The sequence below is a fragment of the Cupriavidus sp. KK10 genome (assembly GCF_018223725.1).
In the GTDB taxonomy this organism is placed as follows: domain Bacteria; phylum Pseudomonadota; class Gammaproteobacteria; order Burkholderiales; family Burkholderiaceae; genus Cupriavidus; species Cupriavidus necator.
In genome coordinates, this window is the sequence record NZ_CP073678.1 from 1,490,771 (window position 1) to 1,548,441 (window position 57,671).

The window sequence follows — 57,671 nt, forward strand, 5'->3', positions numbered from 1 at the left end:
GCGCAGTTTCCGGCCGATGGCATCTGACGTACAAGCTAGCCATCTGAATTCGCGATGGTGGAATCGCGAAATGCTGTTTTGCGACAGCCTGCCAGTCAGTCACCATCAAAGAAGGCGTTCAGGTATGCCGTATGACGGTACAACCGGTGACCATTTCCATGAAAGGAGACAAAAAAATGGCAGTCAGACAACTCTTGCAAACCTTCCTTGCGTTCAGTGTGGCAACGGCAGCGGTTGCGCAGGAATCATATCCGTCTAAGCCGGTGACCGTGGTGGTTCCCCAGGCACCAGGCGGAGCCAACGATGCCATCGCCCGCATCGTCACCCAAAAGCTGTCCGGACAATTCGGGCGGCAGTTCGTCGTCGAGAACCGGCCGGGCGCCGGCGGCAACATCGGCACGGCCTACGTGGGTAAGTCGGCCGCCGATGGCTACACGCTGTTGTTCACCGTTAGTAGCGCCCATGTCATCAATCCTGCTCTCTACAAACGCACGGGCTTTGACCCCGTACGAGATTTCGCGCCGGTGGGCAGCGTTGCGACCGCGGGGTACGTACTCGTCGCCAATCCTTCGTTCGGGCCGAACAATGTCAAGGAACTGGTTGACGCGGCGCGCGCGAAGCCGGACACGATCATGTATGCGTCGGCAGGCAACGGCACCCTCAATCATCTGATCGGTGAAATGCTACAGCACAGCGCCGGCATCCGGCTCGTCCACATTCCTTACAAAGGCGCCTCCGCTGCCGTGGCGGATGTCGTGGGCGGTCAGGTGCCCTTGTCGGTGCAGAGCCTTCCATCCGCACTTTCCTTCATTCGAGCAGGCAAACTGAAGGTGCTTGCGGTGACCAACGAGAAGCGCCTGGCCTCCATGCCGGAGGTGCCGACTGTGGGAGAGACGCTCCGCGGCTTTGGCGCCACGCCTTGGTATGGACTCTTCGCGCCCGCTGGAACGCCACCCGCCGTGGTGTCCCGCCTGCAGGCCGCATTGAGTAAGGTACTTGACAGTCCAGATGTGCGTGACACCCTTGCACGCCAGGGATGTCAACCGTTTCCGTCCGGCGCCCCGCAGTTCGAGGCGCTAATTCGTGACGAGTTGCCGCGCTGGTCGGCAATCGTCAAGGCGGCCGGCGCCACCGTCGACTAGTCCGGGCGCGGGCTGGCGGAGCTTGCCGCCGTACGGGCCGATGGGCACACGTGGTCGACGAGCAGCCGTGCCACCACCGGCAGGCTGTCGTAGGACCGAAAGAACAGCTTGAGCTTGCGCCACGCCCAAGACTCCTGAGTCCGACCGGCCGGATCCTGAGCAGACCCACTCGGCAACCTTCGAGGCCAAGTTGGCCATGGCCGCGCTCAAGGGCGACAAGACTCTGGCGGAGCTGGCCTGCAGTATGACGTGCACCCGAGCCAGATCACGGAGTGGAAGCAGCAGTTGGCGGAGCATGCCGCGGCCGTGTTCGGCGGGCGGCAAAATCAAGACTGCGGTCGAGTCGCCCGTGGACCTGAAGGCGCTACATGCAAAGATAGGCCAGCCGCGCTGGAGAATGATTTCATTACGGTCGCCGCTCACAACACGGGGAGCCACGGCACGTCCGGCAATGACTCTCAGGGCATTGTTGGCGAAATTCGCCGGAAGTGACATATGCGAATGCCCGACTTGGTGCAATGCCTGACGCAGGATAGGCTGCAAGTGGTGAGGCCGGCGCTTGGCCGGCCCGGCTTGCCTGCAACTGCACCAAACCGTGCGCTGGTGCATTGCAGCAAGATCAGTGGCGCACGTCGTCGTGGTCGGTCGACACCGCCAGCGCCTGCCACGCGGCCAGTTCGCTTTCTACCTGGCGGTTCTTCTCGGTGATGCGGTAGACCGTGTCCGAGCCCAGCGGCAGGCGCACCGGCGGGGTTTCGCTGTCGGCCAGGGTCAGCAGGGCCGTAGCCAGCTTGGCAGGATCGCCGGGCTGCTGGTGGTTGGCCGAAGCCATGTGCTCGCGCATTGCCTCGACCGGATCGGCGTACGCCGCGATCTCGGTGCGGACGCGCACCAGCGAGCTCGGTCGTATCGGCGATGCACAGCACCACCGGGAATTGGCCTGCCCTGGCCGCAGTGCGCTCCCAATGAGGCTGCATTACGTCTGTCCACTCGATCTCTTCGTTACCCAGAAATCGATATGCCGCAATGGTCTCCGACCATCCATCGCATGCGCCTGGTATGCTGGCCGTCGGCTTGGCCGCAAACCGCTTGAGCAATTCCTTCGCCCGCCGGTCCCGCCTCGGATCGCCAAGATCCTGCCCCTCGAATTGGCACGATCCAGTCGGTGCAAGTGCGACGCAGGTAGGGGGTAGCGCCTGCCTGCCAGCGAGTGTTGCGCCGTGGAAGGGGTCATTTTGGGAAGGCACTTCGCTGAGATGGAGAGTCCGACTGAACTGGAGGGACCTTGGAAAGTGCTGCACTTGGCTGGCGGTCTGCCGGCGCGCAAGCCGATTCCCTCTAGCCCGTCGATCTGGGGCGGTTGTCACTGTGGAGTGAGGCGGCGTTCATTAGCTGAAGCCCGTGAATAAGCCGCGGGTCGCACCTTACGTCTTGCTGGCCCAGCGGTTCCGATGCCGCTCCGGCTTCGTGCCGAGCATCCTCCTCGCTGCGCAGGTACACGCTCGTCGAAATCGACGAATGCCCAAAATTATCCCTGACATAGCGCAAATCCACCTGCCGGTCGGTCATGTGCGAGCCGGCGGTGTGGCGCAGCCAGTGGGCCGAGGCACCGGCCAGGACATCGGCCTGCGCCGCCCACTCGGGCCCGCGCGCGCAGGCGTGCGGCCGCCAGGCCGAACACTTCCTTCAGGATCAGATGCACCGCGCCGAGCAGCGGTGGGCCAGCTGTCTCACTTCACGGGAGTCAGAATTGGTGCTCCCTTATTCTTGATCAGGAACACAACAAACCTGGCCGGCTGTGTGGAACTGGCATTGCGCCCGACGGTATGGATGTCATTGGTGCCTTCGTGGAAGGTATCCCCGGCCTTGAGTGTCACCTCTTTGCCACCCTTGACCGCCATGACAATGCTCCCCTCGAGCACATAGACAAAGGCGTGTGCATCATGTCGATGCACAGGGTCGACCGAGCCGGGCGGATATTCCACGATGATCATCTGAACTTCCTTGCCCGGATACTCAGGCAACGGTTCCGTCCGCAGCGGCGTGACTTTCGCTTCCGGTGCGGCCACCGCAGGCTGCGCCGCCATCAGGCACGACAGCATCAGCGCCGCCACAAATGACACGATTGCTTTCATGGCATTACTCCACATTGGCTTGCGAGAGCCACTGGCCGAGGCTGATGCGACCGATCCGCGCGTCGCCGAGCGGTACGAGCGACAGTTCTTCGACGTGGCCGCCATAGTACAGGGCGTCGCGGTCCGTCACGACCGAGCGGGCGTCGCCTGTCGACTTCAGATAGCGCGCAACGATCTCCGCGAACGGGGCGCGGTCCGGGCCGGCAATCTCGATGGTGCCGTTCCGCGGTGCTTCCAGTGCGACTTGCGCAAGGAATGCCGCGACGTCTTGCGAAGCGATCGGCTGAAACAGCCCATCGCCGATGCGCACGGTGGTGCCGTCCGTGCCAAAGTCCGCGATACCGCCGAGAAACTCCATAAACTGGGTGGCGCGCACGATCGTGTACGGCACGCCGGCAGCTTCGATCGCCTCTTCCTGGGCGACCTTGGCCGTGAAATATGCATTCCCCGGCATGCGGTCGGTGCCGACGATTGATAGCGCGACATGATGGCGCACGCCCGCGGCCACTTCGGCCTTTCCGAGATTGCGCGCGGAGGTGCGGAAGAAATCGAGTACCGCCTGTGGCTCCCAGGATGGTGCGTTCGCCACATCCACAACGACGTCTGCGTCCTTGAGCGCCAGATCCAATCCTTCGCCCGTCACGCTGTTACGCCGGTACGCGGAGACGCCGCGACCGCCGCATGGCCAGCATTGGTGAGCAGCGCGACAAGTTGGGAGCCGATCAGGCCGGAACCACCGATTACAACGATCTTCATGGCAGATTCTCCAGATGAGAGTAGTGAAATGCGCGGTGCGGCTGGTCGGGCGGCATCGCATGTAGGTGCCTGTCCCTGTCGCATCGTGTGAGACCATTGTGAAACAATCATGCCCCAGGGATAAGGGCCAAGAATTGTCGAAATGACTAGGCCAAGTCCTTTCTGCCGACATTGACCGAACTCATCATGACCGCACTGACTTCCCCATTGGCCATCGAAATCGATCGCCAGAACCGCTTGCCGATCTATCTGCAGATTTGCGAGCGGTTCAGGACAGCGATCGCGGCCGGGCACCTGCGTCCCGGCGATCGGGTGCCCGCGCTTCGGGGGCTCGCCACGCAATTGAATACGGCCCGGGGTACGGTCGAAATGGCCTATACCATCCTTGTCGATGAGGGCTACCTGCAGATGCGCGGTGCGGCCGGGACGTTCGTATCCGCCTCGCTACCGGCGGCGGTGACGCGTTCTGCAAGTGGACAGGATCGGGAGCACATGCGTGCGAGGGAGGGGGGCGCGTCCGCGGTGTCTGATGCATCGCGCAGTCGGCAGCCGGCGCCGCGTCAGCTGGCAATCGCGGTGGCGATGAGCGGGGAGCCGAAGCCGTTGCAACCCGGGCTGCCGGCACTGGACGCGTTCCCGCGCAAGCTTTGGAACCGGCTCGTTTCGCGTTGCGCGCGCAGCGGTCAACGCGCGATGCTCGCCTACCCGGACCCGGTTGGTTATCGGGCGCTGCGCGAACACATTGCCACCTATCTTGGCTTGTCGCGGGGCGTCGCGTGCCTGCCGGAACAGGTATTCATTACCGCTGGCTACCGTGCGACGCTGGAACTCTTGTTGCGCAGTCTCGCGAGCCCCAGCGACCGCATGTGGTTCGAAGACCCCGGCTATCTGCTCGCGCGCAGCTTTCTGGCCGAAGCCGGTGTTCAACTGGTACCGGTGCCAATCGATAGCGAAGGCATCGATGTCGAGCGCGGCATCGCACTGGACCGGCAGGCGCGTTTTGCACTGGTTACCCCATCGCATCAGGCCCCGCTCGGGCACACGTTGTCGCTCGCCCGGCGCATGGCGCTGCTGGATTGGGCTTCGAAAGGGTCTCGCTGGATCATCGAAGACGACTACGACAGCGAATTTCGATATGTGGGCCGGCCACTGCCGGCTTTGAAAAGCCTCGACAAGCACGATCGCGTGATTTATTGCGGCACGTTCAGCAAGGTGATGTTTCCCGGGCTGCGGCTGGCGTATGCCGTGGTGCCGGAGCGCGCTGTCGAACGCGTCGGGCGCGTGGCGTGCAGCATGAATGCCGGCTCTCCGATGCTATTGCAGGCGGCCGTGGCGGACTTCATCGAACAGGGGCATTTTGCGCGGCACGTGAAGCGGATGCGTGCGTTGTACGGACAGCGACGCATGCTGATTGCGCATGCGCTGAACCAGGCGTTCGGGGAGCGCATGATTGTCGCCTTGCCGCACGGCGGAATCCAGTTCGCGGTCGAGTTTGCCGAAGGCCCCGATGGTCCCGTCGACGACGTGGCCTTTGCCTCGCGCGCACGCGACGCGGGGCTCGCGGTGCTGCCGCTGTCGATCTGGTACGCGAACGCACGCACGCGGCGCACCCCACGCGGCCTGGTATTGGGCTTCGCGAACGTCACCGATGCGAGGGAAGCGTCTCGTCTCGCGCGAACGTTGCACGGATGCCTCGACGGCTAGGCCAGCGCCGAGCTGAAGAAGCGCACCGACACCGCGCTGCCGGGCGTCGGCGCGAACTGCGCGTCGCTGAGCACGCTCGCCATCCCGTCTGCATTCCCCAGTTGCACGAGCGCCGGGCGCCAGTGCGGGTACCCGTCTGAATTCGGACCGCGCCAGCGTATTGCCCCACAGGAGCCACGCAGATGCCCTTCGGGAGGCGTATCTCCACCGCGCCGCTGGCCCGGGAGGGCATCTCGGGCTTGCGGACGTTTAAAGATCCCGCTATTTCTTGATTATCGTTTAAACGACACTTTGTTGTTGACATTGAACGCTTTGGGGATGCATGCCTGGGCCCGGAAGCGCATGCCTTGGCTTGGGCAAGCGGCGGCGCAGGCGGCCAACGTTGCAGGGGTGCGTAAGGGCGCGCCGCGATCGGGTCGGCTATTGATCTCAGTTGCCTCGCACGATTGACGTAGCCTCATGGCAGCCAGTGACGCCATACATTTTGACGTCATGGCTTCGAGACGTCCCTTGCGGGAGGAGACCGGTGATCACTCGCCGCGCAACTGGGTGCACGATCCGGCGAGACCCCTTACCTTGAAACTTGCGCGGGCAGTCTTTGGAGAACCGAATGCGCCTTGGAGTCGGGCGCATGCCGCAAGGATGCTCAATCTTTCACTGCAAGACCTCAGTGCGTGGATGCTCAGAGAGGGGGCAGCACTGACAAGCCTGGTTTGCGAGCAGCGTCTGATGCGAGCATTGATCGAGGTCTCGCAAGGCAAGGGCCAACATGGCAGGTATGGCTTTGTATCGCGCGAGCGCCGTGATACCGCCTTCTTTGAACGCTTCGGTGTATGCGTAAAACAGGCTGCCGTGATCGGCCGAGTCGGTACGGTGACTTGGTCCGGTGACTTGGTCCTGGAACCCGGTTGACGCGGGTCGGTGGCAGGGCCGTCGGTCTTCATCGACGGTCAGGCGCAATCGTGCCCCGGCATGCCCCACGGTCTCGTCGGTCATGCAACTGCCAAGCGTTCATAACCGGGAAATCGGGGGACAGGATTGGGGCAGACCGACACAAATTCGTCAAAAATCTGTCACTCACGTCAGAGAGATATCGGCGCGCCCCGGCGATGGAGTTTAGCTGCCGGACGTGCACATATTGTTCTTCCTTTTGAAATGATTGTGCGAATCTCTGCATAATTGTTGACTCATTACTGTCACATTCCTGTCGCACTATCTGGCGGCCGCGTCGGTGGGTGGTTTTCGGCTCGCATGCAAGCCGTGACGCCACCGGCTGGACCCTCCGCCAAATACCTGGAATTGACAGTGAAAAAAGCTCTCTTCGCAGTGGCAGCCGCAGCGTGCGCCATGTCCGGCTCTGCCTTTGCCCAATCGTCGTCCAATGTGACGCTCTATGGCATCGCTGATGCCGGTATCAGTTTCCAAAACCACGTCAATGGTGGCGCCAACGGTAGTGGTTCGGTCGTTGGCGTAACTTCCGGCGGCCTCTCAGGTTCGCGCTGGGGGCTGCGCGGGGTCGAGGACCTCGGCAGCAACCTGAAGGGCATCTTCGTGCTGGAAAGCGGCTTCGATATCGATAGCGGTAAATCCGCGCAGGGTGGCCGGCTGTTCGGTCGCCAGGCCTATGTTGGCCTGCAAGGTAATTTCGGTGCCGTCACGCTCGGCAGACAGCAGAATTCGCTGTATGACCTGTTCGGAGCCTACGACCCCATGGCGGCGGGCCCAATGTACTCGCTGAATTCGGTCGACAATCAATTTAACGGTCGCGCCGACAACGCCATCAAGTACACCGGCAAGTTCGGCGGCTTGACGGCAACCGGCTTCTACAGCTTCGGCCGTGACGTCAACGCTGGTCTCGGCGGCGAAGTGCCGGGCCACTTCAAGGTCGGCACCAACTTTGGCGCTGGTTTGGCCTACGCGAACGGGCCATTCTCGGTGGGCGTCGCGTACGACCAGTTCCAGGGCAGCACCCTGGCTTCCGCGGACCTCGCCGCGAAGCGTGCTGCGATTGGTACGTCGTATGCTTTTGGAGCGGCCAAGGTGTTTGGCGGCTACCGCTGGATGCGTGACGAAGTCACGACTGGTACGGCCCGTCACGACAACCTGTACTGGCTCGGCGCCAACTACAAGTTCACTCCCGCTTTTACGTTGACTGGTGCGGCTTACTACACCGACGCCCGCACCGACAGCAAGGACTCGTGGATGTTCGTGCTGAACGCCGACTACGCCTTCTCCAAGCGCACTGACGCGTATCTGTCGCTCGGCTACGTGAACAACAAAGGCAATGCGACTTTCGGTGTGACCGGTACGCCCAATACGATGTCAGGCCAAAATCAGACCGGCGCAATGCTCGGCATGCGCCATCGCTTCTAATTTCCTGCAGGCAGGACGAGGCGCGCTTCCGGGCGTGCCGGCGACAACTTCATATCGGACTTCTCTCACTGTTAAGGTCGTTTGGCCGGCAGAAATGCCGGCCATTTTTTAATCCGAAGTTTGACTCGGATACCAAGCTAACCTGTTGAAGCGCCGAGAGATTTTCAAGCGGCAGGGGGTTGGCTACTGGGAACAGCCGGGGTCGATGCCGAGCAGCGCAAAGGCTTTGCGCTGCAACGGCGTGGGACGGGTCGTGATGACGATCTTGGTCTGTGGATTGACCGAGGTCGACGTGATGTTATAGGTCAACGTGGCGAGGTCCTGCAGCAGCGTGGCGTGCGCAGAGCACGGCGCTGTTCCTCCGACAAGGCAGCGACCGTATGCAGCGGCTGCTCGAACATCCGTAAGGCATCGACTCAGTGAAGCTGGGGTCGATGCGCCACACCAAACCGTCCTGACAAATCGTCGAGACGCCTATCCATTGGCCATAGCTGTGCGCCTGGTGTGATCAAAGTGGAAGCCAGCAGTGAGACTTCAACTAGGCCGCAACCCAGCCCATACAATTTCTCGCGCTCGATGAACGCCACTACCCATGGCCCAGCCTATGATGCGCCGGCTGGGACGTCGAGCACGACAGCCAGATAGTAAAAGCCGGCAGCGGTAGGAATATACGTCGCATCGGCGACCCATAGCTGATTGGGCGCATCGGCACAGAAGTGCCGCTGCACCAGATCAGGCGCAGGTCTACCCTGTGGCGCGGGTGCGTGGTGCAAATGAAGCGCTGCCGGCAAGCCCCGCGCAGGCCCGCCTCACGCATCCAACGCGCCACGCGCTTGCGCCCGACGTGGATGCCCCGGCGCAGCAACGTGGCATGCACACGCGGCATCCCATAGGTACCGCGCGAGCGAGCGTGAATCTCACGGATTTGCGCGCGCAACAGCGTGTCACACACGGCATGAGCGCTCGGAGGTCGTTCCATCCATGCATGGAAGCCGCTGCGCGAGACCTTAAGCAGCCGAGCCATGGTGGACAGCGGATAGCGAGCCTGGTTCGCCTTCATGAATTCGTACCCTTGTCGGGCAGCCTGTCGGTCTCCCGGGCGAACCAGGCCGCGGCTTTTGCAAGTATCTCCCTCTCCATTTTGAGCTGCCGGTTCTCACGGCGTAGCCGTGTGAGTTCCTGGCGCTCGGCCGTCGTCAGACCGTCCTGACGAAGTCCGGCATCGCGTTCCGCTTGGGCTACAGATCGTCTGGGCCGTCGGTTCGAACTCCCTGGCCAGATCCTCGGGGCGGCGACCCGCAAGTCGTGACAATTTTATTTTCGTATGCGATTCGCCGAGGCTAGAGGCGACCATTCCATCTACACTGCACGGCTGTTGAAGGAAGCCGTTAAAAATCAGCCAATGCATTCAGTTTTTCGTTTCGATGCTGACCGTCTCGTCAGCTTCCAGGTCTTGTGGAAGGACGGCGAACGCGTCCTGGGTCGGGGCTGGCGCCTCGCTGCCGATGGCCAGCGCGAGGCGGTGCTGGCCTTGTGGCTCGCGACCGAGCATCCGATGCCTGCCAATCTCGGGCGCCTGGCACACGAATTCAGCCTGAAGGAGGCGCTGGACCCCGCTTGGGCCGCCCGGCCCCTGGAACTGGTGCGCGAACATGGCCGGACGGTCCTGCTGCTGGAGGATCCCGGCGGTGAGCCGCTCGATCGCCTGATGGGCACCCCCATGGAGGCTGGCCGCTTCCTGCGCCTGGCGATTGCCATGAGTGGGGCCCTTGGCCAGTTCCACCAGCGCGGCTTCATTCACAAGGACCTCAAGCCAGCACACATCCTGGTGAACCAGGCCGATGGGGCGGTGCGACTCACCGGCTTCGGGCTGGCTTCGCGGCTGCTGCGCGAGACACAGGCGCCGACGCAACCAGACGAGATCGCCGGCACGCTGGCCTATATGGCGCCTGAGCAGACCGGCCGCATGAACCGGTCGGTCGATGCGCGCAGCGATCTCTATGCGTTGGGCGTGACGCTCTACCAGATGCTGACGGGAACGCTGCCGTTCTCCGCCGGCAACCCGATGGACTGGGTCCACTGCCACCTCGCCCGGCAGCCGATGGCGCCGGCCGAGCGGGTACCGGCGAGCCCGGTCCAGCTCTCTGCCGTGGTGATGAAGCTGCTCGCCAAGACGGCGGAGGAGCGCTACCAGACGGCCGGCGGGCTGGAGGCGGATCTGCGGCGCTGCCTGGCCGCTTGGGAAAGCCGGGGGCGCATCGACACGTTCGCGCCTGGCGAGCATGACCTGCCGGACCGGCTGATGATCCCGGAGCGGCTCTACGGTCGGGATCGCGAGATTGGGGTGCTGCTCGGCGCCTTCGACCGCGTGGTGTCCGGGGGCGCGCCGGAGCTGGTGCTGGTGTCCGGCTACTCGGGTATCGGCAAGACCTCGGTCGTGCACGAGTTGCACCGTGCGCTGGTGCCGCATCGCGGCCTGTTCGCTTCAGGCAAGTTCGATCAGTATAAGCGGGACATCCCTTATGCAACGCTGGCGCAGGCGCTGCAGGGACTGGTACGCCCGCTGCTGGGCAAGAGCGAGGCGGAACTGGCACCGTGGCGCGCCGCGCTGGCCGAGGCGCTGGGCCCGAACATCGGGCTCATGGTGCCGCTCATCCCGGAACTGGCGCTCATCCTTGGCCCGCAGCCGCCAATGTCGGAAGTTCCGCCGCGCGACGAACAGCACCGCTTCCAGCTCGTGTTCCGCCGCCTCATCGGCGTCTTTGCGCAGGCTGCGCATCCGCTGGCGCTCTTCCTTGACGACCTGCAGTGGCTGGACGCGGCAACACTGGACCTGCTCGAGCATCTCGCGACCCAGCCGGAGGTACGGCATCTGCTGCTGATCGGCGCCTATCGCGATAACGAAGTCACGCCCGGGCACCCGCTGCTGGCGCGACTGACGGCCATCCGCCAGGGCGGGGCAAGCGTGGGGGAGATCATGCTGACGAGCCTGGGGCGCGACGATGTCGGCCGGCTTCTCGGCGATGCCCTGCATTGCACGCCGGAGCGCGGCGAGGCGCTCGCCAGACTGGTGCACGAGAAGACCGCGGGCAATCCATTCTTTGCGATCCAGTTCCTCACCGCCCTGGCGGAAGAGGGGCTGTTTGCATTCAATCCTCGCGAGGCGCGCTGGTCGTGGGACCTTGGGCAGATCCGCGCCAAGGGTTTCACCGACAACGTGGTGGACCTGATGCTCGGCAAGCTCGGCCGCCTGCCCGCAGCGACCCAGGAAGCGCTGAAGCAGCTCGCCTGTCTTGGCAACGAAGCCGCGGTAGGCATCATGACCATGGTCCTGGGCGGCAGTGAAGGGACGCTGGATGCGGCGCTGTGGGAGGCGGTCCAGGGCGGCCTGGTGTTGCGGCGCGAGGAGACTTATCGCTTTCCGCACGACCGAGTCCATGAGGCGGCCTACGCGCTGATTGCCGAAGCCGCGCGGCCCGCGGCGCACCTTGCGATCGGGCGCAGGCTTGCCGCGCACACGTCCCAGGAAGCGCTTGCGGAGCGCGTCTTCGAGATCGTTGGCCAGCTCAATCGCGGTGCCGCACTGATTACCGCACCCGAGGAGAGGTGGCGGCTGGCCGAGCTGAACCTGCTCGCCGGCCAGCGTGCCAAGGGATCGACGGCCTACGCCAGCGCATTGGCCTATCTGGCCACGGGCGCGGCGCTGTTGCCCGCGGATGCCTGGGAATGCCGGCCCGCGCTTGCCTTTGCACTGGCGTTCGAACGGGCCGCATGCGAATTCCTTACCGGTGCCTCGGGGGCGGCGGAGCCACGCCTCGCCGACCTCGCGAGCCGTGCGGTCGGCCTCCCTGAGTTGGCCGCGGTAACCCAATTGCGACTGGAGCTCTTCATGGCCCTCGGTCAGAGAGGCCGTGCGGTCGAGGTCGGTCTCGATTACCTGCGTCGGGCTGGCGTGGAATGGTCGGCGCACCCTGCGAAGGCGGAGGTAGAGCAGGAGTACGCGCGGATGTGGCGGCAGATCGGGGACCGGCCGATCGATGCGCTGATTGACTTGCCGCGCATGGCCGACCCCGATGCAGTCGGGACCATGGACGTCCTGACCGCGCTGATGCCGCCGGCCTGGTACACCGACGAGAACTTGCGTGCGCTCGTGATTGGCCGGATGGCGAACCTGAGCCTCGAGCATGGCAACAGCGATGCGTCGTGCCTTGGCTATGCCTGGCTCAGCATGGTGCTGGCGCCGCAATCGGGCGACTACGCGGCGGGATACCGCTTCGGCAAGCTGGGCCTGGACCTGGTGGACCAGCGCGGGCTGGACCGGTTCAAGGCCCGCGTCTACCAGGTCGTGGGCGGCCACGTCCTGCAATGGACGCATCCGATCCGCGACGCGAGCAGCCTGGTGCGGCGCGGCTTCGATCTGTCCAACAAGCAGGGCGACCGCACCTTTGCGGCCTTCACCAGCAACAACCTCATTACGCACCTGCTGGCCAGCGGCGCGCCGCTGGCCGATATGGAACGCGAAGCCGAAGCTGCGATCGCCTTCGCGCGCGAAGCGGGGTTTGGTCTTGTTGTTGACCGCATTACCCCGCAACGCCAGCTTGCCCGGACACTGCGTGGTCTGACATCGGTCTTCGGCTCGTTCAACGATAGCGGGTTCGACGAAGACCGGTTCGAGCGGCATCTGGAGCAGGATCAGGGCCTCGCACTCGTTACCTGCTGGTACTGGATCCGCAAGCTGCAGGCGCGCTTTTTTGCCGCCGACCATGCCGGCGCGATTGCGGCGGCGGAGCGCGCCCGGCCGCTGCTCTGGACCTCACCGTCATTCTTCGAGCAGGCGGAATACCACTTCTATGCAGCGCTGGCACGGGCGGCCTGCTGCGATGCGGTCGCTGCGGCAGACCGGGTCCGGCACCTTGAGGCCGTGGCTGGACACCACCGCCAGTTGCAGGCCTGGGCCGAGCATTGTCCGGGGAATTTCGAAAACCGGGCTGCATTGATCGGTGCGGAGATCGCCCGTATGGGGGGGCGCGAGGCCGACGCCATGCGCCTGTACGAACAGGCCATCCTGTCCGCGCGCGACAACGATTTCATCCACAACCAGGCACTCGCTAACGAGCTGGCGGCACGATTCTATGCGGCGCGGGGCTTCGAGAAGATAGCGTGGGTGTATCTGCGGGATGCCCGTCACGGCTATCGCCGCTGGGGCGCCGAGGGCAAGGTGCGGCAGCTCGACGGGTTATATCCGGCACTCGGCGAAGAAGAGTCGGCACCTGCTTCGACCCGGACGATCGGCGCTTCTGTCGAACACCTGGACCTCGCCACGGTGATCGCCGTCTCGCAGGCGGTGTCGGGTGAAATCTTCTTGGACAAGCTGGTCGACACGCTGATGCGTACCGCAATCGAGCAGGCCGGCGCGCAACGAGGCCTGCTGATCCTGCACCAGGGCGCCGGGCAGCGCATTGCGGCCGAAGCGACCACCTGCGGCCATGCCATCACCGTGCAATTGCACGACCAGAGCGTGCCCGGCACCGCGCTGCCGCTATCGATCCTTCACCATGTTTTGCGCAGCCGCGAGACCGTCATGCTGGACAATGCCGAGGCGCAGGGGCCGTTCTCCGTCGATCCTTACATTCGGCTGCATCGCGCCCGCTCGATTCTGTGCCTGCCGCTCCTCACTCAGGCCAAGCAGATCGGCGTCCTTTACCTGGAGAACAACCTGGCTCCCCGCGTCTTCGTGCCGGCCAGGGCGGCGGTGCTAAAGCTGGTGGCCTCGCAGGCGGCGACCGCGCTGGAGAACAGCCGTTTGTACCGCGATCTCGAGCAACGCGAAGCAAAGATCCAGCGTCTGGTCGAGGCCAACATTATCGGCATCTGCATCTGGCAACTCGACGGCCGGATTCTGGAGGCCAATGACGCGTTCCTGCGCATGTCGGGTTACGACCGCGAGGATCTCCGCTCGGGCCGCCTGGGATGGGCGGACCTGATGCCTGCGTCAGCGCAGGCGCCCGGTGCACCCCTGGCTGCGTTCAGCGTGGCGGGGACTGTGCCGCCGTTCGAGAACGACTTGGTCCGCAAGGATGGGAGGCGTGTGCCCGTGCTGCTCGGGTCTGCGAACTTCGAGGATGGGGTGGACCAGGGGGTGTCTTTCGTGCTCGACCTGACCGAGCGCAAGCGCGCCGAGCAGGCGCTGCACCAGGCGCGGGCCGAACTCGCCCACGTCGCGCGCGTGACCACGCTGAACGCGCTGACTGCCTCGATCGCCCACGAGGTGAGTCAGCCGCTGGCGGCCATTGTCGCGAACGCCAGTGCAGCGTTGCGCTGGCTCGGCCGCCAGCCCCCCGATCTTGCTGAGGTGCGGGAGGCGGTGGGGGGCATTGTCCAGAACGGGCATAGGGCCAGCGCGGTGATCGAGGGAATGCGGGGGCTGCTGAGGAAGACGGCCGCGGTAACGGTTCGACTTGACCTCAACGAGCTGGTCAAAGAGACGATCACGCTGATCAGCGGCGAGGTGTCGCGACATCAGATCCTGCTGCGGACCGAGCTCGCGCCCGGGCTACCGCTGGTGGCGGGTGATCGGGTACAGTTGCAGCAGGTGCTGCTGAACCTGGTGATGAATGGCATCGAGGCGATGACAGAAGTGGCCGACCGGCCGCGGGAACTCGTGATCCGGTCACTGTGCGCGAAACCCCAGACAGTGCGGGTCGCCGTGGAGGACGCTGGCATCGGGCTGGCTCCGCAGGTGATGGAGCGGGTGTTCGATGCCTTCTACACCACCAAGGCGCAGGGTCTGGGCATGGGCCTGGCGATTTGTCAGTCGCTGGTCGAGTCGCATGGCGGGCGGCTGTGGGCGAGCGCAAATTCGCCTTGCGGGTCGGTGTTCCAGTTCGCTTTGCCGGCTAGGCAGAAGTAGACCGACACAGTCTGCCATGCGAGAGGAGGCCAAGCCCTCAGACTACCGGAGCTCCCCATGCGTGCTTGGTGCGCGCTGGCGCGCGACCACGGCCCGGAAAAGGGGCGCCAATCCGGTTGGCTGCCGTAGAACGAAGTAATTCTGGGTCTTCCGCACTTTTTGTGACGGCCGCGTCGAGGGCTTGATCTCGGGCCGATCTGGCCCCACGTTGATCGTTACCATGAGCCCAAGTTCTCGGTGGGATCGTGGCAGCCCGGCTTGCCAACGCCTTGGGCTTGCGCACCAGTGCCGATACCGTGCTGCGGGAGTTGCGGAGAGCTCCTGGGCGCAAGCGCAAACCACGACCGCGAGTCGTCGGCATCAATGACTGGGCGATTGCCCGCGCTCACCAATACGGAACGATCATCGTCGATTTGGAGCGACGTGAGCCGATCGAAGTGTTCGCCGGCAGGGGAACAACTGCGGTGACCGCGTGGGTGCGTGCGCGCTCATCGATCGAGATCGTCGCCAGGGACGGGGCCGGGGCCTACTCCGAGGCGGTCGACATCGCGCTGCCGGCAGCCAGGCAAGCCTCCGATCGCTGGCATCTGCTGTGCAACCTGCGCGACAACGTCGAGAGGCTGCTGTACCGACTCGGGCCGCAACTGCGCCAAGCCGCGCAGCAAGTCAAGGTCGGTGGCGTGACCCTGGGCCGGCAGGGGTTGCTGAGCCGCACCTCACTGCGGTCATGGCAGCGCCTGAGCGACCAGCGTCGCGCCACGCGGCTGGCGCTGTACGAGCGGGTGATGGCGCTACGTGCCCAGGGCGGCACGATGAAAGGAATCGCGCGCGAGCTCTCAATTGACTAACGAACCGTGCGCAAATTCGTCACCGCGGGGGCCTTCCCCGAGCGTGCACCCAGGGCGCGAGGTCCGACGCCTTTGGATGCCCATCTCAGGCCAGGCGCGTGTTCGGATGGCTCGTCGGATGGAGGAAGCTCGCCATCGAGGAACCTAAGAGCTCCGACCACGAGCGCTTCGTGCAGGCGCTTTGCAAGAACGAACCCGTGGTGGGCGAAGTTCGCAGCCTCGCGCGGGAGTTTCTCGGACTCATGCACCGGCGAAGTCCGAGGCAGTTCGATCGATGGCTAAAGCGTCTGTCACGCCGCGACGCTGTGGAAATGCGCAGATTCGCGCAAAGCTGCGCGCCGACTTACCGGCTGTGCGGGCGGCCTTCAAACTGCCATGGAGCAATGGCCAGACCGAGGGTCACGTCAACCGGCTCAAGTTCCTCAAGCGTCAGATGTATGGCCGCGCGAGCATCGAGCTTCTGCGGTTGCGGGTTCCGATCGCCATCGCAGGCGGCTGAGACCGTGCGGCCGGCACAAGGCTACCAGACTCGCCCACATGGTCATCAAAAATGGTGGTGGGCGCCGGAGACGACCCCGTTTCACGCTAAAACATCCTCCAACGCAAGGTCGCCGTCGTCACACAAAGTGCCGAAGACCCATCTTTATTACACTTCACGGTTCTGTCACGAAATTTGGCTCTGCGCAGGCTGAGTCCGCCTATTTGGACTACGTTGCCGTTCTGGTGGGCAGCTTGCCGCCGCCATTAGCGTTCTGCGGATCGGCCGGTTGCTGAATGCTAGAGGCACTCCGCTCAAGCGAAGAAGCGCTTGCTGTCGCGGCCGCGCTCAGTGAGGCGAGAATCTCGTCGCGGCAAACCTTCAGGATTTCGTCGGCCAGCGGCGAGTCGTCCGGACACGCCCGGGACATGACAATGGCGCCCACCGCATGCGCCAGTATGTCCAAGGACTGGGCACGCAACCGCCCCGGATCGGCACCGTCCGACGCGATGCCATCGGGTTTCAGTGCAGCCAGCAGGCTCTCAAGGCCCGCCGCAAACGTGGCCCGAACTGCCTCCGGTTGACGCGCGGCATCCCCGCCCAGTGCGGCCATCGTGCAGCCGGTCCCACGCTTGTCGCGGTGCTCGCGGGAAAGGTAGTACCGCACAAACTCCGGCGCGTTGACGCCCGCGCTCAGCGCGACGGTCTGCGCGATGCCGCAGGTCGCCGATTCCGCCATAAGGTCGGCCTTGGAGCGGAACTGCTTGTAAAAGCCGCCGTGCGTGAAGCCGGCGGCGGCCATCAAATCGGCAACGCCAACCCCATCGTAGCCGCGCTCCCGAAACAGCTGGGACGCCGTCTCGACCACGTGCTGCCGGTTGGCCTGTGCCTGTGCCTTGGTGATCTTCATTTCCTGACCACTGTCGATTCATGTCTGCGAAGGCTTCATCATACATTGATGTCAATCGTAATCAAAAGATTGACACTTTAGATTATGATCGTCATCATTGGTACCGTTCCTATCCTAGAAGCTAAGGCAATATGAACGACAAGACTCTTTTTGAACCTTACGCCCTTGGCCGCCTGGCGCTCGCGAACCGCATTGTCATGGCACCGCTGACCCCGCAACCGGGCAGGCGCGGGGCTGGTGCCTAGCGAACTGGCCGCGACCTACTACGCCCAGCGCGCCTCGGCCGGCCTGATCATCACGGAGGCCACTCAAGTGTCAGCCCAGGCTCAGGGCTATCAGGACACCCCGGGCCTGTACACACCCGAACAAGTGGTCGGCTGGCGCAAGGTCACCGAGGCTGTACATGCAAAGGGCGGACGCATCTTCGCCCAACTCTGGCACGTCGGCCGTGTTTCGCACGTCGATGTCCAGCCTGACGGCGCTGCGCCGGTCGCGCCTTCGGCCATCCGCGCCGCGACGAAGACCTTTGTCAACAACGGATTTGTCGACGTGTCGCAGCCGCGCGCCCTCGACCTCAACGAATTTCCGGGCATCGTTAACGACTTTCGTCGAGCCGCGGCCAATGCCATGGCCGCCGGCTTCGACGGCGTGGAAATCCACGGTGCTAACGGCTACCTGCTGGAGCAGTTCATCAAAGATGGGGCCAATCAGCGCACTGACCCCTACGGCGGCTCGATAGAGAATCGTGCGCGCCTGCTATTGGAAGTCGTCACGGCGGTGGTGGAAGAAATCGGCGCCGATCGCACCGGTGTGCGCATCTCGCCCGTGTCACCGGCAAATGGGATTTCGAGCAGCGATCCTCAGCCGCAGTACGACTACATCGCCGATCAGCTCAGCGCGCTGGGCATCGTCTACCTGCACGTGGTCGAGGGCGCGACCGGCGGCCCACGCGCTGTCGCGCCGTTCGACTACGACGCACTGCGCCGTCGCTTCAGGCAAACCTACCTGGCCAACAACGGCTACGACCTGGAACTCGCCACCGCCAGGCTCAACGAGGGCAAGGCAGACCTGTTCGCCTTCGGCCGTGCCTTCATAAGCAACCCCGACCTGGTCGAACGCCTGAAGACCCCGCTCCGCTGGCCCAGCCCGATCTCGCCACGCTCTACGGTGGCGGTGCTGCTGGCTACACCGACTATCCGACCATCACCGCTTGAGGCGCGTGCCGGTCGTGTCCACGTCCGAACCGTTATTGCAAAGGAATCAACTCATGACCACGCTTCCGACTGTTCTCATCACCGGCGCCTCTTCCGGCATCGGGGCAACCTACGCCGCGCGATTCGCCGGTCGCGGCCATAACCTTGTGCTGGTTGCTCGCGACAAGACGCGCCTCGATACGCTGGCCGCGCGCCTGCGTGCAGAAAACGGTGTGAGCGTCGACGTTCTGCAGGCCGACCTGACCCAGCCCGCGGATCTGGCCGTGGTCGAGACTCGTCTGAGGGACGACTCTCGCATTGGCATCCTGATCAACAACGCCGGGATGGCTCAGTCGGGCGATTTCCTGCAGCAGAGCGCCGAGGGCATCGACCGCCTGGTCACGCTCAACACCACGGCGCTCACGCGGCTCGCGGCCGCGGTGGCTCCGCGCTTTGTGCAGTCAGGTAACGGCGCGATCGTCAACATTGGCTCGGTGGTGGGCTTCGCGCCCGAGTTCGGCATGTCTATCTACGGCGCCACCAAGGCCTTTGTCCTGTTCCTGTCGCAAGGACTGAATCTCGAGTTGTCGCCAAGCGGCGTCTATGTGCAGGCGGTGCTTCCGGCGTCGACCCGCACTGAAATCTGGGGACGCGCCGGCATCGACGTCAACATGCTTCCCGAGGTGATGGAAGTGGACGAACTGGTCGATGCAGCGTTGGTTGGCTTCGATCGGCGCGAACTGGTCACCATCCCGCCGCTGCATGTGGCCGGGCGCTGGGATGCACTGGATGGCGCGCGCCAGGGGCTGATGTCGGATATTCGGCAAGCCCGCGCGGCCGATCGCTATCGGTCGGAAGCCTGACCATTGCGGATTCTGTCTTACACGGGGAGGCATGGCTTTAGCGACCGACACGCCGGACTCAGGCTTCACAGGTAACCCGATGACAAACTTACAGAACCTCGACGCCAACGATGTGAGGACCATGCCCCTTAAAGCGCTGCAGACGGCTTATGTCCATGTCCCGACTAACCTGGTCAGCGCGGCTGGAACCACTTTCGCTTACCGCGAACTGGGACACCGTGGCGGTGTCCCGCTGGTTCTGCTCAATCACTGGGGCGCCGTGCTAGACAACTTCGACCCGCAAATCGTCGATGGCCTGGCTCGTGAGCATCACGTTATTACCATCGACTATCGCGGAATCGGCTTGTCCGGCGGAACCGCCCCGGTGACGGTGGACGAAATGGCGCGCGATACCATCGCCGTGATTCGTGCGATGGGCTTCGAACAGATAGACCTGTTCGGCTTTTCTCTAGGCGGCTTCGTGGCGCAGGACGTGGCGCTGAAGGCTCCGGGGTTGGTGCGCAGGCTCATCCTTACCGGCACGGGTCCCGCGGGAGGTCAAGGTATCGACCATGTCGGTCGGGTGTCGTGGCCGCTCATACTCAAGGGCTTGCTGACACGACATGACCCCAAGACCTATCTATTCTTCACCGCCACGGAAAACAGCCGGCAGGCAGCAGGCGCCTTCCTGAACAGGCTAAAGGAACGCCGCGCCGGCCGAGACAAGGGACCGACGCCTCGCGCTTTCCTTCGCCAGCTCAAAGCGATCAAGGCCTGGGGCCAGCAGGTACCGCAGGACCTCGCCGGCCTGCACATGCCGGTGTTGATTGTCAATGGCGACAACGACATCATGGTGCCCACCCCACTGAGTCGCGACATGGCCCGCCGCATTCCCCATGCGCAGCTGGTCATCTACGAAGACGCGGGGCACGGCAGCATCTTTCAATACCACGCGGACTTCGTGCCGAAGGCGCTGGCGTTCCTGGCGGCATTCACCCCACATTGGCATTAGAGCAACATGAAGGCTCTCACATTCAAACGCTATGGCAATTCGCCCGAAATCGGCTTCGCCGATGTTCCGCGCCCCACACTGAAGCCCGATGACCTGCTGGTTCAGGTCCACGCGGCGGGGTTGAACCCCATCGACAACATGATTCCGGCGGGAACGTTCAAGCCCGTCCTGAAGTTCGAACTACCGGCGACGCTGGGCAGCGATATTGCCGGCGTGGTAGTGGAGGTCGGCAGCCGCGTGACACGTTTCAAGCCGGGCGATGCCGTGTTCGCCAGCCTCTTCGATCTGGGCAGGGGATCGCTCGCCGAATTCGCGGCGGTGCCCGAAGGCGTTGCCGCGTTAAAGCCGGCCAGGCTCGATTTTGTGCAGGCGGCCTCCGTTCCGATGGTCGGGCTCACCTCGTGGCAGGCATTGAAGGAGCGCGCCAACGTTCGAGCAGGTCAGAAGGTGTTGATCCCGGCGGGGTCGGGCGGCATCGGCACGTTTGCGATTCAACTGGCGAAGTCCCTGGGCGCAACGGTGGGCACCACCACCAGCACGGGCAATGTCCAGATGGTTGCCGATCTCGGCGCAGACGAAGTGGTCGACTACAGGAAGCAGGACTTCGAAAAGCTGCTGCACGACTATGACGTGGTGCTCGGCACGCTGCGGGGCGACGCAATCGCAAAATCAGTTGGCATCCTCAAGCCGGGCGGCAGGATTGTCTCGCTCATCGGTCCATTGGATGCCGCGTTCGCACGCGCACGACGCCTGAATTTCTTTCTTGCATTCGTGTTTAGCTTGATGAGCCGCAAGATCATGCGCCTGGCAAGAAAGCGGAACATTAATTATTCGTTTCTCTTCGTGCGCCCCGATGGCCCCCAACTCTTGGAAATTGGCGGACTCCTCGAATCGGAACGCATTCGTCCGGTGATCGATAAGGTATTTGCGTTCGAGCAGGCGAAGGAAGCGCTTGAATACCTGGCCCAGGGGCGCGCCAAGGGTAAGGTCGTCGTGAGGGTCAAGTGAGCTGCCAGACGGTTGACAGTGCAGGAGCTTCCCCTATCTAACGCTGGTCTATCGAGGCTGGTTGCATCCGTTTGCTGTGGGTCGGCAAGGAACGCACGACCGAGAGCTTCGAGAAGTTCTTTGCCCTCCCTCATCGGCACCGAGATCGCCGCCAAGGTCGAATTCGTCTGCTCGGATATGTGGAAGTCCTATCTGAAGCTGATCGCCAAACATTGCCACTATCAGTGTGCGTCTGTCGACTACATTTGGCAGACGCCATCTTCGAAATTTCTTAGCCGGCTGCTGTAGCCGGCGCGCTTCGTCGCGTGGTTTCGGCCCGCCAGAGACGCTCGAGGCCGGTACGGCGCACATGCATGAGTTTCAGTATAAATTTGGCATGTTGCGGCAAGGGGTGCGTCCGGTGGCCCGTTCTCTGCATATTTTGTCCAGGCTAAGTTGAAATGTCCGGTTAGCTCTCGGCTTGCTTGGTCAGCTTTGGGGTGAACGTAGGGCGGTGGTGCTGGCCTGACACGATTGAATCCAGCTCAGGGTGAAGCTGTCATGCGGCGGAGCGGATTTGAATTCCAGTAGCAAGCTCGGTTCCGTTAAGCGGCCACGGCTGCTGCTGTAAGCGTTGCAGAGCTTCCAACCCTGAACGTATTGCGCTATCTGCAACACAGCTCCGAGCCGCTTGTTGTCCACGATCGCGCCTTGATCGATCTCAGATAGCCGGTCGTAGATGGTATAGGGCAGGGCAGCGCCGTTCGCGCGTGGCTCGATCCTGCCATCCGGATAGTGATAGACATCGATATAGCGACCGGCCAGCTTCCGATGCAACAGGTTTTCGACAAGGCACTATGCAGGTTCATCAAGGTATAGCGGTCGAAACCTACCGTACCGATGTTCTCCAACAGCAGTTCGATGGCAGTCTTGTGGTTGAGAATCATCTGTGTTTCGATGGCCGCCTTGCCTTGCACCGCCTTCCCGTGCTCGATCAGCTCCCGGGTGTCGAGGCGGGAATAGGTGTTGCCCTCCAAATGACTCGATGCCAGTCGATCAGTAGCCGGTTCAGGATGGCCCTGCTGTAGGTTCCAGCGGGCGCATCAGCCTGCGCCGTCTTGCCCATATTGTGTAACTGACGCCGAAGCGATTCCGACAGGTACCGTATCGCTGTACTTAAGTAATTGATTTCATTGATGTTGCATGCGATTTCTCTGCCGTTGTCACGCGAATTGACGACATTCCTTCGGGATCGTTGACGACTTTCCCTTGTTCTACGGTGTACAAGCCGGCCGGCGAAGCGCTTGACGCTGTTGTAGGCGCCGGTGAAGCCGAACTGATCGACCAGGTCCTGGTAGATGGCGGTGTAATTGCGCCGTAGGCGCAACTGCGCCTCGATCCATTCCAATACGGCTCACAGGGCGAGGGGCGATTCGCCGGTGGCCGGGAGAGGGAATTTACCTCCGCCTGACGCTGTGCAAGGCGGCGGATGGTTTTGCGGTCAACGCCGGTGACGCGCTCGATCTCACGCTGGCTCTTGCCGGCGGCCAGCAGCGAGGTCGGTAGTTCGCAGATGTGGCTTCAAGACGTTCACCCCTCCCCCTGTCAACGACAAAGGGATCAAAGTTACGTCCTGCCAGCAGGATGCCCCTGGAGGTACCGCGACCGGTCGCGACCGCTTTGCTACGCAGTCATCAGGTGGGGAATTTAAGCGGCCAAAAGCGGGGGAGTTTGACCGGCCAACGGGGTATGTGACGGATTCAATTAATGTTGAAGAACGCTTCTCGTCCAGGATAGCTGGCGATATCGCCCAGATCTTCCTCGATGCGTAGCAATTGGTTGTATTTCGCCATACGATCCGAGCGAGACATCGAGCCGGTCTTGATCTGCAGCGCATTGGTGCCGACCGCGATATCGGCGATAGTGCTGTCCTCGGTTTCGCCGGAACGGTGGGAGATCACCGCGGTGTAGCCGGCGCGCTTGGCCATTTCGATCGCGGCGAAGGTCTCGGTTAGCGTGCCGATCTGGTTGATCTTGATCAGGATGGAATTGGCGATGTTCTTCTGAATGCCTTCCTTCAGGATCTTGGTGTTGGTTACGAACAGATCGTCGCCCACCAGCTGGATGCGACCGCCCAGGGTCTTGGTCAGCGTGGCCCAGCCTTCCCAGTCGTTTTCGGCCATGCCGTCCTCGATCGAGATGATCGGATACTTGTCGCACCAGGTCGCCAGCAGGTTGGTAAAGTCGGACGAGGACAGGGTCAGGCCTTCGCCGTCGAGGCGGTACTTGCCATCCTTGTAGAACTCGGAAGCGGCGCAGTCCAGGCCCAGCGCGATCTGAGTGCCCGGCTCGTAACCCGCCTGCTCGATCGCCTGCAGGATCAGCTTGATCGCGGCTTCATGGTTCGCCACCGACGGCGCGAAGCCGCCTTCGTCGCCGACCGCGGTGGTCAGGCGGTTTTCATGCAGGATCTTCTTCAGCGTGTGGAACACTTCTGCGCCGTAGCGGATCCCTTCGCGGAAGCTGGGCGCACCGACCGGGATGATCATGAATTCCTGCAGGTCGAGGTTGTTGTCGGCGTGGGCGCCGCCGTTGATGACGTTCATCATCGGCACCGGCATCTGCATCGCGCCGGAGCCACCGAAGTAGCGGTACAGCGGCAGGCCGGCTTCCTCGGCCGCGGCCTTCGCCACCGCCATCGACACCGCCAGCGTCGCGTTCGCGCCGAAGCGGTTCTTGTTCTCGGTGCCGTCGAGGTCGATCAAGGTGCGGTCGAGGAAGGCCTGCTCATTCGCATCCAGGCCCATGATCGCTTCAGATATCTCGGTATTGATGTTCTCGCAGGCTTTGAGCACGCCCTTGCCGAAGTAGCGGCTCTTGTCGCCGTCGCGCAGCTCGATCGCCTCGCGCGAACCGGTGGAGGCGCCCGACGGCACCGCGGCGCGGCCCATCACGCCTGATTCCAGCAGCACGTCGCATTCCACGGTCGGATTGCCACGGGAATCGATTACTTCGCGGCCGATGATATCAACGATAGTGCTCAACTTATCTCCTTGAAACAGTTTGGATTTGAGATCAGGACGCGCTTATTCAACCTGCGCAATTCGTAGCAGGTTCGTCGTCCCAGCTGTGCCAAAGGGCATGCCCGCCGCGATAACAATGGTCTGGCCTTTGTTTGCCAATCCCTCGCGTGCTGCGGTCTGGCATGCAAATACAGTCATTTCCGAGACTGCTGCAACGTCGTGGGTCAAGACTGGGTGTACCCCCCACACCAGGGCAAGCTTGCGGGCGGTACTGAGCTTGGGCGTCATGCCTATAATGTGTGCTTTTGGACGTTCCCGCGCCATGCGTAAAGCGGAGTAGCCAGAGCTGGTATAAGCGACGGTGGCGGCGGCACCCAGCAGGTCTACGACATTGCGCATTGCCAATCCGATTGCGTCGGCAATCTCAGCACGTGCAGGGCTATGGGATTCCTTCATCGTCTCGACGAAAAATGGATCGGCTTCGGTCTGATCGATAATGCTGCTCATCATACGAACCGCTTCGATCGGAAATTTTCCCGATGCGGACTCGGCTGACAGCATCACCGCATCAACCCCGTCGTAGATAGCGGTTGCGACGTCCGACGCTTCTGCGCGGGTGGGCACCGGCGCATTGATCATCGACTCAAGCATTTGCGTAGCCACAATCACGGGCTTTCCCAACTGCCGACACATGCGTACGATGCGTTTTTGAATGGCCGGCACCTGCTCGGCAGGCATTTCCACCCCGAGGTCGCCACGAGCAACCATGATGGCGTCGGAAGCCTGCACGATCTGTTCGAGCTGGTTGATGGCTGCCGGCTTCTCCAGCTTCGCCAGAATTGACGCCCGGCCTTTCACGATTTCCTTGGCTTCTTCGATATCTTCGGGCCGCTGCACAAAGGAAAGCGCAACCCAGTCGATGCCCAGCGCCAGCCCGTAGTCGAGGTCTCTTCTGTCTTTCTCGGTCATTGCAGACATGGGCAAAACCACACCGGGGACATTGACCCCCTTGCGCTCTGACAGCATGCCGCCGTTAATCACCCTGGTATCAGCGAAGTCGGGGCCACAACGCTCGACTTTCAAATGGATCTTGCCATCGTCGAGCAGCAGTCTTGCGTCTTCGGTCAATGCAGCAAAAATTTCCGGATGGGGAAGCGAGACGCGGCGCTGGTCTCCTGGCTTTTTATTGTCCAGATCAAGGCGAAACTGGGCACCGTTCTCCAGCATGACCGGTCCGTCAGAGAATGTGCCGATACGCAGTTTTGGCCCCTGCAAGTCGAGCAGCACGCCAATAGGACGCCTTACCTCCATTTCAACCGTCCGGATGATGTCGAGCCGTCTCTTGTGATCCTCGTGCGTGCCATGGCTAAAGTTCATCCGGAATACGTCGACCCCAGCATGAAATAAAGCTTCAATGGTTTCCTTGGTATTGCTTGCCGGTCCGATGGTAGCGACAATTTTTGCCTTGCGGTTGCGGTGCATGCCAGTCTCTCTTTAGTCCGCCGCTGTGATAAACATCGCGCGAAAATCATTCACTCTTGTAAGGTTCTGTCCGGCGATGAATGCATCACCGAGTGCCCAGATGAACATCTTCTCGTCGTCATTTACTAGAGAAAAGTCTTTAACGATGATTTGCCAAGCCTAAGTGCCATTGAAGGCTCAACGCTCTGACCGGCTCGTTCCAGTTCAGAATGATTGCGGTCAGTTTCCCCCGGACGTCTAGCAGCCACAGATAGCGGCTGACTTATTTTTTCCTTAATGCCGCGTGCGTTCTCTGCTTGCTGAAATACTCAAGTCCACGCCTTACGCCAGCTTGCGCGCTCCCGATGCCAAAAAACCACCATCCACCGGCAAATCTACGCCTGTGGTGTACCCGGCCTCATCTCCGACGAAATACATCACGGCTGCAGCAATTTCCGCAGTCGATCCATAGCGATCCATAGGAATTGCGTGGGTATATTCCTTGCGGAACTGGTCCGTGTGAAGCACGCGGGTCATCGGCGTGTCGATCGGACCAGGCGATACCGTATTTGCAGTGATGCCATGCTCGGCGAGTTCCACGGCCATCTGCCGCGTGAGCGCAATGACTGCTCCCTTCGATGTACCGTAGGCGGTGCGCCCCGTGCCTACAGAACGCTGACCGGCGACCGATGCCAGGTTCACGATGCGCCCCCACTTGTGCTTCAGCATCAGTCGGGCTGCATGCTGGGCGCACAGTAGCGTGCCGGTGACGTTGACATTCATCGTTGCGAGGAAATTTTCAAGCGGAAATTCCAGGAATGGAAAAACCTTTGCGATGCCGGCGCAGTTCACTAACACATCGCAGCGGGCATGCCGGCTTTCAATTTCGGTAAAGGCCTGTGCCACGGACGCAGCATCGCCAGCGTCGATCTGTTGGGCCTCAGCGCGCAAGCCTGCTGCGCTGAGCTCCCCCACGCGACCTTTTGCGGCTTCCATGTCGCGATCTGCGACGACTACCGTGTAGCCCGCTGCACCAAGGCGCTGACAGATTTCCGCGCCTATGCCCATGGCGCCGCCAACCACGATGGCAACGCGATCCTTATTGGTCTGATTTTGCATTCTGTTCTCCTGTGTTATAGAAAGCCGATGGAAATCCATGGCACCGCCGCGACAATGATCAATCCCACAACCATGGCGGCGATGTATCCGACGATGGGGCGAATTCCTTCGTCCGGGTGAACTTTCGAGATCGCGCATGCGGCGTAATAGCCAACCCCGAAGGGCGGCGCAAAAAGGCCGATACCCATCGACAGGATCACGACCATCGCGTAATGGACTTCGTGGATGCCCATGGCATGTGCTATTGGAAATACCAAAGGCCCGAACAGTACGATGGCCGGTATCCCTTCCAGCACGCTGCCGAGGATCACGAAAGCCAAGATGGAAACAGCCATGAAGCCTACGGCGCCGCCTGGCAGCGAGCGCATCACATCGGTGAGGGTGCGCGAGAAACCGGATTGGGTGAGCCCCCAGGCCATCGCGGTGGCCGCGCCAATGATCAAAAGAATCGCGCCGGACAGACTCGCCGTTTCCACTAGCATCGGGTACAAGCGCCGGAAGTCGAACTTGCGATAGATGAGAAGCCCGGCGACGACCGCGTAGACGATGCCGATCGTTGATACCTCCGTTGCCGTCGCGACGCCCTCGACCACGGCGGCGCGGATGATGAAGGGAAGCGCGATTGCAGGCAAGGCCACCACGAAGGCCTTTGCGATCTCGGCCCGGTTTGCCCGCGCCACCTGCGACAAGTCCTCACTGCGATAGCGCCAGAACACCACGCCGATCAATCCAATGGCGAGCACTATGCCCGGTAGCATGCCTCCTGTGAACAGGGCTGAGATCGACACGCCCGTCACCGAGCCAATCGTAATTAGTACGATGCTCGGCGGTATGGTCTCTGTCTGGGCGCCGGTTGCCGCCAGCAGGGCAACCAGGTCGCCTTCCCTTGCACCGCGGTTTTTCATCTCGGGGAACAGCACCGGCGCGATCGCAGCCATGTCGGCCGCCTTGGAGCCGGAAATCCCTGATACCAGGTACATGGCGCCCACCAGCACATAGTGCAGGCCGCCGCGCACATGGCCCAGCAGGGTCGCGAGGAAGGCCACCATCGCGCGCGCCATGCCAGTCATCTCGATTAACTGCCCCAGAAACACGAACAGCGGCACCGAAAGCAGGATGAGATGGCTCATTCCCTCATCCATGCGGCCAACCACGATCAGCACCGGCGTCGTGGTGGTCAGCATGATGTATCCCAGCGTGGCCAGACCGAATGCAAATGCGATTGGCACGCCGGCAAAGACACAGGCCGCGACCACGACTACAAAGAAAATCACCAGATTGATATTGCCGAGCTTCTGGAATAGCGGTTGCAGCATCCACATGCCGACTATTAACGCCACCGCGAGCGCAAGCGCCTTGCCCACGGTCTTTCGGTCGGCAAACTGGGCCAGGCGCAACAAGGACAGTAGCGCCATCATGCCAAAACCCACAGCCATAGCCGCTACGCGCCAGCTATTCGCGATATCCAGTGCCGGCGTGCTGATCATGGCTTCCTCTTGCGCATACTCCAGCGCATGTGGCAGCACTAGCAACAGAAACACTAGCGCAGCCACCGTTGCCAGCACGTCGACGAATGCGCGCGTGGCTGGAGAAAGCTTGCCTACCACAGCTGTCATACGCATGTGCTCGCCTTTTTCGAAGGCCACGGCGGAACCGAGCATTGCCAGCCACAGGAACAGGATGGAGGCAAGTTCATCTGACCAGATCAGTGGGGTGTGGAAAATGTAGCGGCCGATCACTCCGGCCAGTAGAACGAAGATTTCCACTGCCACCAGCAGCGCGGCCGGCACCGCCAGGCAGTGGCCGAGCAGGCGTTGTAAGCGCGCCGCGCCGGCGCTGATGGCGTCTCGCGGCTGATTTGCCGCGGCATTCGTGCGTGCGATGTGCATGGCTCACCCCAATTTCCCGGTGTACTTCTCCAACATTGCCCATGCTTCCTCGCCGTATTTCTTGCGCCACTCGGCATAAAAACCCGACTTCGACAGCATGGCGCGGAACGGAGCCGGATCCGGCGTGTTGAAAACCATTCCCTTGGCCTGCAGATCGCTGTGTAGCGAGGTGTTCAACTTGGCGACGTCGCCACGCACGTCTAGGGCCGAGCGGTTAAGGTGTTGCGCCACGATCGGTCGCACCTTTTCCGGCAAGCGGTTCCATGCTTTCACGCTGCTCATGCACTAGTAGCCATCCCACATGTGATTCGTCATGGAGCAATACTTCTGCACTTCGTAGAGTTTGGCGATCGAGATGATAGACAGCGGGTTTTCCTGGCCATCAACGACCTTGGTTTGCAGCGACGAGTACACTTCGGCGAAATTGATTGAAGCCGGCGCCGCGCCAAGATGCTGGAACAGTGATGTCCACAGCGGACTCACCGGGACGCGTATCTTCAGGTTTTTGAGATCACTGGGCGTCTTAATCGGCCGAACGCTGTTGGTGATCTGGCGGAAGCCCGAACTCCAGATATTGTCCATGGCCATCAGCCCGACTTTGGTGAACTGACTGCGCAGGTACTTGCCCAGATCGCCGTCCAGTGCCTTGTGCACAGCATCGTCGTTAGGGAAAGCAAAGCCTAGCCCGTACATCGACGACACCGGCACCATCTGTGATAAGACATTCACGCCGGAGACTGTGAAAAAATCGATTGCTCCGGCTCGCAATTGAGACAGCATGTCGGCATCGTTTCCGAGCTGATTGTTGGGGAAGACATTGATTTGAACCTGTCCTCCCGTTTCCTTCAGGATGCGTTCGGCTGCCTCGTTGGCGCGGATGTTCAGCGGATGGTTTGCCGGCAGATTGGTGCCGAACTTGAGACTGATTTCAGCGGCGCGAGCAAACTTCGGCATGATCAGCGCTGGAGCGGCCACTGCAGCTACGGCGCTGATCAAGACTTGACGGCGTGTGAATCGATTCATGGTTCCTGTCTCCTTATCGTTCTGATAACATCTTCGGGTTTCTACACTTCAGTGCCGTGTAGAGCTTTGATAAAATAATCGGGCTGGCCCATCTGGCCACCCTTCAGTGCAATCTCTAGGTCGGCAAGATGCGGCTGATCCGAAAGCACACGGCACAGCGGCGCACCAGGCGCAAAGCGGGCGGCAACTACCAATGCGTCGGGCGCTAGGTGCTGGGTGACATGGCTGGAGGTGTCGCCGCCCGAAACGAGCAGGCGCTTGATGCGCACCGCACGTAATACGCCATCGACAAGGCCGCCTAAGCGCTGTGCAAGCAGCCGCCCGCCAACGTGCTTGGCCATGTCCTTGCTCATGCCTTGCCCTATCAGCAGCGATGTCATTGCCGCGATCCGGTCATCGTTGGGACCGCGGGCAGTGTGTGCCATGACGCTACGCCCCGCACGCAATGCCGCCACCGCCTCGCCATGCAGGCGCTCCAACTCGGCTTCCCATCGTTCATCCGCGACCAGGCTGGATGCATCTACAGCAAGGTCGACAAATCCATGCGCAATGGCGGCGTCGACCTGCATCTTGCTTAGTGGCGAAGCGCTGCCGGAAACGGCGAGTACCTGCGGGATGGCTTTGAAGTATTCATATTGCGTGGTATCCACGGCGGCTGCCTTTCCAGCCTCGCGCCACCATTGGGTAACCGCGTATTCCAGTCCCGATGAGCCGACACAGAACAGCGGACGGGAGCGGCCGGCGCTGAGACGTTCGAGTAGGCGTCCGACTTGCGTCAGATGGGCTGAGGTAGTTCCGTCGAAAACGATGCCGCCTGACTCGCTCAAAGAGATGCCTGCCAGCTCGCTATCCATCGCTGGGTGCCCTGCTTCGTACAGCGGCAGCGTGAACTTGGCGATAACCTGGCGAGTTTGCGCCCCCAAGTGCGCTGCCAAGTCTGCTTCGGACATCGGCGTGATCGGATGGCGGCTCATGATGGGGTGGCGATCCAGCCGGTACACCAGACCATCCGTGCCAGAGCGGGCAAAGAGGTTGCCGAAGGCGCAATACCGGCCGAGCGCAGGCGTTGCCGCGACAATCGGAATAGGGCCCGCACCGAATGCTTTGCGAGCGAGATCCATGACGCGGCCGATACTTCCGACGGCGGCGGAACTGTCAAAGGTGGAACAGACCTTGTAATGCACCAACGGCACAGGTAGAGCTGCCAGCGCGCCCAGCGTGTGCGGCAGGGTTTGATCCATTTCCTCGGGGGACATGCTACGGCTGTCGCCAGCGACGCCAATGGCATCGAACGAGCCCAGTGCGTTAAGCGTCTCGACGCTGGGCGGCTTCAGGAACAGGGCGCAGCGCAGTCCGGCGAATGCAAGCACTTCCAGCGCATCGGTGGAGCCGGTGAAGTCGTCGCCGTAAAAAGCCAGGCGCAGCTGTGGCTTGGCATCCATGCTTCACATCCGCCCGAAGTGAGAGAGGGCGCGGGCGAGCGCCGGGTGGGTTAAGGCATCGGAGTCAAGGCTTTTCCCGGCGACTGCGGCATCCCAGCCTTCGCGCATGCTGGCGACGCCGGCACGAATGCCGTCCGGGTGGCCGATGATGCCGCCGCCGGCAAGATGCATGAGGTCCGTCGATTGCAGCTGCCGATACATATCCGGCGCTTGGGCGGCCCATTGTCCCGATGAGAACACCGGCATTACTGCCGGTACACCGGCAAATGGAGACAGGCAGGCGCGCGCAGAGCACAGCACCGACTCATCCGCCTCCCAAAATTTGCTGCGCAAGCCGTTGACATGCAGATGATCGACACCGGCCAGGCGCCAAAGCTTCTGGTAGGCCTCAAAGCTAAAGCCGAGCGCGGGATGGCGCGTTAGGCTGCCCCAACCGTTGCGGTGGCCATGGATTGGCAGTTGTGAGTGCCGCCGCAGGTGTTCCACGCCCGCGAATCCTGCCCAGTTGACGCTTACCATCACGCACGTGCCGCCGGCCTGCAGTACCGTATCGTGCTGGCGCAGCATGTCATCGATCGAGCCCGAGATATTGAACGCGTACATCGGCATGCGCCCCAGACGGTCGGCATGCTTGTGCAGCACCGACATCACAGCCGCCACGCGGCGCTCGAACGGTTCGTACGGAGGATTGGCTATCAGCTCATCATCTTTGATGAAGTCGATGCCAGCACCGCAGAGGTCGTCAACCATCGCGGCAGTCTGTTCCGCGGTGAGCCCGATGCTGGGCTTGACGATGGTACCGATCATTGGCCTGCCATGAACGCCCGCCAGGCGGCGGGTGCCTTCGATGCTGAATGCGGGTCCCGGAAATCGAGACGCATAGTCCACCGGCATATCCAGGTCAAGCAGGCGGAGACCAGTGACTTCCCCTAACTCGAACAAGTTGCCGGCCAAGGTTGCGAGCAAAACCGGCAGATTGGGGCCAACATTTTCGATTGGGAAAGCGATCTCAATTTCGGCGCGGTGAAATACGCCATGGCTGCCGCGGCGTTCGACATAGGCGCTCCGCAGTGAAGGCTCTAGCGTTGGCGGTAATGAATGAATATTCACGACACGGGCGCGGGAGCGCTCCTTGAGCTGGGCAGTTTCGCCGGGCAGGGTCAAAAAGGTGCCACTTGATTGCTCGCCGGCGATGACTTGCGCAATCTTCTCGGCGGGAAGCGAGCTCTCAACGAAGTACCGAGCAGTAAACTCGGCGCGTGCAGCGGTAATAGTCATGGGTTCCTCTGATTTTTTCTCCCAGCAGCCGGGCAATCGTGACACCGAAGCTTGTGGATGAGACGATCTTAGGTAGGCGGGTAGGGCGTAGCAAGCGATATAATCTTTTCACCCTGTGAGAAAAACTCACATCGTTAGCCGCGCAGCGAGTCGTCCGTTTTTTATGGAAGGAGAAGATGTATGGTTGCCCGACGCGTTTCATTGAATGCATTGCGCGCCTTTGAGGCTACCGCGCGGCATTGCAGTTTCAGCGCCGCTGCAGAGGAACTGGCTGTTACCCATGGCGCCGTCAGCCGCCAAGTCCGCATGCTCGAGGAAACCTTCGGGATATCCCTGCTGCGGCGTACGGCCCAAGGCGCAGAACCTACGCCGGAAGGCCAGCGTCTTGCTGCCGGTTTGAAGCGTGGCTTTGATGAAATCCAAAGCAGCGTCGATCAGCTTAAGCCTGGGCCGCTGACGCTCGCGTGCTCAACATCCATCATGATGTACTGGGTACTGCCCCGACTGTCCAACTTCCAACAGAAGAATCCTGACGTGCTCCTGCAGTACCACATGACGTCGGGGCCCCTCGACTTCACGCGCGACAAGGTAAGCGTAGCCATTCGCTTGTCGTCGCAGGAACCGCCGCGGGATGTCATCCGCACAGATATTTGCAGTGAATGGGTAGGCCCTGTATGCTCACCCGAATACCTAAGGACACTCGAGCTACGCACGACCACAGACTTGCAGCGGGCCCGGCTAATCTATTCACACACTCGTGAACGTGCTTGGTTGGAATGGAAGGAATGTTATGCCCCGGAGATAGGAGAACTAATTTTAGATGAGGGATTTCCGCACTTTTATCTACTGATCCAGGCAGCCCGATGTGGATTGGGCATCGCCAACGTACCGCGCATGCTGGTTCAGGACGACCTGAACAGCGGCACTTTGGTCGCGCCGTTCGGCTTCGTTGCTGGGCCCAACAGGCTCACGATTTGGGTGGCCTCGCACCTAACGGGGCGTTCCGAGACCAAGCGGTTGATCGATTGGCTAAGCGGCGAGCTACGCGCAGACGAGAGACAAAATCGTGCAATGGCTTAGCCTGGACTATTGTCTTGGAATCTTTGTTCTGAAAGTCTGGTTTCCGCGCGTTGTACACGCTGGATTGACAGTTCGCGATCCTTCCGTGGTGACAACTTTCCTTCGCTTTGTTTAAGTCATTGATGTCATTGATGTCGCGTGCGGTTTCGCTGCCGTTGTCACGCGAATTGAAGACAGGAGTCGGTGACAACTTTCCTTTGTTCTACGGAAGCGGCGGCTCACTTTCTACCGAAGCTGTGCGTTCGACCAATGGGTCTTGATCGAATCCGATCCGGCCAGTCATGCGGGGTGGCGCCCACCACGTGGAAGCTGGATGGCAACGCCGCCACGTCGATGCCGCTCCAGCCCGGATAGAACAAGCGTCCCGGGTTCGTTCAGTGTCGCGGACGGCGGTACCTTGCAGACTTCCTGATCTCATACTCCGACCGCCAGGAGTTAGTACTCCTACCGAATCCAGTTATCGATGAAGAAGCGAAGAAGGGCCTTGAGTTGAGCGCTGATGTGCTCAATGTTCGGATGGTCGACGCGGCCGAACAGGCAGCATCACGCATGTGGATCGACAACTGGCAGCGCATGTTGCCAAGTATCGTAGCCACGCGAGGTTTCGTGTCGGTGTCACTGCTCGACGCGGTCGAGCGCTTTGTTGCCAGTCCGAAGCCGCTTCTAGCCATCGAGCGCGAGTTCTCGAAGGGTGACCCCGTGCTTGTGAGCCTGTCAGATTTCTTGTGTGTTGAGGTCATGAGACGATATCGAAAGAAACGCCCTTATGACCGAAACAACAAGCATGACCAAGAAGAGCAAGAAATCGAGCGCGCCGAAGCTGTTTCCGGATGAGTTGATCGATCAACTGCTGGCTCAGGTACAGAACAAGGACGCCGAGTCGATTCTCGGTGAATCAGGCTTGGCCGGCCTGCTCAAGAAGCAGTTGGCCGAGCGTATGCTTGCCGCCGAACTGACGCACCATCTGGCCAGCGAGGCCAAGCAAGGCAAGAGCGGCAATCACCGCAACGGCAGCAGTGCAAAGACCGTCATCACGCCCAACGGCGAGCTGGAACTGGACATTCCGCGCGACCGGCAAGCCACCTTCGAGCCGCAACTGGTCGCCAAGTACCAACGCCGGCTGTCCGGCTTCGACGACCACGTAATCAGCATGTATGCACGCGGGATGAGCGTGCGTGAGATTCAGGGCCATTTGCAGGAACTGTATGGGCTGCAGGTCTCGCCCGACCTGATTTCCACCATCACCGACGAAGTGCTGGCCGAGGTCGAACAATGGCAGCAGCGTCCGCTGGAGGCGATGTACCCCATTGTCTACTTCGACGCGCTGCGCCTGAAGATCCGCGACGAAGGCACCGTCAGGAACAAGGCGGTGTACCTCGCGCTGGGCATCCGCGCCGATGGGCGCAAGGAAGTCCTCGGCCTGTGGATCGAGCAGACCGAAGGCGCCAAGTTCTGGCTCAAGGTCTTCAACGAACTGAAGAACCGCGGCCTGGAGGACATCCTGATCGCCGTGGTCGATTGCCTGCGCGGCTTCCCCCAGGCAATCGAGGCCGGCACGATGCAGGTCTGGATTTGCGCGGCCGGGTAGGATCGCAAGGGCCTGGCGACCGCGCTCAAGCCGATTGTCGCGGGCGTCTTGTGTCCATAGTTCCTCAGCCATAGCCACCAGCTCATGTGGGCCCCATACATCACCTTGTAAGTGCTTGACATCTAACAACTTACGCTCTAGCCGCCATGGCAACCCTCTCATCCTGACAAGTTGAGGCCGATAGTGGACCTGGATCTGGTCGTCACTGACCTTGGATGCAGATCGTGGGGTTACGCGTCGCGCCCTCTATACTTCTTACATGGGGTTCCGGAGATGCCCCGTCCAGAAGTGAGGGGGATGGTATGCAAACGCCGGCAGGGAGAAAAGCCGTACTGGTCATCCATAAGGAACATCAGCAGCTATCGATGGTCATCACTGGCATGCAACGCCTTGTCAAACTGCTCGGTGCCGGCGTAGATGTGCCTAGGCCGGTGATGTTTCGGTCCATGCTGTTTTACATTAGCGAATATCCGGAGCGGCTACATCATCCCAAGGAAGAGCGCTATCTGTTCGCGCGCTTGCGGCACCGTGCTAACGACCTTGACAAAACCATCGACGAGCTAGAGGAACAGCACGTTCAGGGCAAAGCGCGGATGCGAGACATCGAACATGAGTTCACCCGATACGAGCTGTCTGGCGAGTCTGCGCTCCCGGTGTTGCGCGAGATGGTCGAAGATTATGCTGCGTTCTCCGCAAATCACAGGCGTCTGGAAGAAGAGGTGATTCTGCCTGCCGCGCGTCAATGGCTAACGGAGGAGGACTGGAAGGAACTGGATGAGGCGTTTGGCTCAAACCGCGATCCGTTCGGCGGCGTCACGGTAGAGGCAGATTTCGGCCGCCTCTTTGCAACGATCGTCAGGGTCATAAAGGAACCTTAGATCAGAGCGCCGAACGGCCGCTTCAGGGGGAGCAGGTGCGATGTCCACAAAGCGGCGAAAGCCCCGTTTATTTTTTTCTAGTGGTCAGTTATTTCAGACAGGCAGATAGGTTGTTTCACTGTCGATTTCGCCTCGTGGGCAGCGGGCGACAGATACCCCAGGGTTGTGTGCAAACGCACCGGGTTGTACAAGCCGTCAACACAACGCCCACATTACCGACTCAAGGGAAGTTCTGTATCGCTGGCACCCTTGGTATGGTCGCAGGGTGTGGATCTTCAACACAGTCACGAAGAATGGGGAGATCGTTCTGCGCTGTGCGCTGGACTCGCGCGAGTCGGCGCGCGTGCTGGAGGTGCCCCAGTGGATGTTCGATCCGATAGTTTGTTGTCATCTCACCTCTGCAGCGTCCCCCGTAGTCAACTGTGAAGCGCTCCGAAAGTTGAGACGCTTGCTGGCCGATAGGTCGCTTGCCGTCCAAGCCAGTATGGTACAAGCGCAGCACCATCCTTTGTCCCAAACAGGAGGTGCTGATGCGACGCGTGACGAGCCCGCTACCGGGCAATCAACTCGACCTGTTCCATCCTTGTCCAAAGACGCCCCAGTGGACAACCCTGCCGCCGGAGGTCCGACAGCAGACGATCCGCTTGCTCGCGCAACTGCTGCGGCAACACCGACGGGGGGCTGCTCGCCACCGTGCACGAACGGGAGGCCGATGATGAGTGACAAGATCAGAGCGCAGCATCTGGCACGCAAAGCCGTGCTGTACGTCCGTCAGTCGTCGGCGTACCAGGTCAACCACAACCTGGAAAGCCAGAAACTGCAGTATGCGATGCAGGATCGGCTGCACCAGTTAGGCTGGCATGAGGTCGAGGTTATTGATGAGGATCTTGGTCGCTCTGCGGCCGGAACTCAGACGCGTACGGGATTCGAGCGCATGGTGGCAGAGGTTTGCCTTGGCCGCGTCGGCGCTGTTGCCGCGCGCGAGGTGTCGCGATTCGCACGCAACAGTCGCGAGTGGCAGCAACTGGTCGAAGTCTGCCGAGTCGTCGACACTGTGCTGGTCGATCAGGAAACTGTTTACGCCCCACGACAGAGCAATGATCGCTTGCTGCTCGGGCTGAAGGGCAGCCTCAACGAATACGAGTTGGACCTGCTGCGTCAGCGGTCGCTGGAAGCACGGCGGGAGAAGGCCAAGCGAGGCGAGCTCATCGTAGCAGCGCCGGTTGGCTACCGTAAGACCGAAGACCAGCGCCTGGAGAAGGATCCGGATTTGCGTGTGCAGGAGGCCATCCGGTCGGTGTTCCGCCAGTTCGGCGCGATCGGTTCGGTACGCCAGACACTGCTATGGTTCCTCGAGCACGGGCTGCAGCTTCCGGCGTGCACACCGCGCGGAGAAATCCACTGGAAGCGACCCAGCTACGGCACGGTCTACCAGATCCTGACCAATCCGATTTACGGCGGCGCATATGCCTATGGCAAGACGGAATGCACGATTCACTATGAAGACGGCGAACCACGTAAGCGTGATCGCCGCAAGCCGCGAGATCAATGGCTGTCGCTGATTCCCGAAGCCCATGATGGGTACGTTGCCTGGGACGAGTTCGAACGAATCCAGCGCGCGATCAGTGCCAACGTGCGGATGGCCGGACATGCTGGTGCGCCGAAGAGCGGGGAGGCTTTGTTGGCGGGGCTGCTGCGGTGCCGTCGCTGCGCGAGCAAGCTCACGCTACACTACACGGGCCAGCAGCATGACGCCTTGCGCTACTCCTGTCATCGCGCCTGGCTGGACAAAGGGCAGCCCCGTTGTATCGCATTCGGTGGCACACGCATCGACGCGGCCATTGCACAGGCGGTCCTTCAGGTCGTTCAACCTGCAGCAATCGAGGCAGCTATCGTGGCTCGCGAAGAAGAGACGCGGAAACAAGATGAGGTGCTGGCAGCGCTGCAGCGAGATCTGCAGGCGGCCCGCTATGCCGCGCAGCGGGCGCAGAAGCAGTATGACGCTGCCGACCCCGAGAATCGACTGGTCGCCGACGAGTTGGAGCGGCGCTGGAATGATGCCCTGTTGAGGGTCAAGGAACTGCAATCGCGCATCGAGCAACAGGTAGGCGCATCCGGCCAGATCCCCTCAGCAATGCCAGAGGAGTTTGCCGACCTTGCTACGGCGCTGGAGTCCATATGGCCAGAGGCCGACGCCCGCCTGAGGAAGCGTATTGTACGAACGTTGATCCATGAAGTGGTCGTCGATGTGGACAATGCAACGAACGAAATCGTGCTTGTGATCCACTGGAAAGGCGGCGTACATACCGAGGTTCGGGTGCCACGACGGCGCCGCGGACAGAACGCCTCTCATACTTCCCCCGAAGCAATTGATGCCGTACGCTCACTTGCCCGGATCTGTCCCGATTTGCTGATCGCCAGCATACTCAATCGCAATGACCTTCGAACCGGACGCGGCAATTACTGGACACAGGAACGTGTCACTGCGCTGCGAAGCCACCATCGGATTGCCGTCTATTCAAGCGAGCAGCGGACCGCCGAAGGATGGATGAATCTGACCGAGGCTGCGGCCTTCATTGGTATTAGTCCCAAGACCCTCAGGCTTGCGGTCGAACGCGGCGAAGTCGCCGCAGAGCACCCATTGCCCAATGGACCGTGGATCTTCAATCGTCATTCCCTCGCTGCCGATCGCGTTGCCGACCTCGTGGCGCGTGCCCAGGCACGGCGTGGCCACCCCACAATGCCAACGACGCGGCAAGGTTCTCTAGACTTATCAACCACATAGCGAGGTGGGGCAGTATGAAACATACTTGTAAAAGCCAACGATGTAATGGGTGATATTGCACCGGGCCTCGTCGTGGTCGGCGTATTAACGCTGCCACACGCGCTCCATCTTCAGGTTCAGGAAGAACCGCTCCATCACCGCGATGACGCTCCTATGTCAAGCGGCGCGCGTCGAATCGGCCAGATCGGCCAGGATGAGTGAGTACAGCTCCCTGACGATATAGCGCTTGAGGCAGCGATGGATTTCCTTTTTCGACATGCCTTCGTTCGTTCGGCGCTCAACGTAGGCGTGGGATGCAAAGGACTGGTGCCACAAAGGCCTGCTTGTGCAGCTTGGCTTTTCAGGCGTTCTGGGTTGTCACCAGCAACGGCAACCAGCACCGCAGCGGTCTGAGGCCCGACACCGAATCGTTCCCGCAGCCGCTTCTTACGGAGCTGGCCCGGCCCGCGTGCTACGCGATCACGAGATCGAGGTACTGGAAGTCAATCGTCCTGACCGGGCGGCGCGCCGGTCTCGAGGGAGGTCGGATCCCACGGACGCGGAGAGCGCTGCACGTGTAGTCCTTTCTGGGAAGGCTACCGCCCTTCCGGAGTGGATAACGGGAGCAGGCTACGGGCAGTGCGAGTGACTCCGCTATCGACAAGTTCTGCGGGAGGTCCTCCAATGCCAAGCGCCCCTCAGCCAGCGTGGTCAGGCCGGGGCCAGCAGCAGGCGCAATACCGCCACAAGGCGATCACCCTCGGTGTCACCCTGGACCGCTTGCAATCCGACGCGGCCTCCTTTATTGCTCGACACAATAAAGACGACATCTTCCCTCACGCGCGTGCGTGCACGCTCCCTGAGGGAACCTCTCCCTCATCCATCACCATTCTTGCTCAAATTTCCACGCTTTCGGCATCACAAGAACCGCTTATGTACACCACGCCAGCGTAGGCGCGAATGAACGCCGTCACAGGTCAAGGTCGAGGCCAGCAAAGCGCGCGGACCTGGGTCTCGTCGGCAATACGCTGGATCGTACCTTCGTTATTTCGAGCCTGCGCGCCAGGGTGTGGTGGGACGCCAGGTTCCCGACAGGGGCGGTCGGCGAAGCAGGCGGTGGCGATCACTCGTGAACGCTGCTGGCGATATGACTGGGTAGTTGAATTTGACATCAAGGCAGCCTTTGATCAGATCGATCATGGACTGCTGATGAAAGCATCCCGAGCGACCGCGACGGCAGCTTCGATCCGATCCTGATTCCTAAGCACGAACGGCGCTTCACCGGTTTCGACGACAAGATCATCGCCATGTACGTCCGTGGCATGACCGTGCGCGCAACAAGGCCGTCTACCTGGCCTTGGGCGTGCTGCCAGACGGCACGCGCGACATCCTGAGCCTGTGGATCGAGTCCACCGAAGGTGCCAAGTTCTGGATGAAGGTGCTCAATGACCTGAAGACCCGTGGCACGCAAGACATCCTGATCGCGGTGACTGACGGCCTCAAGGGTATGGAGCAGGCCCTGAACGCGGTGTTCCCCCAAACGATGCTGCAGACCTGCATCGTCCATCTGATTGGCAAACAGGTTGGACCGTCGGTGACAGATCCAGCGCAGACTTAGGGCCTACAAGGCCGCGGATATATGAAGGGGTCGCCGAGCGAAATCCATTGGGGCCAGGCGCGTACGAGCGCCATCGCGCAGGCCGTATGTATAAGGCAATCCATCTCCTGCACGCCGTAGAGCAAGTCATTGGCAAAGAGGGGGGGCCATGTATAAGATAGCAACCGATACCTACAAGCCAAAACCCTTCAACGAATCCTGGCATCCCGGGCGGTGTTCATATAAGCACGTCACATCGTTTCCTGAGCGTTGGCACCGCCGCTGATGAGCTGTTCTATATGCAGCTTAGCAATGCCGGCATCGAAACGGGCTCTATTGCCGCCCAAAATCTCAGTTGCCTGCCCGGCAGCCTTCAGCAGCGTTGCCACGGCCGCGAACATGGTCGGCGCAGGCCCGAGCCTCTGCTTCGGCCCGGACAATGTCAGTGCTCCTACCAGGTCTCCCATGGCACCGAGAACAGGCGCTGAGGCAGCAGCGGTTTCGGCATCCCGCTCTCCATATGACACTGCCCAAAGGCGCTCGCGCACATCGCGCCAACGCTGATCGTTGGGCTCGCTGAAGGCGAGCAGCACCTTGCCTGAGGCGCCGCGGTCGATGGGGAATTCATCGCCGACACGAATGGACACACGCACGGCGCGCGCAGGCTCGACGCGATACAGCACGAGTCGCCGGTCCCCTTGCCTGACGTAGAACGACGCGGTCTCGCCGAGTTCGCGGCTGAGTTGCTCCAGCAGGTGCTCGATGACGGGACCGACACGGAACGAGCGCTGATAAATAGCCGCCAACCGCAGGGGTTGCGGGCCGATCGCATACTGTCCGTCCTCCAGCTTGCGAATAAAGCCGCCGTGCTCCAGGGCAGCGAGCAGACGTAACACAGTGCTCTTGTACAAGCTCGTGCGACGCGACAACTCCGTCAGCGTCAGGCGCTCATCGGTCGGGCCGAATGCGCCAAGGATGGCGAAGGCGCGGTCCAGCACTGCCACGCCGCTGGAACTCTCGGATGCAGCGGCGTCGGTAACGTCACTCGTTGCGGATGTTTGGTTCTCGTCCATGGGGATGGGGGCTTCAAATAGTTCTGCCTAGTAGAACACAAGTCTAAAGAATCGATGGATTAGCGTATACCCTCATACTCCTCGCTCACTCGCGGTACTAAAGTTCTTTTCAGCAGAACCATGTTCTATTCAAAAGAACAACTTCCGCGCCAATGACCTGTTGCATGACACCCCAGACCGAAACTGTCCATGAATACGCTGATAGGTAACTATTTTCCCGTTCGCCCGGAATGGCTGGCAGCCGGGATTGAACCGGCGCTGGAACCGGAGTTGCCGATCGTCGATGCGCATCACCACTTCTACGAGCGTCCAGGCTGGACTTACCTTCTCGACGACTATATGGGGGACTTGCGCTCCGGACACAACGTCCGTGCGTCCGTCTACATGCAGGCGCTGACCCGCTACCGGACGGCGGGCCCCGACGCGCTACGTGCAGTCGGCGAGACCGAGTTCGTAATAGCAACGACCGCGGCGCCCCAGGCCGACGAAGCCGAGGTAGCCAAAGGGATAGTTGGATACGCAGACCTACGGCAGGGCGCCGCCGTGCGCGGCGTCCTAGAGGCACACATTGAGGCAGGGCATGGCCGTTTTCGTGGCGTCCGACATCTCACCACCTGGGATGCCGACATGTCGCTGGCCAATCCGCTCACCGCGCCACCCAAAGGCTTATTGCAGGATCCTCAGTATCGCGCTGGGGTCTCGGAGTTGTCCAAGCTTGGGCTTTCCTACGACGCCTGGCTGTTCTTTCCGCAACTGCCCGAATTGTTTGACCTGGCGAAAGCCAATCCGGACATCACGGTCATCGTCAACCACTGCGGCGGCGTGGTCCGCATCGGTCAATACCGTGACAAGCAAGCCGAAGTCTTTGAACGCTGGTCGCGCGACATGCGCAAACTGGCTCGCCTGCCAAACGTGCATGTCAAGCTGGGTGGACTGGGGATGCGTATCAACGGCTTTGACTTTGAGCAGGGTGAGCGGCCCCCGTCGTCGATCGAACTCGCCGAAACGTGGAAGCCTTGGATGCTCACCTGCATTGAGGCATTTGGCGCGGATCGCTGCATGTTCGAAAGCAATTTTCCGGTCGACAAGGGTTCGTACCCCTACAGCAACGGCTGGAACGCCTTCAAGCGCCTGACTGCAAAGGCCAGTGCGGCTGAGCGCGATGCGCTTTTCCGGGGGACTGCCAGTGCCGTCTATCGGCTCGACGAACCCACCTGACAGCCGAAACCGGCGCGCTGCCTGAGAGCCGACGGCAGGCGCCACCTTTCCAGATTTCTAAACCAGAGCAAAACGCTCGTCGGACGGAGACCTTTTGCCGTCTGAACTGGAGACGATATGAAACACGATTTCATTAATCACAGGATCGCCACAGCACCTGGACATACCGTTGCTCGCGCGCTGCTCGGATGCGCCTTGTCCGCGTTGCTCGCCGTTGGCGCCACGAGCGCAGTTGCAGCCGATGTCTATCCCTCGAAGCCGGTTCGCCTGATTGTGCCATTCCCGCCCGCTGGCGGCACCGACGTGCTGTCGCGGCTGGTGTTCAACAAGATCGGCATTGCCACCAAGTGGAACGTGGTGGTGGAGAACCGCGCCGGCGCTGGCGGCAATATCGGGCTGGACAGCGTGGCCAAGGCAAAGCCAGACGGCTACACGCTAGGCATGGGACAGACCGCCAACCTGGCGATCAACTCGACGCTGTACCCCAAGATGCCTTACAACGCGCAGAAGGATTTCACGCCGGTGGCGCTGGTAGCAGCACAACCTGTGGTGCTCATCGTGCGCAACGACGCTCCTTACAAGAACGTTGCCGACCTGGTGGCCGCGGCCAAGTCGAAGCAACTGTCGATGGCTTCCGCCGGCACCGGCACGGTCGGACACCTGACCGGCGAGATGTTCGCGCGGCGCGCCGGCATCAAGATGCTGCATGTGCCGTACAAGGGTGCCTCGCCGGCGCTGACCGACCTGATGGGCGGGCAGACCGATTTCTATTTCGCGACGCCCCCAATCGCCATGCCCATGATCAAGGCTGGAAAGGTCCGCGCGCTGGCGGTGACCTCGGCCAAGCGCATGCCGTTGCTGTCAGCTGTGCCTACCATTGCAGAGTCAGGCTATGCCGGCTTCCAGGCAGAAGACTGGAAGGCACTGGTGGCACCGGCCGGCACGCCGCCGGAAGTGGTGGTGCGCCTGAATGCCGAGGTCAACAAGGCGCTGGCGCAGCCGGACACCGTCAGCAAGCTGCGTGAAGAAGGCAGCGAGCCGCGTGGCGGCTCGGCCAAGGACCTTGGCGCCTTTATCCAGAGCGAGAACACACGCTGGGGCGACATTGTGCGTCAGTCCGGCGCGCGTGTCGAATAAGCCATCCCATCGGAACCTGTCATGCAAAAGCCCCTGCGCAATATCCGCGTGCTCGACCTCACCAACGTGCTGGCCGGGCCCTTCTGCTGCCACCAGCTCGCCCATATGGGCGCCGAGGTCATCAAGGTGGAAACTCCCGGCACCGGTGACCTCGCGCGCCAGCTCGGCGCCGATGCCGAGCTGAACCAGCGCCTGATGGGGGTGTCGTTCCTGGCACAGAACCCCGGCAAGCAGTCGATCACCATTAACCTCAAGCATGCGCGCGGCAAGGAAGTGTTCCGCAAGCTGGTGCGCAGCGCCGACGTGCTGGTCGAAAACTTCCGGCCCGGCGTGATGGACCGGCTGGGCCTGGGCTACGAAACGCTGAAGCAGGACAACCCGCGCCTGATCTACTGCGCGATTTCCGGCTTCGGCCAGGACGGGCCGCTCGCGGAGTTGCCGGCCTATGACCAGATCATCCAGGGCATGTCGGGCGTGATGAGCATCACCGGCGATGCGCAGACCGCGCCGTACCGGGTCGGATACCCGGTCTCGGACACCATCGGCGGCCTGACCGCGGCCTTTGCCGTGGCGGCGTCGCTGGCGGACCACCAGCGCACCGAGGGCTATTTCATTGACGTGTCGATGCTGGAGGCCACGCTTGCCACCATGGGCTGGGTCGTGTCCAACCACCTGATCGCGGGCAGGGACCCGGTGCCAATGGGCAACGAGAACATGACCGCCAGCCCGTCGGGCACCTTCCGCACCAGCGACGGGCTGCTCAATATCGCCGCCAACAAGCAGGAGCAGTTCGAGGCCGTGTGTCGCGTGGTGGGCAAGCCCGAGCTGGCCATCGACGAACGCTTTGCCCAGCGCCAGGCGCGGCTGGCCAACCGCGCTGCGCTGACCGCTGCACTGGAAGCGGAACTGGCCAAGAAGCCGGCCACGGACTGGTGGCCGCTGCTGAACGACGCCGGCGTGCCGGCAGGTCCGGTCCTGAGCGTGCCCGACACGCTGGCGCATCCGCAGGTGCGCGACCGCGGCATGATCGGCGGCTTTGCCAATGCGCCCGGCGTCGGCCGCGACATCCGCGTCGTGCGAACCGGCTTCAAGCTCAACCGGGAGGCGCCGGCAGTCGACACGCCGCCGCCCGAACTGGGCCAGCATACGCGCGAGATCCTGGGCAGCCTGGGCTACAGCGACGCGGACATCAACCAACTCAGCGAGGAGCGCGCGGTATGAGCGGCATCGACAAGGAACCGAATTGGGCGGATAGCACCATGGACGCCGGCCAGCGGCTGTCGCAGGACTGGTGGCGCACCGAAATCATCGACATGCGCCCGGGCGAGATCCGCTACCGCGGCTATCCCATCGAGCAACTGATCGGCCGCGTCTCGTTCGCGCAGATGATCTGGCTGATGCTGCGCGGCGAGCTGCCCGAGCCGGGCCAAGGCGAGTTGCTCGACGCGGCGCTGATGGCCGCGGTCGACCACGGTCCGCAGGCGCCCAGCATCGCCATCGCACGCATGGCCGCGACCTGTGGCGTGGGGCTGAACAATGCGATGGCCTCCGCCGTCAACGTGCTGGGCGATGTGCATGGCGGTGCTGGCGAGCAAGCGGTGGCACTGTATGAGGACGTCGCCGCCCGCATCGACGCGGGCAGCGCCCTGGACGATGCCGTCGCCGCTGGGCTTCAGCACTATCGCCAGCTGTACGGCAAGTTCGTATCGGGCTTTGGCCACCGCTTCCATCCGGTCGATCCGCGCGCGCCGCGCCTGCTCGCGCTGGTGGAGCAGGCCGCGGTCGATGGCGTGGTGAACGGGCGCTACGCGGCGATTGCCCTGGCCATCGAGGATGCACTGGCGGTAGGCCGCAGCAAGCCAATTCCGATGAATATCGACGGCGCCACCGCCGCCATCTATGCCGAACTCGGTTTCTCGGCACCACTGGCGCGCGGGCTGTTCTGTCTGTCACGCTCGGTCGGCATCCTTGCGCATGCGTGGGAGCAGACCAACCAAGGCGGCCGCAACAAGGGACCGATCCCGCGCCAGTTCCTGTGGACCTATGACGGTACGCCGCAGCGCGACGTGCTCGGGGCGCAGGAGCGTTGAAACTTTGATCCCGTCTCGCGACGAGCGAAACGAACACGACTGCATGCATCGAAAAGAAGCGGTAGCAGCCGACCCATCAGGCCATCGATCACCTGTGGCTGCCTAGCAGGCAACTCGTACACCCACGAACCAATCCCAAGGAGACTAACTAGTATGTTGACCCGCCTGATCGCCACTGTCGCACTGGTTTGTGCGAGCCTTCCCGGTCATGGGCAAACGTGGCCCACCAAGCCCGTTCGCATCGTCGTGCCCTATTCGGCTGGCGGCACCACCGACTTCGTTGCAAGACAGGTCGCGCAAAAGCTAAGCGAGAGCACTGGCAAATCCTTCTTTGTCGAAAACAAGCCGGGAGCCAGCGGTACGATCGGCACCATGCAAGTCGCACGTGCCGCACCGGATGGATACACCTTGCTGGCCAACGACACCACGTACACGATGCTGCCGTCGCTCTTCAAGACGCTGCCTTGGGACCACGCACATGACTTTGTGCCAGTCACCACCATTGCGCAAACGCCGGTGATCATCATCGTTCCCGCCGGGTCTCGGTTCAAGGACCTGCAGCAACTGATCGCATTCGCCAAACAGAACCCCGGCAAGCTTAACTTCGGCTCCGGCGGCGCGGGCAGCTCCACGCATCTGGCCGCAGAGGTCTTCGAGAAGAGTTCAGGCACCGCCTTGACGCATATCCCTTACAAGGGTGCGGGGGAAGCGTTGATGGGGTTGATCGCCGGGAATGTCGATCTGCTGATCACCGCTACCCCGACCGCAATCCCGCAGATCAAGGGAGGCAAGGCTCGCGCGCTGGCGGTCACCGGAGGTAGCCGTGTACCTACACTACCTGATGTGCCTACTTTTGCTGAAGCCGGACTGAAGGACTACAAGGTAACAAATTGGTTTGGTCTCGCTGCGCCGAAGGGAACGCCGCCAGACCTGGTGAAGAAGCTCCAAAGCGAGGTGCAGAAGGGCGTGCAGAGCGCCGACATCATGGAGCGACTAGCGAGCATGGGGGCACAGCCCGGTGGGATCCCATCAGCGGATTTCGCAAAGCTAATCAAGCAAGACACGGTTACGTGGACTCAGGTGGCGAAAGCAGCCAATGTGAAGCCAGAATGAGTTTCGAGAGAAGCTGCTGATCATCAACTGACAGGCCGAGATACTCGTCAGTGAAACCCTTAAGCATGGCCTTGTGCTGGATAAGCTAAAGCCTCCGGTACAAGGCTCCCCCTGGAGCAAGCGTTTACGCTTCGTGGGCAGAAGTGAGGGCCACGGAAGAGTTTTCAGTTGTAACCGAGGATGGCAACCTTGGCTACGTCCGGGCGGAGATTCGAGTTTTCCACCAGCACCTCGGACGGCCTCTGGGAGAACACGGCTTTTTGCAAAGTATGTGTTGCAGCACGCTGCTCGAAATTTGACACAGAGTCCATGCTGGCTTCGATGCCACACACATAGCCATGGGATGGATGCGCATAAGAACTACTCCTTGTGGGGAAAGATGTCTGCTTTGATACCTATTGATCAGCGAACAAGAGAAAAGAGTCGGGTAGGCGGGGTCACGACGATCCCCTGAGGCGCAAGCGTTCCGAATGTCGATTCGCGATTAGAAGCGCAATAGCGAATATCGAATCTCCCACCAGTGCTATTGCACCCCTGAGTACCATGTTGGCTGCTCGTTTCAATGCTGCGATGGAGAAAAGCATAGCCCCCGTCAGGAGCGGTCCTAGCGCGAAGCGCCACCCAGAGACGCGGTCTGAGATGCACCCCTTTCAAGGTGATCAAACGACACGTCCAGCCTTGATGACACGGGCGGTAGAAACATGCCGCCGTGCTACGCATCCGGCCACATAGCCTTTCTTCTTCGGCGCTTTCGGTCCCCGCGTATGTTTGCGCGTCACGCGGGGACCAACGTGCGTCGCGATCTTGATCAACTTGTGACCGAGCTGAGCTGAGGTGAGGAGATCATAGGCCTGCCACACCTCGGGCGGCACTGCGATCATCATGCCGGCATACGTCGCCCGGATTTCGCTGGCGAGGCAATACGGTGAGAGTTCGATATCACTGGTATCCAGTTCATGGCGGATTCTCACCGCAGTCGCAATCTCGCTTAGCACGTTATACGCCAGCGCCGCCACACCAAAGGCCAGCAGCGCCGCACGCGGCTGACTCAACGAACGAATCTCGCTGTTGAGCACCGATTCGAGTCGTTGAAACAGATTCTCTATGCCCCAGCGTCGCCGATATAAGCGGGCGACTGCCTCGGCCGTCAGGTGTGTGGCAGGGACATTGGTCAACAGGCGGATGACGGTGTCACCATCCTCGGTGGCGCCATCCAGATGCAGCTTGATGTGCCGCAGCACCAGCGGCGCGTTCGATTCATCCGGGATGCTGACCGCCTGCTCGTACACGATACCGGTTTCGACCCGGCCCATTTCGCGTACCGGCTCCAGCTCGCTGGGGCACGGATTGCGGCCGTGCTCGCGCACGATGAAGGCGCTGCCGCGATGCTGCAAGCCGGCAAGGATCGCCCGGGTGCTGAAGTTGCGATCGGCGATCCACAACTGGGCCGGCTCGGCCGACTCGAGCAGGGTTTCCATGATGGCCCGCTCCTGCGCATGCGCATCTTCACAGGGCACCAGATCGACGATCATCGCCGTATCCGGGTCATAAACCACCAATGACTGCCCTGGCAAGGCCGCGCCCCGAAACCCACGCAATGGTTTCAGGCGTTTTTCGCTCGCCGGCAAGTGGCTACCATCCACGATGCGCAGGCGATAGCCGTCCACCGAGAGCGCTCCTGCTCGAACAACTCGTCGATCCAGGCCGGATCGAGGGCGCGTTGCAACCCCAGGCGCGCCATCACGCTGATCGGGCTGTGTTCGATAAAGCGTTCCACCACTGCGTCCAGTACCACGCCACTGACTCCGTTTTCGGTTCGAGAACACGGAGTGTGCGTGAGCACGAGAATCGATGGACGCGCGAGCACGGTAAATGATGGTCGGCTGAGGTTCGGTCCATCGCCAATGTTGCAGGTCGTCGGGTGATGCTGATGGACGTGGCGATCAAGCGCGGGCGGTCCGGATGCGGAGGTGGAGCGGCAGCGCTGATGGAACAAGGGGCCCGGCGGGCCCCTTATGGTTGGATCTGAAGTCGTTGTCGTGGAGGTCATCGTCACGGCCATCTGGATGCACCTGGCGGTCTTCGGTCAGCCACGCGGCCAAGGCCAGTTGGTAGTGTGCATGCAGACGTTCGCGCAGATCGTCAAGCAACTCGATCACGGCCCAAGCCTGCGCGGGCGTCCAGTTGGCGTCGATGAACAGGGACAGTCCTTGGGTGATGCCGGATGGCTGGTGGAAGGTCATGGTGGTACTCGTGGTTGTATGGATGGAAGGGGTCATGGTGATGGACGTGGCGACAGCCGGTGGGGGCCTCATCTTCTGGTGCGCCGGCTCTGGGAGGCGGTGTAGGTTTCCAGGTAGAGCTTCTCGTCGATCTGCGGCAGCTCCCGCTGCGCGGCCTGGGCCAGAAGTTCGCCAGCCAGGTTCATCAGGATGCGGTAATTGCCGGCGGCGTGTTCACAGAGGGTCTGGCGCAATGGCGCGGTCATCAGGCTGGCATTGCCGGCGGTGGCCAGCAGGTGGTCCAGGCATGCCTGCAGCTCTTCGATGCTCGCGCTCTCCAGCTCCAGGCGGCAGCGGATGCGGCTGCCCAGCGGGATCAGGTCCTCGCGGCTGAACTTCTCTGGCAGGCGGGCGTCGCCGGCAAGCACCACGCACAGCAGCAATTGCGAGTCGAAGCGTGCCTGCGCGAGCAGGCGCAGCTCCGAGAGGACCGGCACGGCCATCTCCTGGGCTTCGTCGATGGCAGCACGCAGCGGCGGCGGCTGGCCTCCATGTGGGCGAGCCAGCGCTCGCGCAGCGCCTTGAACCGCCCCAGCGGTTGTGGGGCTTGAGCGGTACGGTAAAGATGTCGCTAAGCTCGCGGTAGAAGTCCGCCAGATTGCTCTGCGGGTGAGCGATGGAGCCGACCATCAGCTCACGCTCAATCCGGAGCGCGAGATTGCCGTGCCCACCGGTATCAAGCCAGGCGCCGAAAAACAGCGTTTGGCTGCATGAATGAGGCGACATCTACCTTGACGCGCGCCGCACTTCCAGAGGGTTCATACAGGAACGGGGTTTTGATAAAATGGCACGCTATTTCCTGTCTGCCAAAAGGACTTTGATTGGCAGTGTCTCTTTCGAGAAAGCGGCCCGTTGTCGGCACCGTACTCGCCAAGGCGATTCCCACGCGCAGGCGCGCAGGTGTTAACCAGGAGTGAACACTTATGATTAATGCCACGCCATCCATCAAACTTGGTAGTTTTCTCCAGATAGCGCCTTACCTTGCAATGCGAGGAGTGTCGCCACTGGAGTTCTTCCAGCGTCTCGGCATTTCGCCAAATATTTTCCAGAATCCCGATATATGGCTGCCGCGGGCGGTCTGCTTTCATATCGCCAATGAAATGGCAGCGGTTGCACAGGATCCGTTCAGCGGCGCCTATGTGGGTCATCTGACGGAAATACGCTCACTCGGCACCTGGGGTGCATTGATCCTGGGCTCGGCCAACCTGGCCCAGGCTTGCGCAATGGCCGCTGCGCATGCGTCCTTGTTGCATCAAGGCGGGCAGATAAAAATCGTCACCGAGGGGCGTACGACAAAACTCGTCCATCAGTTCACGGGCGAATGCGGGTCGGATCCCAGGCAATTCATTCTGGGAAGCCTTGCGGTACTTAGAAAAATCCCTCTTATGGCCAACGACGCGTCGGCCATACGTGTCCACATCAAAGGCTCACGGGCAAGAGGAGACGGGGCGCTTGAAGAATGCCTGGGCCCGAACCTGGAGATGAATGCAGACTACAACATGATCGAATTTGATCGTGATTTGCTCGACACGCCGCTGACACATATGTGCGATGATGCCTGGAAAACCACCGAAGCGCTGAAGTGGACGGTTGAAACAGCAGGCATGCTGATCAAGCAGGTATCGGATCAAAGTCAATCAAAACTTGCCGTCATCTCCAGAAGCATTGGCATCTCTCCCAGGACGCTGCAACGCCGCCTCAAGTATTGTGGTGTCGATTTCGATGAGCTACGTGATGAAACGCGCCGCAGCGAAGCCCTTAAGCTGCTTGCCGACGGGAAATATAGCGCTACCGAGATTGCCTATATGGTCGGCTACAGCGATCAGGCGCATTTTACGCGCGCCTTCAAGCGCTGGACCGGAGACACGCCGTCGCGCTACCGTCCGGCCTCGCAACAGGGTGGGCTGAGCGAGGGATAAGTTCCCATCCCTGCCGCCCGACGGCATGGCGCTGCAAGCCAGGCATGCGCGCAGCAAAGCCTCCCGGGCTTGCGCAAAGCTGAAGCCGGAAACTCGGAACACCGGGCGCCGGGTCACTTCGGAAACAAGAAGGTCACGCCGACCCGGAAACTCCAGCCATCCGGCCCATTTTCAGGCGCAGCAGCCCAATAGCGTGCACCGATATGGAAGCTGACCGGCTGCGAACCCAATTTTACTACCTTTGAAACAGTGAAATTGACTGGAGTACTCCACTGCGTCTCTTCCAATCATACGAACTCTCCGTATCCAACCCGAACGTCCATGCCTTATTGTTGGTGTAAAAGAAGAACGGCTGCAGGAAGGTGGCACTGATATTGCGGCGGTCACTGTGGCCCGCCAGCGAGCAGAGGTGATTGACTCAACCTCCTCGGCATTTCGATGGCGCACCCATTACGATTTCCAAAAAAAGACACGCCAATGGCCTAGATTTCATATTTCTTCAAAATATTATGGTTATCTTCTCTAGCAACCAAAATCAAATCATCTCCTCGCGAGCCTCAGAACCGGTAGGTAATTCCCATGATCGGTCCTTTCTGAATGACGTCGAACTCGAATCCATTCTTCCTATAATCCACGCCCTGGATCCGGTAGCCGGCCATCGCGGACAGGTTGATTTTTATCTTGTAACCAACGCCCGCAACCACGTCCCAGTCAAGATCAGCCTGGCCCGTGCCGATGTTTCCCCAACCGGTGAGATAGACCTTGTCGGTAAAGGAATACGTGCCACGAAAACCGGCAACCATGTCAACCCAGGTAGCGCTGTCGCGCTGTTTCACATGGTCGAGAATTCCCCCATGAAAATTCAATTTAGTGCTCACGCTCCAGACACGCACCCCGGCAATCAAGTCCAGATGCAAACGATCCGTGCTATGCACGGTGTATCCCCCCCCCAGCAGGCCCGAGAATGATTGCGAGGTCACACCGATTTTTTCCGCCAAGACGCCCTTGGGCGTAGAGTCTCTGACAGAGGTCTTCGTATACGCCATATCGGCGAAGATGCTGTAGCGGCCGCGACGCCCCTCGATGATCCCCATGAATGCATAGTCCAGCTCATTAAAAATCTGCCCGAAGTCAGATTTGATCCTGGCAGGCGGAGAATCAAATTGCCGGACCGTACCCTGGACCCCGGCCATCCAGAGATAAGGGCTTACGCTGAACTGCCAATCTGAATTGCTTTCTGGCCTTGCCGCTGGGGGGGAGTCCGCAACGCGGCCGTTTTCATCTGCTCGCGCGGCCCCCGGCAACGCCGAGGCAGCCGCCAGCAACAGGGTGAACAGAAGGCCGGCGCTCCTCTGTCCCCTCGATAGCGACCAGCCGCAACGCGGGAGATACCCGGCCCGTGTCCGGTTGGCCGCATTCCCCATATCGCCAAGTCCGTGTGAAACCGTTCTCATGAAAACGCGGCGGCCTCGGCAGAGCAGTCCATTGGCGCACTTCCTCCCGCCGCCTTGACGTTCTTCAACTCCTGTTCCGCGGCATCCAGGTCGGCCTGGAAACCGGCGTCGCTTTGAAGCCTGCTGACAGTTGCAGCGCCCATCACTCGCCCGGCGTCAACATCGCTTTGCCAATGCGCATTACAAATCACACGGCTTTGCCCGAACGCAAGGCCGCGCGCCAGCAACTCATTCGCTCGTTGCGGGTGGATTTCGGCCAGGACGAGAGCCCAGGCCCATCCCGCAGCAGTGTGGCCCGAAGGATAAGAGCCATCGTTTCGCAGGATTTCCTCATCCTGCGGCGTGCATGTCCCTTCGTCATGCAAAGCAAACGGCCGGGTTCGGTTGTATTTGTTCTTGACGCCATAGGTGGAAAGCCCTGCGTCCGTCAATACACGTTGCATAACCTGATAGGTCTGGGGCGTGTATTGCTCGTCGATCCTGACGCCCATGGCGCAAGAGAAATTCTCCGCAGGCGCTGGGAACCTGAGATCGGCATCTCGTCTGGCCATCTCCCAGCGGGCGGTTCCACTCAGCGCGAGGGCGGCTTTTCTTGCCTCTTCGTCATGCGCAAACGCGGCGCTGTCTTTCGAGGGAGGGGGACCGAGGAGCTGCAAGCTATTTGGGAGGTCCGCCTGCTTCAGGTAGCCGGGGGCCAATTCGAAGTGCGGATCGGTAACTTTTCCCGGCGCAGGGGTAAGCGCTTGCGCACCGAGCCACCCGGAAGCGGACATGCACAGCAGCCCGCCAGCGGCTACCAGTGTGCGGTTGAAGACGGAGATTTTGTACATACGAGGACTCCGGATTCATCGAGCCACGGGCTGTGGCTGCGGGAAACGCCATTGGCCACTCAGAATCTGTTCACCCGGCTGATACAGCCTCGCTGTGTAGTTCCAGCCTGGCATGATGGGCAGGCAATTCGCGATCTTTCCGTCGCAACCGCCGAACTGAATGTCAATCGACCCATTAGCGTTCTTCTCGGCGGTGAGATTATTCAATGAATAGGCGCCGTAGGGATTCTTCTGGAAGTAGCCCTCGGCGTTGTAGACGGCGACAGACCAGAACGCATTGACGGGAACGGACCCGACATTCAGCCGGTACACCGTTTTTCCGTCGTTCTGCGGCATCACTCCCGTGAGGTAGATGGCGTCTTTACTGGGATTTCCGCCCCATCCCGCCGCGGTCCCGATCAGATGCTGGACGGGATCGACCGAGCCCCTGGAACCAAACGCCTGGTTATAGTCGGGAAGGGTCGAGGCCAGCACCAGCAGGGCATCACGCACCTTCTTCTGGCTCGCCTGATCCCATTTCGGAATGACAAACTCCCCGGCCTTGTCTTGGCTGACCCGGATGGCGTCCTGCAGCGCATGCACCCGTTCAATGTCTTTTTTATCCGCTGGGTCCACCAACGTGCGGATAGCGACAAAGACATAGCGCGTGCCGATTTCCTCTTTCGTCAGCACGTGGCGGCCCGCGGAATAAAAGACGGCGGGTACGTAGTGGTCTTCGTCGACCACGAGCATCGACATGAATCTCTCGCCTGCCTCAGGCAGCTCGATCGTGACAGGGCCCGCATCAAGATCGAACACGCCTCCTGAATAGAGCGTGTCCCGGTTCATCCGGATGACATTCTGGGCATCGATGGACGCTGGCTCCCGGCTATGAACAAGCTTGCCGAAACTGCCGTCGGACACCATCTTGCCCATGTAGAGATCAGACTCGGCACGGGCAAAATTGTCGATACCTACGGGTATCGCCGTATCGGCGGCGGCCTGCGCATTTGCCATCCCCAAGGTTGCTAAAGCCAGGGCGACTGTGCGCACCGCAGATGAATAAGACATTTGACCCTCTAGATCCGATGAAAACCTGCATCCGCCGGCCACGCATTCGTCCAATGCGTGGCCGCTGATGGCAGCACGTGCTGGTCGTACCATTATCTTGCGGATTCTATGACGGCGTCTCTCCCAGGGCTTGCCGTTTGATGCCAAAGACGCTGCCGCCAGGATGCGTGCAAGCGAGCGGGCGAAACAGGCAACGACCATTTCCCGCCGAAGTTGGCTGCGTTATGGTTGCAATTCGACAGCGTAGGTCATGCTGATTGACACGTTGCCCTCCTGTCAGGTTACGTATCGTGAACCACACGAAGTGCGCTTTCTTGCAGCTCACTTGAGTGGGATTAGCTTAGACTCTCAACTGACTTTCCGGACAGCAGGAATGGCCCATGTTCCGTTGATGATGGACGGGCCTGCCTCGCTCGGCCAATACGTTCTCAGCATCAGGATAAACTCCCCGGGAGGTGCGGGAAGCCAATTCGACTCCCTATCCTTACCAGGCGAATCCTTCTGTATGTAGAGATCGGTCGATCCGTCTGGGTTGACCTGCAGGTTTTGACGCGGACTGATCGAATATCGGTTGAGCGGGTTGTTCACGAAGAAGTATCCATCGTCATACATCGTCAACGACCAGAACCCCTCTACAGGCGGCAAATGACCTTTAGGGAAACGCATGACATACCTGTTCGACCCGTTGTATTGACGCCCCTCCGCATCCACCTTCGAGATCGGATAGATCGCATCCTGAGGACGGTTAGCCCCAAGCCCGACAGCGGTTATGAGAGCCCGCATCAAGTAATCGGTGCCGTAGATTCCCGTGTTGGTCGTGAACGACCAGCCGTTCTCGTCCTTGAGTGTCTTATAGTGCTGCATAATGCTGTCGACCGAGGTCTTCGGAACGCGACTGGTATAATCCGCTTTAAGCTTGCTTTGGTCAAAGTCTTTACCAGGGACGATGCCGATGCGCTCGAACCTTGCGACATGAGTCGCATCGGCACTTGACGGCGGGTTCGTCTTCATCAGTTCACAAAGCAGCGTGAAGTAAGACACGGCATCCATTCGATTGACCTGATCACGCACTGCTGTAACCATGTCGAGGGTCGGATCGACCTTGCCTGACGGCGGTGTGTAAGGCTTGCCATACGCACTGAGGGGAACGAGCTTGAATTCGTCCTGCAATTTGTGAACCGCAGCGTAGTCTTCCGGCGTTCCGGTGCAATAAATTCGGCCGAGCAGCCATACGATACTGGTGGGCGATTTGTACTCCTTTACGCCCACCGGCAGTGTTCCTTTCCAGCCCGGGCCAGATATCGCATAGGTCTGCGCTCCTGTTCCAGTCGTGCGCTTGCCCGGAACTTGGAACACCGTCGTCCAGCCATCGAGCATTGGCATCAGGGAATAACGGCCTTTCATATCGGGGATGCTGAGCACCCAGGGCTCACTGCCAACATCAAAGAAGGCGTTTGTGTATAGCGTGTCGGCGTTCGGCGCCGTGACATCCCTGAATGATGCGTCGGGGTAGCTGCGCGCCTTGATGATATGCCCCATCGGACCCCGTACTCCCCCTGGCTCGGCGACATTGGTGATGATCCGACGGGTCATCTCCATCGTCACCAATGGGTATCCGAAGATGTAAGCATCGATCGCCAGACTAAAATCCTCCGAGCCTTCGCCAAGGTCGTAAAAGGCGCCCTGCTCGGCGAGCGCTGAGCGAGCCATTGCCAGGCTGGCGAATAAGCTCGATCCAGCTAATAGCATAGAACGGCGAGAGATCTTCATATGCTCTCCCCCTGATTGCTAACAACCTGACATGCTGCTGAGATCAGAAATGCACCGTGACGCCGACGGTCGGCCCGTTCGTTTGTGCTCCCGTGAGTGGCAGCATATGCAGCGACAACGCATATGTGAGACATTTGACCCTCCAGATTCGATGACAACCTGCATCCGCCGGCCTCGCATTTTTCCGATGCGTGGCCGCTGATGGCAGCGCGTGTTGTTCGCACCATTAACTAAATTAGCATCATATGAGGGGGGGCCGCCCAGAGCTTGCCATTTGATGCCAAAGACGACGGCGAATCATGATGGAGGCATTGGCTCGATGAATCAGGCCGGGCCGGGGCCGTTTGCTACGCACCGCCCGGAACAGCGCCTCGCCTACCAGTACCTGTGTCATTCTGGGCCCCATCGCGTAGCCCACGATCTCGCACGTGTACAGGTCCTTGATTCCTGCCACGCACAACCACCCCTCATCGGCCGCGATATACGTGATGTCAGTTACCCACGCGGCGTTTTGCCTGTCGGCTTCAAGCTTCTGCTCCAGTAGGTTGGGCGCCACTGGCAGATTATGTGCCGAGCGCTGAGCCGGGCAGCACACAAGCGCACGCGTCAGACATACGGTACGCGGCGCCTGCAGCGGGAACTGGCTGGTGGGATAGGGAATCCGCTTGACTGATGAGTATCGGCGCTAAGGTGCGGGTATGGCCATGATACGCAGCGGCACGTCTGCGCTGCTTTGGACCGTCCTCAACGTGCCAGAGGTGTCATTGAGAACCGATTTCCATCGACGCGCGAGGTCTACCCGCAACGTCAACATTGTCCGACGCGCGGGAAGCGGGCAGCTCAATGCGGGGCGGAAGGTTAGTTGGTGTCTTCTGCTACGAGCAACTGATACTCGGCTTTGACTTGCCGTAGGATTTCATCGAGCCCATGCTCTGTTTGTTTTCCGAGAACACTGAACGCAAGAAGAAAGTGAACCGCCCCGGGTTTTGAGGAGGCTCCAGCTCCTGAGAGAATGGAGCCACGATGAAGAAATCAGTCAGGTTTTCTCCCGATGTCAGCGAGCGAGCCGTGCACACGGTCGCCGAATCGGGAGGGGACTATCCGTCCCAGTGGGTAGCCGTCGAATCGATAGCTGCCAAGATCGGTTGCACGTCACGAACGCTGTTGAGTTGGGTTCGCCAGCATGAGCGGGATACTGGGCAGCGCGAAGGACCGGGCACCAGTGAGTAGCAGCGCATCAAGGCGCTGGAACGCGAGGTCAAGGAACTGCGCAGGGCCAATGAGATCCTGAAGCTGGCCAGCG

The 57,671-nt window shown here is 61.1% G+C and carries 39 protein-coding genes, 20 pseudogenes and 1 other annotated feature (2 of these 60 running past the window's edge); of the genes and pseudogenes, 28 read left to right on the forward strand and 31 right to left on the reverse strand.

Annotated elements, in window-relative coordinates:
- Nucleotides 1-176: 176 nt before the first annotated feature.
- Together KB879_RS38360 and KB879_RS38365 are read left to right on the forward strand one after the other, a co-directional pair.
- On the forward strand, nucleotides 177-1,142 hold the full coding sequence (locus tag KB879_RS38360) for a tripartite tricarboxylate transporter substrate binding protein (RefSeq protein WP_013958763.1): 966 nt from the start codon (nucleotides 177-179) through the stop codon (nucleotides 1,140-1,142).
- A 196-nt stretch (nucleotides 1,143-1,338) separates the two neighbouring features.
- Nucleotides 1,339-1,574 (forward strand): annotated as a pseudogene (locus KB879_RS38365) (transposase); the annotation flags it as partial.
- Between the two features lie 187 nt (nucleotides 1,575-1,761).
- Here KB879_RS38365 and KB879_RS38370 read toward each other — a convergent pair.
- From KB879_RS38370 to KB879_RS38390, 5 genes and pseudogenes are all read right to left on the reverse strand, one after another.
- Nucleotides 1,762-2,043: pseudogene (locus tag KB879_RS38370) on the reverse strand (short-chain dehydrogenase/reductase); the annotation flags it as partial.
- Nucleotides 2,039-2,293: pseudogene (locus KB879_RS38375) on the reverse strand (transposase DNA-binding-containing protein); the annotation flags it as partial. The pseudogenes KB879_RS38370 and KB879_RS38375, both read right to left, overlap by 5 nt.
- Before the next feature lie 187 nt (nucleotides 2,294-2,480).
- Nucleotides 2,481-2,850: pseudogene (locus KB879_RS38380) on the reverse strand (tyrosine-type recombinase/integrase); the annotation flags it as partial.
- Nucleotides 2,851-2,872: 22 nt separating this feature from the next.
- Nucleotides 2,873-3,277 carry a cupin domain-containing protein gene (locus KB879_RS38385; protein WP_013958767.1) on the reverse strand — a complete coding sequence of 135 codons (405 nt, stop codon included), beginning with the start codon at nucleotides 3,275-3,277 and terminating at the stop codon, nucleotides 2,873-2,875.
- Between the two features lie 4 nt (nucleotides 3,278-3,281).
- Nucleotides 3,282-4,033: pseudogene (locus KB879_RS38390) on the reverse strand (SDR family oxidoreductase).
- A 186-nt stretch (nucleotides 4,034-4,219) separates the two neighbouring features.
- On the opposite strand from KB879_RS38390, the gene KB879_RS38395 reads away from it, so the two are divergent.
- The 3 genes from KB879_RS38395 to KB879_RS38410 all read left to right on the forward strand — a co-directional run bounded on the left by KB879_RS38395 (nucleotide 4,220) and on the right by KB879_RS38410 (nucleotide 8,110).
- Nucleotides 4,220-5,737 carry a PLP-dependent aminotransferase family protein gene (locus KB879_RS38395; RefSeq protein ID WP_013958769.1) on the forward strand — a complete coding sequence of 506 codons (1,518 nt, stop codon included), beginning with the start codon at nucleotides 4,220-4,222 and terminating at the stop codon, nucleotides 5,735-5,737.
- 642 nt (nucleotides 5,738-6,379) lie between these two features.
- The gene (locus tag KB879_RS38405) at nucleotides 6,380-6,649 is read left to right on the forward strand and encodes a hypothetical protein (protein ID WP_211983107.1); all 270 of its coding nucleotides are present in this window, start codon (nucleotides 6,380-6,382) and stop codon (nucleotides 6,647-6,649) included.
- 393 nt (nucleotides 6,650-7,042) lie between these two features.
- Nucleotides 7,043-8,110 (forward strand): porin, encoded by a 1,068-nt coding sequence (locus KB879_RS38410; RefSeq protein ID WP_211983109.1) that lies wholly within the window; start codon nucleotides 7,043-7,045, stop codon nucleotides 8,108-8,110.
- A 183-nt stretch (nucleotides 8,111-8,293) separates the two neighbouring features.
- On the opposite strand, the gene KB879_RS40315 is transcribed toward KB879_RS38410, so the two are convergent.
- The 3 genes and pseudogenes from KB879_RS40315 to KB879_RS40700 form a co-directional block, all read right to left on the reverse strand.
- On the reverse strand, nucleotides 8,294-8,419 hold the full coding sequence (locus KB879_RS40315) for a hypothetical protein (RefSeq protein ID WP_013958772.1): 126 nt from the start codon (nucleotides 8,417-8,419) through the stop codon (nucleotides 8,294-8,296).
- A 107-nt stretch (nucleotides 8,420-8,526) separates the two neighbouring features.
- Nucleotides 8,527-8,700, reverse strand: a pseudogene (locus KB879_RS40035) (VapC toxin family PIN domain ribonuclease); the annotation flags it as partial.
- Entirely contained in the window at nucleotides 8,697-9,170 is a 474-nt protein-coding gene (locus KB879_RS40700) for an IS3 family transposase (RefSeq protein WP_211983111.1), read from the reverse strand. The pseudogene KB879_RS40035 and the gene KB879_RS40700, both read right to left, overlap by 4 nt.
- Before the next feature lie 342 nt (nucleotides 9,171-9,512).
- Between KB879_RS40700 and KB879_RS38420 the strand changes: the two genes are divergently transcribed.
- The 3 genes from KB879_RS38420 (at nucleotide 9,513) to KB879_RS40710 (ending at nucleotide 16,367) form a co-directional block, all read left to right on the forward strand.
- Nucleotides 9,513-15,020 carry a trifunctional serine/threonine-protein kinase/ATP-binding protein/sensor histidine kinase gene (locus KB879_RS38420; protein ID WP_211984588.1) on the forward strand — a complete coding sequence of 1,836 codons (5,508 nt, stop codon included), beginning with the start codon at nucleotides 9,513-9,515 and terminating at the stop codon, nucleotides 15,018-15,020.
- A 245-nt stretch (nucleotides 15,021-15,265) separates the two neighbouring features.
- Nucleotides 15,266-15,868, forward strand: coding sequence for a transposase (locus KB879_RS40705; RefSeq protein ID WP_371827443.1), 603 nt, complete (start codon nucleotides 15,266-15,268; stop codon nucleotides 15,866-15,868).
- Nucleotides 15,869-16,142: 274 nt separating this feature from the next.
- On the forward strand, nucleotides 16,143-16,367 hold the full coding sequence (locus KB879_RS40710) for a transposase (protein ID WP_371827444.1): 225 nt from the start codon (nucleotides 16,143-16,145) through the stop codon (nucleotides 16,365-16,367).
- 208 nt (nucleotides 16,368-16,575) lie between these two features.
- Here the strand turns inward: KB879_RS40710 and KB879_RS38430 are convergent, their stop codons facing one another.
- On the reverse strand, nucleotides 16,576-17,256 hold the full coding sequence (locus KB879_RS38430) for a TetR/AcrR family transcriptional regulator (RefSeq protein WP_211983113.1): 681 nt from the start codon (nucleotides 17,254-17,256) through the stop codon (nucleotides 16,576-16,578).
- Between the two features lie 131 nt (nucleotides 17,257-17,387).
- Between KB879_RS38430 and KB879_RS38435 the strand changes: the two are divergent.
- The 5 genes and pseudogenes from KB879_RS38435 (at nucleotide 17,388) to KB879_RS40045 (ending at nucleotide 21,599) form a co-directional block, all read left to right on the forward strand.
- Nucleotides 17,388-18,470, forward strand: a pseudogene (locus KB879_RS38435) (alkene reductase).
- Between the two features lie 53 nt (nucleotides 18,471-18,523).
- Nucleotides 18,524-19,312 (forward strand): SDR family oxidoreductase, encoded by a 789-nt coding sequence (locus tag KB879_RS38440; protein WP_013958779.1) that lies wholly within the window; start codon nucleotides 18,524-18,526, stop codon nucleotides 19,310-19,312.
- Between the two features lie 121 nt (nucleotides 19,313-19,433).
- Nucleotides 19,434-20,303, forward strand: a complete 870-nt coding sequence (locus KB879_RS38445) for an alpha/beta fold hydrolase (protein WP_211984590.1) — start codon at nucleotides 19,434-19,436, stop codon at nucleotides 20,301-20,303.
- 6 nt (nucleotides 20,304-20,309) lie between these two features.
- On the forward strand, nucleotides 20,310-21,311 hold the full coding sequence (locus tag KB879_RS38450; protein WP_211983115.1) for an NADP-dependent oxidoreductase: 1,002 nt from the start codon (nucleotides 20,310-20,312) through the stop codon (nucleotides 21,309-21,311).
- Nucleotides 21,312-21,431: 120 nt separating this feature from the next.
- Nucleotides 21,432-21,599: a transposase gene (locus KB879_RS40045; protein WP_249221428.1), complete on the forward strand. Its 168-nt coding sequence runs from the start codon at nucleotides 21,432-21,434 to the stop codon at nucleotides 21,597-21,599.
- A 342-nt stretch (nucleotides 21,600-21,941) separates the two neighbouring features.
- Here KB879_RS40045 and KB879_RS40050 read toward each other — a convergent pair.
- From KB879_RS40050 to KB879_RS38505, 10 genes and pseudogenes are all read right to left on the reverse strand, one after another.
- A pseudogene (locus KB879_RS40050) lies at nucleotides 21,942-22,127 on the reverse strand (ISNCY family transposase); the annotation flags it as partial.
- Nucleotides 22,128-22,132: 5 nt separating this feature from the next.
- Nucleotides 22,133-22,452: pseudogene (locus tag KB879_RS38465) on the reverse strand (Fic family protein); the annotation flags it as partial.
- A gap of 117 nt (nucleotides 22,453-22,569) precedes the next feature.
- Nucleotides 22,570-22,875: pseudogene (locus tag KB879_RS38470) on the reverse strand (IS21 family transposase); the annotation flags it as partial.
- Between the two features lie 175 nt (nucleotides 22,876-23,050).
- The gene (gene eno / locus KB879_RS38475; RefSeq protein WP_211983116.1) at nucleotides 23,051-24,334 is read right to left on the reverse strand and encodes a phosphopyruvate hydratase; all 1,284 of its coding nucleotides are present in this window, start codon (nucleotides 24,332-24,334) and stop codon (nucleotides 23,051-23,053) included.
- Between the two features lie 42 nt (nucleotides 24,335-24,376).
- On the reverse strand, nucleotides 24,377-25,795 hold the full coding sequence (pyk, locus tag KB879_RS38480) for a pyruvate kinase (RefSeq protein ID WP_211983117.1): 1,419 nt from the start codon (nucleotides 25,793-25,795) through the stop codon (nucleotides 24,377-24,379).
- A gap of 321 nt (nucleotides 25,796-26,116) precedes the next feature.
- Nucleotides 26,117-26,893 carry an SDR family NAD(P)-dependent oxidoreductase gene (locus KB879_RS38485; protein WP_211983118.1) on the reverse strand — a complete coding sequence of 259 codons (777 nt, stop codon included), beginning with the start codon at nucleotides 26,891-26,893 and terminating at the stop codon, nucleotides 26,117-26,119.
- 14 nt (nucleotides 26,894-26,907) lie between these two features.
- Entirely contained in the window at nucleotides 26,908-28,782 is a 1,875-nt protein-coding gene (locus KB879_RS38490; protein WP_211983119.1) for a TRAP transporter large permease subunit, read from the reverse strand.
- A gap of 3 nt (nucleotides 28,783-28,785) precedes the next feature.
- A pseudogene (locus tag KB879_RS38495) lies at nucleotides 28,786-29,805 on the reverse strand (TRAP transporter substrate-binding protein).
- A 41-nt stretch (nucleotides 29,806-29,846) separates the two neighbouring features.
- On the reverse strand, nucleotides 29,847-31,247 hold the full coding sequence (locus KB879_RS38500) for a four-carbon acid sugar kinase family protein (RefSeq protein WP_211983120.1): 1,401 nt from the start codon (nucleotides 31,245-31,247) through the stop codon (nucleotides 29,847-29,849).
- A 3-nt stretch (nucleotides 31,248-31,250) separates the two neighbouring features.
- Nucleotides 31,251-32,525, reverse strand: a complete 1,275-nt coding sequence (locus KB879_RS38505; RefSeq protein ID WP_211983121.1) for a ribulose-bisphosphate carboxylase large subunit family protein — start codon at nucleotides 32,523-32,525, stop codon at nucleotides 31,251-31,253.
- Between the two features lie 180 nt (nucleotides 32,526-32,705).
- Here KB879_RS38505 and KB879_RS38510 point away from each other — a divergent pair, with 180 nt between their 5' ends.
- The 5 genes and pseudogenes from KB879_RS38510 (at nucleotide 32,706) to KB879_RS38530 (ending at nucleotide 38,856) form a co-directional block, all read left to right on the forward strand.
- Nucleotides 32,706-33,605, forward strand: a complete 900-nt coding sequence (locus tag KB879_RS38510; RefSeq protein WP_211983123.1) for a LysR substrate-binding domain-containing protein — start codon at nucleotides 32,706-32,708, stop codon at nucleotides 33,603-33,605.
- 489 nt (nucleotides 33,606-34,094) lie between these two features.
- Entirely contained in the window at nucleotides 34,095-34,439 is a 345-nt protein-coding gene (locus tag KB879_RS38515; protein ID WP_211983125.1) for a hypothetical protein, read from the forward strand.
- Nucleotides 34,390-35,157, forward strand: a pseudogene (locus KB879_RS38520) (IS256 family transposase); the annotation flags it as partial. The gene KB879_RS38515 and the pseudogene KB879_RS38520, both read left to right, overlap by 50 nt.
- A 338-nt stretch (nucleotides 35,158-35,495) precedes the next feature.
- On the forward strand, nucleotides 35,496-36,071 hold the full coding sequence (locus KB879_RS38525; protein WP_211983127.1) for a hemerythrin domain-containing protein: 576 nt from the start codon (nucleotides 35,496-35,498) through the stop codon (nucleotides 36,069-36,071).
- 712 nt (nucleotides 36,072-36,783) lie between these two features.
- Nucleotides 36,784-38,856 carry a recombinase family protein gene (locus KB879_RS38530; RefSeq protein WP_211983129.1) on the forward strand — a complete coding sequence of 691 codons (2,073 nt, stop codon included), beginning with the start codon at nucleotides 36,784-36,786 and terminating at the stop codon, nucleotides 38,854-38,856.
- Between the two features lie 156 nt (nucleotides 38,857-39,012).
- On the opposite strand, the pseudogene KB879_RS38535 reads toward KB879_RS38530, so the two are convergent.
- A pseudogene (locus tag KB879_RS38535) lies at nucleotides 39,013-39,275 on the reverse strand (transposase); the annotation flags it as partial.
- 5 nt (nucleotides 39,276-39,280) lie between these two features.
- On the opposite strand from KB879_RS38535, the pseudogene KB879_RS40060 reads away from it, so the two are divergent.
- The 3 pseudogenes from KB879_RS40060 to KB879_RS38540 all read left to right on the forward strand — a co-directional run.
- Nucleotides 39,281-39,463: pseudogene (locus tag KB879_RS40060) on the forward strand (IS110 family transposase); the annotation flags it as partial.
- Between the two features lie 455 nt (nucleotides 39,464-39,918).
- Nucleotides 39,919-40,059, forward strand: a pseudogene (locus KB879_RS40065) (group II intron reverse transcriptase/maturase); the annotation flags it as partial.
- Nucleotides 40,053-40,408, forward strand: a pseudogene (locus KB879_RS38540) (transposase); the annotation flags it as partial. The pseudogenes KB879_RS40065 and KB879_RS38540, both read left to right, overlap by 7 nt.
- 275 nt (nucleotides 40,409-40,683) lie before the next feature.
- Here KB879_RS38540 and KB879_RS38545 read toward each other — a convergent pair.
- On the reverse strand, nucleotides 40,684-41,505 hold the full coding sequence (locus tag KB879_RS38545; RefSeq protein ID WP_211983131.1) for an IclR family transcriptional regulator: 822 nt from the start codon (nucleotides 41,503-41,505) through the stop codon (nucleotides 40,684-40,686).
- A gap of 189 nt (nucleotides 41,506-41,694) precedes the next feature.
- Here KB879_RS38545 and KB879_RS38550 point away from each other — a divergent pair, with 189 nt between their 5' ends.
- From KB879_RS38550 to KB879_RS38570, 5 genes are all read left to right on the forward strand, one after another.
- Nucleotides 41,695-42,723, forward strand: a complete 1,029-nt coding sequence (locus KB879_RS38550) for an amidohydrolase (protein WP_211983133.1) — start codon at nucleotides 41,695-41,697, stop codon at nucleotides 42,721-42,723.
- A 117-nt stretch (nucleotides 42,724-42,840) separates the two neighbouring features.
- A complete protein-coding gene (locus KB879_RS38555; protein ID WP_211983135.1) occupies nucleotides 42,841-43,860 on the forward strand; it encodes a tripartite tricarboxylate transporter substrate binding protein in 1,020 nt (339 codons plus the stop codon).
- A 21-nt stretch (nucleotides 43,861-43,881) separates the two neighbouring features.
- Nucleotides 43,882-45,081: a CaiB/BaiF CoA-transferase family protein gene (locus tag KB879_RS38560; RefSeq protein WP_211983137.1), complete on the forward strand. Its 1,200-nt coding sequence runs from the start codon at nucleotides 43,882-43,884 to the stop codon at nucleotides 45,079-45,081.
- Nucleotides 45,078-45,950 (forward strand): citryl-CoA lyase, encoded by an 873-nt coding sequence (locus KB879_RS38565; RefSeq protein WP_211983139.1) that lies wholly within the window; start codon nucleotides 45,078-45,080, stop codon nucleotides 45,948-45,950. The genes KB879_RS38560 and KB879_RS38565 overlap by 4 nt, the downstream gene beginning before the upstream one ends.
- Before the next feature lie 153 nt (nucleotides 45,951-46,103).
- A complete protein-coding gene (locus KB879_RS38570) occupies nucleotides 46,104-47,063 on the forward strand; it encodes a tripartite tricarboxylate transporter substrate binding protein (protein ID WP_211983140.1) in 960 nt (319 codons plus the stop codon).
- 659 nt (nucleotides 47,064-47,722) lie between these two features.
- Here KB879_RS38570 and KB879_RS38575 read toward each other — a convergent pair.
- The 4 genes and pseudogenes from KB879_RS38575 to KB879_RS38585 all read right to left on the reverse strand — a co-directional run.
- Nucleotides 47,723-48,730, reverse strand: coding sequence for a transposase (locus KB879_RS38575; RefSeq protein ID WP_249221429.1), 1,008 nt, complete (start codon nucleotides 48,728-48,730; stop codon nucleotides 47,723-47,725).
- Nucleotides 48,667-48,858: a hypothetical protein gene (locus KB879_RS40070; RefSeq protein ID WP_249221430.1), complete on the reverse strand. Its 192-nt coding sequence runs from the start codon at nucleotides 48,856-48,858 to the stop codon at nucleotides 48,667-48,669. The genes KB879_RS38575 and KB879_RS40070 overlap by 64 nt, the downstream gene beginning before the upstream one ends.
- Before the next feature lie 148 nt (nucleotides 48,859-49,006).
- Nucleotides 49,007-49,306 (reverse strand): hypothetical protein, encoded by a 300-nt coding sequence (locus KB879_RS40075; protein ID WP_249221431.1) that lies wholly within the window; start codon nucleotides 49,304-49,306, stop codon nucleotides 49,007-49,009.
- Nucleotides 49,307-49,374: 68 nt separating this feature from the next.
- A pseudogene (locus KB879_RS38585) lies at nucleotides 49,375-50,002 on the reverse strand (ExeA family protein); the annotation flags it as partial.
- Nucleotides 50,003-50,268: 266 nt separating this feature from the next.
- Between KB879_RS38585 and KB879_RS38590 the strand changes: the two are divergent.
- A complete protein-coding gene (locus tag KB879_RS38590) occupies nucleotides 50,269-51,264 on the forward strand; it encodes an AraC family transcriptional regulator (RefSeq protein ID WP_211983142.1) in 996 nt (331 codons plus the stop codon).
- A gap of 113 nt (nucleotides 51,265-51,377) precedes the next feature.
- Here KB879_RS38590 and KB879_RS40080 read toward each other — a convergent pair.
- The 6 genes and pseudogenes from KB879_RS40080 to KB879_RS40085 all read right to left on the reverse strand — a co-directional run.
- Nucleotides 51,378-51,679: pseudogene (locus KB879_RS40080) on the reverse strand (transporter); the annotation flags it as partial.
- A gap of 142 nt (nucleotides 51,680-51,821) precedes the next feature.
- On the reverse strand, nucleotides 51,822-52,718 hold the full coding sequence (locus KB879_RS38600; RefSeq protein ID WP_211983144.1) for a hypothetical protein: 897 nt from the start codon (nucleotides 52,716-52,718) through the stop codon (nucleotides 51,822-51,824).
- Nucleotides 52,715-53,491 (reverse strand): phosphatase PAP2 family protein, encoded by a 777-nt coding sequence (locus tag KB879_RS38605; protein WP_211984592.1) that lies wholly within the window; start codon nucleotides 53,489-53,491, stop codon nucleotides 52,715-52,717. Before KB879_RS38605 ends, KB879_RS38600 begins: the two co-directional genes overlap by 4 nt.
- 72 nt (nucleotides 53,492-53,563) lie before the next feature.
- Complete coding sequence (locus KB879_RS38610) at nucleotides 53,564-54,598, reverse strand: DUF1254 domain-containing protein (RefSeq protein WP_211983145.1); 1,035 nt, start codon at nucleotides 54,596-54,598, stop codon at nucleotides 53,564-53,566.
- 348 nt (nucleotides 54,599-54,946) lie between these two features.
- Nucleotides 54,947-56,368 carry a DUF1254 domain-containing protein gene (locus tag KB879_RS38615; RefSeq protein ID WP_211983147.1) on the reverse strand — a complete coding sequence of 474 codons (1,422 nt, stop codon included), beginning with the start codon at nucleotides 56,366-56,368 and terminating at the stop codon, nucleotides 54,947-54,949.
- A 310-nt stretch (nucleotides 56,369-56,678) separates the two neighbouring features.
- Nucleotides 56,679-56,942, reverse strand: a pseudogene (locus KB879_RS40085) (DDE-type integrase/transposase/recombinase); the annotation flags it as partial.
- A gap of 449 nt (nucleotides 56,943-57,391) precedes the next feature.
- On the opposite strand from KB879_RS40085, the pseudogene KB879_RS40090 reads away from it, so the two are divergent.
- Nucleotides 57,392-57,671, forward strand: a pseudogene (locus KB879_RS40090) (IS3 family transposase); its annotated part runs 430 nt beyond the window's last position; the annotation flags it as partial.
- Nucleotides 57,670-57,671 (forward strand) — a sequence feature (AL1L pseudoknot); it runs 114 nt beyond the window's last position. It overlaps the preceding pseudogene by 116 nt.

Coding starts and splice junctions, on each gene's coding strand:
- KB879_RS38590 (WP_211983142.1), top strand. CDS start 50,269: ATGATTAATGCCACGCCATCCATCAAACTTGGTAGTTTTCTCCAGATA.
- KB879_RS38445 (WP_211984590.1), top strand. CDS start 19,434: ATGCCCCTTAAAGCGCTGCAGACGGCTTATGTCCATGTCCCGACTAAC.
- KB879_RS38420 (WP_211984588.1), top strand. CDS start 9,513: ATGCATTCAGTTTTTCGTTTCGATGCTGACCGTCTCGTCAGCTTCCAG.
- KB879_RS38545 (WP_211983131.1), bottom strand. CDS start 41,505: ATGGACGAGAACCAAACATCCGCAACGAGTGACGTTACCGACGCCGCT.
- KB879_RS38440 (WP_013958779.1), top strand. CDS start 18,524: ATGACCACGCTTCCGACTGTTCTCATCACCGGCGCCTCTTCCGGCATC.
- KB879_RS38615 (WP_211983147.1), bottom strand. CDS start 56,368: ATGAAGATCTCTCGCCGTTCTATGCTATTAGCTGGATCGAGCTTATTC.
- KB879_RS38510 (WP_211983123.1), top strand. CDS start 32,706: ATGGTTGCCCGACGCGTTTCATTGAATGCATTGCGCGCCTTTGAGGCT.
- KB879_RS38525 (WP_211983127.1), top strand. CDS start 35,496: ATGCAAACGCCGGCAGGGAGAAAAGCCGTACTGGTCATCCATAAGGAA.
- KB879_RS38450 (WP_211983115.1), top strand. CDS start 20,310: ATGAAGGCTCTCACATTCAAACGCTATGGCAATTCGCCCGAAATCGGC.
- KB879_RS38570 (WP_211983140.1), top strand. CDS start 46,104: ATGTTGACCCGCCTGATCGCCACTGTCGCACTGGTTTGTGCGAGCCTT.
- KB879_RS38405 (WP_211983107.1), top strand. CDS start 6,380: ATGCTCAATCTTTCACTGCAAGACCTCAGTGCGTGGATGCTCAGAGAG.
- KB879_RS40075 (WP_249221431.1), bottom strand. CDS start 49,306: ATGACCTTCCACCAGCCATCCGGCATCACCCAAGGACTGTCCCTGTTC.
- KB879_RS38550 (WP_211983133.1), top strand. CDS start 41,695: ATGAATACGCTGATAGGTAACTATTTTCCCGTTCGCCCGGAATGGCTG.
- KB879_RS38565 (WP_211983139.1), top strand. CDS start 45,078: ATGAGCGGCATCGACAAGGAACCGAATTGGGCGGATAGCACCATGGAC.
- KB879_RS38485 (WP_211983118.1), bottom strand. CDS start 26,893: ATGCAAAATCAGACCAATAAGGATCGCGTTGCCATCGTGGTTGGCGGC.
- KB879_RS38360 (WP_013958763.1), top strand. CDS start 177: ATGGCAGTCAGACAACTCTTGCAAACCTTCCTTGCGTTCAGTGTGGCA.
- KB879_RS38600 (WP_211983144.1), bottom strand. CDS start 52,718: ATGAGAACGGTTTCACACGGACTTGGCGATATGGGGAATGCGGCCAAC.
- KB879_RS38555 (WP_211983135.1), top strand. CDS start 42,841: ATGAAACACGATTTCATTAATCACAGGATCGCCACAGCACCTGGACAT.
- KB879_RS38500 (WP_211983120.1), bottom strand. CDS start 31,247: ATGGATGCCAAGCCACAGCTGCGCCTGGCTTTTTACGGCGACGACTTC.
- KB879_RS40710 (WP_371827444.1), top strand. CDS start 16,143: ATGGCTAAAGCGTCTGTCACGCCGCGACGCTGTGGAAATGCGCAGATT.
- KB879_RS40700 (WP_211983111.1), bottom strand. CDS start 9,170: ATGAAGGCGAACCAGGCTCGCTATCCGCTGTCCACCATGGCTCGGCTG.
- KB879_RS38605 (WP_211984592.1), bottom strand. CDS start 53,491: ATGTCCGCTTCCGGGTGGCTCGGTGCGCAAGCGCTTACCCCTGCGCCG.
- KB879_RS38560 (WP_211983137.1), top strand. CDS start 43,882: ATGCAAAAGCCCCTGCGCAATATCCGCGTGCTCGACCTCACCAACGTG.
- KB879_RS38385 (WP_013958767.1), bottom strand. CDS start 3,277: ATGAAAGCAATCGTGTCATTTGTGGCGGCGCTGATGCTGTCGTGCCTG.
- KB879_RS38490 (WP_211983119.1), bottom strand. CDS start 28,782: ATGCACATCGCACGCACGAATGCCGCGGCAAATCAGCCGCGAGACGCC.
- pyk (WP_211983117.1), bottom strand. CDS start 25,795: ATGCACCGCAACCGCAAGGCAAAAATTGTCGCTACCATCGGACCGGCA.
- KB879_RS38610 (WP_211983145.1), bottom strand. CDS start 54,598: ATGTCTTATTCATCTGCGGTGCGCACAGTCGCCCTGGCTTTAGCAACC.
- KB879_RS38530 (WP_211983129.1), top strand. CDS start 36,784: ATGATGAGTGACAAGATCAGAGCGCAGCATCTGGCACGCAAAGCCGTG.
- KB879_RS38505 (WP_211983121.1), bottom strand. CDS start 32,525: ATGACTATTACCGCTGCACGCGCCGAGTTTACTGCTCGGTACTTCGTT.
- KB879_RS38430 (WP_211983113.1), bottom strand. CDS start 17,256: ATGAAGATCACCAAGGCACAGGCACAGGCCAACCGGCAGCACGTGGTC.
- KB879_RS38395 (WP_013958769.1), top strand. CDS start 4,220: ATGACCGCACTGACTTCCCCATTGGCCATCGAAATCGATCGCCAGAAC.